Origin of the sequence: Azospirillum sp., assembly GCF_035627195.1 — a bacterium.
GTDB lineage: Bacteria > Pseudomonadota > Alphaproteobacteria > Azospirillales > Azospirillaceae > Azospirillum.
On record NZ_DASPMG010000257.1, the window covers coordinates 1 to 49,444 of the forward strand.

Below are 49,444 nucleotides of genomic sequence, written 5' to 3' on the forward strand. Positions count from 1 at the left end.
CCGCGCTTCACAGCTCACGTAACTGAACAGCCCCTCGCTGCGCTCGTCCGTTCCGCGCATCGCCCTCTCTCCGGCCGCATCCCCCGCCACAGAGAATCACGACCAGGCGTCCAGGCCCACCCCTTTTTCCGCAGCCTGTTAGTTTCCGTGGTCTCCAGGGGGGATGCCCGATAGCCTCTGTTCATGGTTTTTTGCTGAGCATTGTCGCGGTGACGATCCGCTCGCAGGAGGGGGCCATGAGCGGTTTCAATGCTCTAACTCGCTTTGGCCTCCGTAGTGCGTTCATTGCTATTTTGGCTTGTGTTCAGCCCTTTGACGATGTGGAGGCGGAAGAGGTGCGGCAGCGCGGAACCGTCGCGTCCAAACAGGAAGCCATGCCAGACTTGAGCCATCTTGTGCGGCGAGGCGGCCAGGAGGTGCATAGCACCGGCAGGATAATTAAGGGGATTTACTACGAAAACGCACCTAACGCCAACAACAGCGTCGTCGCATTTCATAATGCCTGCAATCAAGCATTAGAGGACAACCCATTTCTTGTTTTTGACTTTGAGTTAAAGAAATACTACTTCGATTCTGATCGGAACGGCTACGCTGATGAAGTGGGTGTGTTGCTCTATCCAGATATTGACCCTGCTGATTTCTACGTACGCCTGCCAGATGCGGCCACTTATTGCTACAATGACGGTCATCCCGTATAAGAGCGCCTAACGAAACCTGGTTTGGGCTGTTGGAAGGGGCATGGCAGCTCCCCTTGTATCCGACGCCTTGTGGGCCATCGTCGAGCCGCTGATCCCGCCGGAACCGCCCAAACCGAAGGGCGGGCGGCCACGGCTGGAAGATCGCGCGGCATTGACCGGCATCCTGTTCGTGCTGCGCAGCGGCATCCCTTGGGAACTGCTGCCGGTGGAGATGGGCTGCGGCTCCGGCATGACGTGCTGGCGCCGCTTGCACGAATGGCATCAGGCCGGCGTCTGGGAACGGCTGCATCGGGTCCTGCTTGATCGGCTCGGCTACGCCAACGCGATCAACTGGGAGCGGGCGGCGGTGGACAGCGCCAGCGTCCCGGCAAAAAGGGGGGCGAGGAGACCGGCCCGAACCCGACGGACCGCGGCAAGCCGGGCTCCAAGCGGCACATCCTCGTCGATGCCAACGGCATCCCACTCGCCCTGAAGATCTCGCCGGCCAACCGCCACGACAGCAAGCTGCTGGAGGCGCTGGTGGATGCCGTGCCCGCGATCCGCCAGTGCGCTGGCCGACCACGACGGCGGCCGGCCAAACTGCACGCCGACAAGGGCTACGATTTTGCCTTCTGCCGGCGAGCGTTACGCCGGCGGGCGATCATCCCGCGCATCGCCCGCCGCGGCATCGAAAGCAGCGAACGCCTGGGCCGCTACAGGTGGGTGGTCGAGCGCACGCTGGCCTGGTTCGCCCGCTTCCGCCGCATCGCCGTCCGCTATGAACGCCGCGCCGACATCTTCGCCGCCTTCCACCACATCGCCGCCAGCCTCATCTGCTGGAAATTCGTCCAGAGATGGTTCTGTTAGGCACTCTTATGGCCCAGTGTGTCAATCGGCTTCGAAAATCCGGCTCTGCTGAACGGCCGGCGGTAGGTGCAATCTCCTGTGAATCAGCGTCGGCTCAGACCCTCTATCGGCGTCCGTTTGACCCTGGCGCGGCTATGCCCAGGCCATACCGAACAATAGCTTGCGGTGAATGCCCCCTGCCAATGAAGGGTCATTGGGCCGCGCCGATTCACACCCAGGGGTTCCGCATGCTCTCGACTATTGGGACGATCTGCTACCAGCCGTGGGGGTCAACCTTGGGCTCTTGCAGGAGGGCAGCGTTCGACTCTGTTGACAGACATACAGGCCCATGACACGAGTCACGTAGCTGCGAGTTTCCGGATAAGGCGGAATCCCGCCGTGCCGGACGACGGCGTTCTCTCCCGCATTGTATCCCGCCAGGGCCAGTTCCACGTCGCCATTGAAGTAGGACATCAGCCAGCGCAGATAGGCCATGCCTGCACGAACGTTCTCAGCGGGATCCAAAGGCTGGGTCAGTCCGAAGCGGCGTCCCGTCTCCGGGATGATCTGCATCAGGCCGATGGCCCCCTTCCCGGAAACGGCGTTCGCCTGGAACCCGGACTCGACCTGGATCACGGCGAGGACGAGGGCGGGGTCGAGCCCTAAGGCCGGGGCCTGAGAGCGAACCAAGTGTTCGATTTCGTAACGCAGACGTCCTTCAGCCGCCATCTGTGCCGGTGCATCGCCGTCCTCCGGGAGCCGGCAATGCGGCTTTTTCTCGGGTACGCCCTCGAAGCGGACGAGCAGGTGCCGTGCCAACGCATTGCCGCCCTCGGCGGCACGACGAAGCCAACCGGCGGCCGTTCCCGCGTCCCGCTCCACACCAGCACCATGGTCGGTCAGGATGCTCAGCCGGAGCGCCGCGCCCGCGTGGCCGGCCCGAACGGATCGGCAGTAATGGAGGTAGGCGAGACCGAAGTCGGCCGGTTTCCCGATGCCCGTTTCGTACCGCAATCCGGCCTGATAGCTCCGCTCCGCGGCGCTTTCCGCCCGGGCCTCGTGCGTTCCGATCAGCGCAGCCGCCACGAGCGTGAGCAGCATGCCGCGCCGCAGGCTGCGGCTGCGCGGCCTCCAATGAAGGAATGTCATGATGAGAAGGGTGATCATTGTTTGAACGGTGGGAGGAGCAGCCCCATTCGAGGTGGAAGGATCGCGCCCGGAACGGAAGACTCTGTTCCGGGCGCGGACGATCACCCGTCATCAAGGGGCGGACGGGGCCGGGGTCTTGGTCAGCACGTTGGTCAGGTTGGCGCCGACCTGATTGATGTTCTTCAGGACGCCGTTCGTCTGGATGAGGTTGGTGGCGGTCTGAGCGGCGCCGGAAGTCTGCATCAGTTGGGTGAACTCGAAGCTGCCCATGACGGCGACGTTGGCGGTGTTCTGGGCCTCCTGGCCGACCTTTGTGATGGCGCCGTCGTAACGGCCGAGTTCGCCACCCGTATAGACCATCCGGTTGCTTGCAGCCTGCCAGGTCGGGTCGAGGGTCTGCGTGAGGTCGCCCACCGCGCTGTCCAGGCTGATGATGTTGGCGACGTTCCGGGCGCTCTGGTCGAAGTCGGGGCCGGCGACCCCATTGGGGTTGAAGCTCTTGCCGAACGTCACGAGGTTCTTCGCGTCCTGGAAGGCACCGGATGTCTGGCTGACCGACAGCGCATCGGATGCCAGGGCAATGTTGACGGTGTTCGTCGCCGTCTGGCCCAGGTTGGCCCAGCTGCCGTCGGTGACCGCTTTGTTGAAGGCCGTCTGGCCGTTGAAGTCGCCCGGCAGATCGGTCGACTGGATGATGTTGCCGAGGTACGCGCCCTCGGCGGCGACGGCGTTGGCCATGTTGCTGGCCGACTGGCGGATCTTCTCGTTGCTGAAGCTGTTCTTCAGCGTGTTGTGAACGGTCTGCACGTTCAAGAACATCTGGTCGACATTGCCAAGGTCCTGGGCCTGTGCCGAACCGACGCTGAGAGCCAGCACGCTCGCTGCAAGCAAAAGCATCTTCATATCCAATCTCCTGTTGTTTGCCCGGCCATCCAGGGCCGAGCGTTTTTACCCGTCCGCGTGCGTGCGGTCGGGAATCCCGTTCGGAACGCGTTGGAATCCGGCTTCAGCGGTCGCAGACCATGCGCCCGCCGAGCATCCGGCAGCCCTGTCGTTCGGGCACACGATCAAGCGATAGAGACGGCGGCGGCGCGGCGTTGCCCTTGGCCTCGGCCGGGACGGCGTTGAGCGCTTCGTCCCTCCGGGCAACCTGAGGCTCGGCGATGCCGATCGGCATCGCCGCTGCCGCACGCTCGGCCTCGGCATGCTCGGCGTCGCGCCGTTCGCGCGCCGCCGTGGTCAGATGCTGGTCACAGGCCGCCCCGGTCCGGTACAGTTCGCTCACGATGTCGTAAGCTGCGGACTCGATGGCCCAGCGGATCGCACCCTGGAGCGGCTCGGTCGGCTGCTCGCCGATGGAAATGTCGAACAGGACGTCGCCGGCGAAGGCCCCTCCCTTGACACCAAGGTCGAAGAACCGGAAAAGGTTTGCCGACGTCTCGTAGCCGACGGCCTGCTTGCGCCAAGCCTTCGAATAGACGATCTGCGAGGTCCGGGTGTCCGTCACCGCCAGATCGAGGCCGATCTGCACCGCATACGACTTGGCGCCGGCACCGATCCCCGCGATGGTTACTTCGGCCGAGTTGTTGACCACCTTGAAGTCCAACTCGGTGATGGCCCCGGTGACGTAATGGGTTGATCCGAGCACCATCCCCTTCGGGATCGGCCGGAACATCACGCTCTGGCTCCCGGCCTGGACCACACGTCCCTCGCCGAGGCGCTGGTTGAGCGCCTGCGCCAGTTCGAACTCCATGATCGCCGTGGTCGAACGGTTGACCTGGGGAACCCGGGCGGCACTGAGGCTGCTGATCAGCATGTGTGTGGCGCCTTGCGTCACGTAGGCGCCGATCTCCTGGTAATTGAATCGCCCGGTCCGATCGGGGATGTCCCCCACGGCCAGCCGCAGGTCCATGGGCGGACGGGGGAGTCGTCCAAGGCACTTGAGCGCCTCGGTCGCGGGAGTCGCGGTCTTCACCGGGATCGGTCCGGAGATCAGTTTGGCCGGTTCTTCGCCGAGCGGCGGCGGGACGGCACACGCCGACAGCATCAGCGTTGCCAGCAGGGCGGTCGTCAGGGGATGCATCTCTCAGCCTCCCTTGCGTCCGCCGGACACGGAATTCTGCACGCCCTGCGATCCCGAACTCGTCTGCACCGGGTTCAGGTTGAGGTAGTGGTTGTTGCCGGACTGGTTGATGATGACGACATTGTTGTAGTTCTGGCCAGCCTGGGCCGCTTGCCTCTGCAACGCCGTCTGGAGATGCTGCTCCTCCATCTGCGCCCGCTGCAGCCGGTTCTGCGGGCCGCTGAGCGTGCGTCCGGTGATGTTGGTGTAGTCGGCAAGCGCCGGGGCCGCGATGCCGGATGCCAGCACCAAGGCGAGGATGAGCGCCGCCCTCGTTGTCCTCCGCCCCACGCGACGGGGCGCAGTCGAGCAACGGCGACGTGGTTGATAGAGGCTCATAGTGCAACTTTCCGTGAAAGACGTTGACGATGCTCATCGGCCGGCCTGCATTGCCCCAAGGGCTGCCGGCCAAAATGCTGCCGAAGTTTCGGCCCGACGATGGAGACATCATGCCGTTCGCCACCGGCCGGCGATATTACACATCGGGCTAATAACCACACTCATTTTGCGGTCTTCCTTGGCGGGCACCATCCCACCCCTGGATTGCTGGCCCTCCGGTAAGCACAGCCTTACGCGCCAACCCACGCGAAATGACTGTCGGCACCCCCTTTGATGGTAAGCGGTGCCGCGAAGGCGTATTCCATCCGAGGAGCGATCCACCGATGCCCGCTTGAGCAAGCCAAGCCCAAGGCGTGTAGTCGGCTGGCGACAGCGTTCCGCGTGGGAGTCCGCATGTCCAATCCGGACACGGCCGTGCCCGCGTGCGCGACGCCGTCAGGGGAGGAGGCATTCCATGCGTGTTCATTTGCTCGCAGCGCCGTTTCTTGCACTCGGCATCGTCGCTCCGATGGCGGCCCATGCCGATGCCTTCCTGAACACCGGCACGGGGGGCGCTTTCCTAAACCTCGGACCCGTCGGGCCTGTGGCCACCCCGACGCCTACCGCCCCGATAACGCCGTTCGCAATGAGTCCGACCCTTTGGTTCGATGGCGGAACGACGACCCTTCTGGCGCCGGGCGGTATGGTGGTGACGCCGGCTCCCGCCAGCCTGTTGGCCGCCCAATTGACCGCCGCGCGTCATGGCGCCGCCGTCGTCCTTACCCTCAACGGAGCCGGCGCGGTGCGCCCCCTGGTGATCCCGGCCAGTGCCTTCGGCAGCCGGCGCTGATCCGCGCCATGGCGGCCTGGAGCCTCATTCCGAAGCACGGCGCCAGGACAGAACCAGATACGGCCGCTCGGGTGCGTAGGTCAGACGGATGACCGCGACGCGCGCGAAGCGTGCGCCATCGACGGTCGCCTCGGCGCGGATCCGGAACAAGCGGCGCTGCGACGGCGCGGCGCGGCCCGCCGCGCCGGCTGTTGCCTCGCTCCCCTCCCGTTCGGCCATCATCGCCTCGGCGGCTTGCGGATCAGTGCCCAGTGCGAGAACCACCGCCATCGGCGCCACCGTCGCATCGACGACGCGCTGGCGCGTCGCCACCGTCAGGAACGGAGCCGCACGGGCGAGCAGCTCGCGGCTCATGCCAGGCAGGCTCACCAGCGCCTCGACCGCTTCGAACGGCCCGCCCAGGTCGGGGGCGGAGCGGCGTTCGGCGATGCCCCGGGCCACGGTGGCCGCTTGGTCGTCCGGTGCTCCCGTCACGGAGAACAGCGATGCCAACAGCTCTTCCGGCGCGGCGTTCAGATCGATCAGGCCGGCTTCGTCCTGGACGCGCACGTCGACACGTCCGGCGCCGAGAGGGAATGCATACGGCCGGTCGTCGCCGCGCCAGCGCTCCTCGGGACGAAGGTTGAGGAGGCCGAACACCGCACGCACGATCCCGGCGTCGGCCAGCGCTTCGGCTTTAGCAGCGGCGGCGCCGTTGCGCGCGAGGCGCAACTCGTCGCGGGCATCCCGGTTCAACGCGGTTGTGACGATCGACAGCAGGAGCAGGCTCCACAGCACCAGGAGAAGGGCGAACCCGGCCTGCCGTCGCGAAGCCGCGGCCGGGTATCGGGCCGTTCCTCTTTCCGTGCGCCGGGACATCACCGGATCCGCGCCCGCGGATCGATGGCCCGCAGGCGGCGGCGCAGTTCATCGGTCGCCTCCTGCGCTTCGGCGCTGCTGCGGATGACGCGCGGCGTCAGCATGACCAGCAGTTCGGTGCGCTGCTGGCGTTCCTCCGTCGTGCTGAAGAGATGGCCCAGGATCGGGATGTCCGACAGGATCGGCACGCCCGACTTGCCGCCGTTGCGGCCGTCACGGATCAGCCCGCCGAGCGCCACGCTCTGGCCGTCCTGAACGGCCACCGTGCTGTGCACCCGGCGCTGCTGGATGGTGGGCGAGTCGATGCCCGACGTGCGGGTCGGCACGACGTCGCTCACTTCCTGGTAGATCTCCATGAAGACCCGCCCGCCAGCGCCGATGCGCGGCCGCACTTCCAGAATGACGCCCGTGTCCTTGAGCGTGATCGAGTTGACTATGGGCGAGTCCGGGTTGAGCACGCTGACCGCCGATTGGGTGGCGATCGGCACTTGGTCACCGACCTGCAGCCGCGCCGACTGGTTGTCGAGCACCAGCAGGTGCGGCGAGGAGATCACGTTGACGTTGGTGACCGCCGACAGCGCGTTCAGCACGACGCGGGCGTTGGCGGTGTCGAACAGATAAGAGAAGCCGGCCAGCGGCGATACCAGCCCGGTCCTGGGGTCGCTCAGCGTCAGCTGATGATTGCCGGATTTGAAGAACCACTCCACGCCATACTTGAGGTCGTCGTTCAGCGTGACCTCGGCGATGGTCGCCTCGACCAGAACCTGGAAGGGGGCGACGTCGAGACGGCGCAGGGCGTCCTGCACCATGTCGTAATCACGGGGTGTGGCCATGATGACGATGGCGTTCTTGTCGCGGTCGGCGATGACGCGGACCTCGGGCGTCGGCGGCGCCGGTTCGGCGGCAAAGCTGCCGGGTGGCGGCAACACCGGGACCGAGCCCGGAGCCTGCCTTCCCGCGGCCCCCAGGTCCGGCAGGGCTCCCGGCGCGATGACCGGGTCACTGATGGGAAGCAGCGCCGGACGCTGGGCTGGGAAGGCGGAGGACGGGAAGCCGCCCGGCCCCGACACGCCGGTAAACGACGAGCCGGACCTGGACCCGCTGGACGGCGCCCCGCCGAAACCCCGGCCGCCATGGCTGTTGAAGCCGCCGCCAATCCCACCGCCGAAGCCGCCACCCGCGCCGGACCGGCCCAATCCGCTTCCCCGCCCGCCCAGTTCGGTGGGCGACAGGCCGGGGGCGACCTGCGCCCCCATGGCACCCCCACCGCCGCTCCGTCCGGGCGAGAACATCTCGCTGAGGGTGCCCGCCAAGCCTTCGGCGTTGCCGTTCTGGACGTAGTAGACGAACACGCGTGGCGTATCGAAGCCGCGCGACCGGTCGAGGCGATCGATCCAGCCCTGCACCGTTTTCAGCAGATCGGGCTTCTGCGCGATCACCAGGAGCGCGTTGAGGCGGTCCACCGGCACGAAACGCAGCATGCCGCTCATGGGTCCATCGTCGCTGCCCAGCAGCGACGCGAGTTCTTTGGACAGGTCGGTGGGTTTGGCCGCTTCCAGCGTGAACATGCCGAAGCTCATGCCACGCAGCCAATCGACGTCGAAAGAGGCGACGAGATCCTCCAGCGTGGCGATTTCCTGGCGCGTGCCCGCCACGATGAGCAGGGGCCGCGACGCGTCCGCCTTGAGGATGCGTTCCGCTGGCAGGAAGGGCTGGAGGATCTTGAGCATCTCCGGCGCACTGACGTGGCGCAGCGGGACGACCTGGACTCCAAAGCCCTGCGCGCGCTCATGCTCGGGGATGTTGAGGCGAAGCTGCGCCGCCTTGGGGGCATCCTGCAGAAGCACGACCGCGTAGCTCCCGGCGTTCTCGACCAGCGCCGCCCCGTTCACCCGCAAGGCGTTTTCGAGCAGCAGCAGCGCGTCGTCACAGGGGATTGGTCGGCTGGTCTGGACGGTGATCTGCCCCTGGACCTTGGGGTCGATCACGACGGGCTTCCTCACCGTCGCGTCGATGATGCCGCGGACGACGTCCTTGACGTCGGCGTTGACGAAATTGACCGAGACCTCATCGGCGTTCACGAGCACACCCGGCGGCCCTCCGGGAACGGGCGTGGCGGTGAACACACCGGTGCCCGGCAGCAGGACCGGCGCCTCGCGACGGGATTTGGCTGAGCCCGGCGCGGCAAGCTCGATAGGGCTCGGCGCTCCCATGGCCGTCAACGGCCGACTGGCCTGCGGTACGGCACCGCCCTCGATAGCGCTGGCGGCGGGAAGTTTGGAAGGCCGCGCGCATCCCATCATCAAAAGGGGAATTGCAAGACCCAGGAAGACGGATCCAGTTATCTTCATCCCACCACCATGCCGAATGTTTTTGTGGTCTTTAATGAATCGAAACTTTACTTGGCACACCCTACGACGCGTTCCCACGCTGGGGCACGGCGGATCGATTGAATCAATACCACCAATTTGCAGGTATTGACCCCGTGCAGCGGAGGGCCTTTCAAGGGCTTTGGCGGTAACCAATGCAGCGACCGTCGCCACCCGCCGAATCGTCCGGGCATGGAGCGGTCACAGGAACGTAGCGGCGAAGCCGATGCTCGTAGCGCAGGATCGCGACGGCCCTCTCGTCCGGCGCACGCCCCGGCCGGAGCGAACGGGGCGGCACGACTCCGGGGTCAAAGGTCTCGATGCCATGGATCGCCTCCATCAAGCGGTCGCGCGACAGACGGCGTCCAGCCCGTCGCACCCCCTCCTCCAGAAGCAGCGCGCCGGCGTAGGCATGGCGTTGCAGGTCGTCACGCAGACCGCCCAGGCCCGCCACCAGCCGGCGGAAGGCGAGCGCACGGGCCGGGTCGCTCGGCGTCGCCGACGCCGCCAGGAACACCACCGGCGCCCACTTCGCGGCACGCGCCTCGGCAAGCATGGCCTCCACCTCCACCGTACGGTCGAAGGCCAGAACGGTCGTGACGCCCGCGGCCTTCAGGCGCGCGACGACCGCCGACCAGCCACCAGCGTCGCCGCGCGCCTCGATCAAGTCGATCCCGTAGGCCCTCGCGGCGGCGCGGCCAGCATCGGCCGCGGCCCATCCCTGCCTGTCGTCCGAGGCGAGGAAGGCCAGCCGGCGGCTGCCGCCCTCCAGACCGGTCGCGGCGAAGGCGATCAGAGCCCGCGCCATTTCGGCGACGCTCGGTTCCAGCGACACCGTCCAGGCCTCGTCGCCGCCCAACGGCTGCGTCAACGGCGCGATGTCGGGTACGCCGTTCGCGCGCAGGGCATGCACCGCCGCACCGTTCGCCTCCACTCCGACGTTCGCCAGGAAGCAGAACGGCGGGTCGTCCCGCAAAGCCCGGCTCACCACGGCCAGAGCGTCTCCCGGCACAGCCGGATCGAAGCCCAATTGCCGCAGGACCAGACGCCGCCCGTGCAGTCCGCCACGCCGATTGATGGATCGCACGACCTCCCGCAGCACGATGCTCACCTCGCGCCCGGCCTGCGCCAGAGGCCCGGACGTGGGCAGCAGCGTGGCGGCGCGGATCTCGCCCCCCGACACGCCCGGCGCCGCCCGCTCCAGGCCCTTCAAATAATCTATCAGGGCGGCACGATCCGCGTCCGTCATGGTGTAGCGCGGCATGGCGGGGTGGAGGGCGCGGCCATCCGGCGCCACCCCATCTCCGACCGCCCGCGCAAAGGCGACGGCATCGTATCCGCGCCCACCCTGCTCGCCCGGTTGCGCCAGGCGGTCCCAGGTGATGTCCGGCGGCGCCACCCCGCCTTCCCATCCGCCCAAGCCGTCCACCCCGTGGCAGCCGATGCACGCAAAGTTCGTTGCCGGCACCGCGATGCCGCCCGCGCCAACCCGCGCAAGGATCGGGTCGTCGCCCCGTCCCTGCTCGTAGATCGCCCGCCCACGGTCAGCGAGCCCCGGCCCGGTCCCCGGCGTGTCGGCCTTGCCGGTGACCGGCAGGGCCGACATGGCGACCGCGGACAGCGCGGCAAGCAATGCCATTCCCCTTCGTACGGCCATGTCAGTTCCCCGACACCACCCCTCGGTTGATCTTCGCCACGATGTCCTCGGGCGCGGCCGAGCCGTCGATGCGCCACCATGTACGGGATACCGTATCGCCGACGAGGAAGTAGCCGGCATGATCGCCCGGCGTGTCGGCCAGGGCCCGCATGCCGCCCAGCAGGCGCTCGACATCATCCGGCTTGCCGGTCAGCCAGAGCCAGCCGGGCCGCGATCCATAGCGCTCCGCCTGCTCCTTCAGCGCCTCAGGCGTGTCGTTCTCAGGGTCGATGGACATGGACACCAAGCGCACGTCCCGCCCGACGCGGTCGCCCAACAAGTCCTGCACCCGCGCCAGGACCGTCGATTGCACGGGGCAGATGGCCGAGCAGCCCGTGAAGATGAAGTTCATGACGATCATTCTTCCCGGCGCCAGCACATCCCGCCGGAACGACCGGGTGCGCCCATCCTGGTCGACCACCGGCAAATCCAGCGGGTTGACGTTCACCACGTCGGGGCGGTCGGAGGGCGGCGGCGCATAGGACCGCGATCCATGCGCGAGCGCTGACGACGCGAGCGCCAGTCCGACGGTGACGGCAAAGGCTGCGAGCTGGGGGCGCTTCATGACGGAACTCCGGCTTGGGATCGGGGAGTCAACGTGGGGTGTAGAAGCTGGCGCGGCTCTGGCTGCCGCCGCGCGGCGGCTCGTTTCGGGGAGCCGGCTTCGTGGTCGCCCGCTCGGGCGCGGCGGCCTTGGGCGAGGGACGCTGCGCGATCTGGGACGGCTTGGCCGACGAGGGCCTTGCCGCCGCGATGCTGGCCGGATCCTCCAGCGCGATGATCTGCTCCCCATTGCCGTGACGCAGAAGCAGCCGGTCGACCTCGATCGATGCGACAGTCCAACCGTTGATGTCCTGGCCTTCCGACAGCACCAGCGCGGAGGTCTCGGCGGGCGACCGCACGATGGCCCGGCGACCGGAATGGGTGATGATGGTGCCGACCAGCGCCACGTCCGGCGCCTCGGCCGGCGGCTCGGGTGCGGCGGCGACCGGCTCCGGCTCGGCCGGCCGGCGCGACGGGAAGAACAGCGGCCGCTCGATGATGACGGCCGACGCCTCGGTGGGCGCCACTCGGAACACCGGCAGCGGAACCGGCGCGGCTTGCGTCACCGTGGGCGCCTGGACCGGCCTAGTCTCCTCGGGCGCAAAGCCGAGCGCTTGGCTTAAATCGCCCGGGTCCACGATGCGAAGCTCGACCGCCAGCAGACCGGCGAGGCCCGCGCACAGGGCGGCGAGTGCGGAAGCGATGGAATGCTTCATGTTGCGGGCCTCGCAAGACCGTAGACGTCCATACGCACCTCCAGCGTCCGATCTTCCGCAATTCTGGCACCGCTGGACCGCTGGGCCTGACGGGCTCGCACCTCGATCCCATCGACGAACAGGAAGGGCTCGTGCCCCTCGATGGCATGCAGGGCTTGGCGCAAGGCCTCGACGGTGGTGGTCAGTTGCAGCCGCACACCGATCCTCCGGAACCCGTCCTCGGATCGGACCGGCTGCAGTTGCGTGCTCTGCACGGTGCCCCCGGCGCGCTCGACGGCACTCTTCACCAGTTTCTGAAGCGCCGCGCCCGCCGCACCGTCGCTGACCGCGGTCAGGTAGGACGAGCGGCCCCGAGCCGCAGCGTCCAGTTCCTGCCGCCGGCGTTCCAGCACCGGACGCTCGGCGGCGACAGCCCGGTATTGCGCGCCAAGGGCACGCGCCGCTTCCAGCCGCTCCGCCTGATCGGCGATGGCGTCCAGGATCGGCGCCACCAGGGCCAGCCACACCACCCCGACCGCGACGACCAGAAAACCGACCGCGAGCAACCGCTGCCGCGGCACGCCCCCGGCCCTTGCACCGTCCGTGGTTTCGATTGTCATGTTCCACCCTGCGCACGAAGCTCCACGCCCAGGTGGAACTGCTCGACGCCATGCACCGGGTCCTGCGTCAGCGGTGAGCGGAACATGGCGCGCTCGAACAGCGGCGACTGCTCCAGCGCGGCGATCAAGGCGTTGGCCGACCCGGAGAAGCCCATGACGTGCACGGTGCCGCCGTCGATCTGCAGGCGCGCAACCCAGGTGTCGTTCGGCAGCAGGCGCGTGAGTTCGGCCAGCACCGTCTCCATGGCCGGGACGGCGCGCTTGCGCGCGATGGCGAACATCGCCTGCCGCTGCTGCTGCTCGGTGGCGCGGCGCAGCTCCGCCGTGGCGTTCGCCTCGGCGCGCAGTTCGGTCGCGTCGGCTTCCGCCGCTTGCACCGCCAGCGCGCCCCGCACCAGGGGGACGACGACCGTCGCCATGCCCAGCACCAGCGCCAACACCGTCAGCAGAGGCGTGGCGCGGCGGCCGGTGCCTAGGCGCGGCACGGACGCATCCTCGCGGATCAGGACCAGATCACCATGCCCGTCGGCGGCGCAGACCAGGGTGGGCGAAACCCCCAGCGCCCCCAGGCGCGCGGCAAACCCATCGACCAGCGCGCGGGGAGCGACCGCGAGTTCCACCTCGATGCTCTGGCCGTCGGTGTCGCGTCGCAGAACCCGCACGCCGAAGCAGGCGTCATCAACGACGAACGGGGTGTGCCGGTCCAGTTGGAAGGCGATGGCCTCGTGCAGGTTCTCCTCCGTCGCAAGCGGCAGCGTAAGCGTCCGGCACAGTGCTTGGTCCCGGCCGAGGCGCAGCGCGACTGGCAGGCGCTCGGCGCCCATCTCCCGCAGCAGAGTCCGCAGCCGCTCCACGTCCGTCACCGCCAGATCGACACGCGCCAGTTGGTGCTGGCCGTCGTGTCCGGTCTGCCCGATCACCAGCCAGTCCGTCTCATCGAAGGACACGATGAGCCGGCTGTCCGCCTCCGGGCGGAGCCGTTCCGGCAGCAAGGCGGCAAGCTCGCCGCCCCACCAGGACAGGAATGCTCCCACGTGTTTGCCGACCGTTGTGATCGCCATGTCGCCATTCCCTCTGTGCGTTCGCCCGAGCCACTACCGCTGCACCGGTCGCGGCATGGCCACGACATCCATCATCGGGCGCGCCACGAACCGCGGCCAGGCGCGGGGGTCGCCCGGTGGGAACCGCACCTCGATACCAACGAGTGCCGGCAGCGTCGGGCGGGCCATCCAATCCTCCCGCCAAGCCGGCGGCGTATCCGGCTGCTCACTGCCGAAGTAGGCGACGCGGAACTCCGCGATGCCCTTCAGCACGACCACCCGACGGGCGGACGGGCCGAGCGCCCAGCCGGTGTCCGCCGGCCCGAAGCGATCCCAGATCGCCATCAGGTCGCGCCGCCCGTGATCCTCCGCCGTCTCGAAGCGCAGGCTGTCGAATGCCCCGAACCCGACCTGCCCGGGCATCGGCGCGACCAGGGCCAGCGCGTCCCGGTTCCCGCCGAACGCGACGGCCGAACCGTTGTCGGGTTGAGGCAGGAGGACGGGTTGCGCCTGCTCGACCACCCGGCGCAGGAGTTGCTGCGCGGCCCGCACCTCCTCCGATGCCGTCACCGCGGCCTCGACCGCATCCCATGCCCGCCCGCCCAGGCGCAGGCTGCCAGCCAACGCCAGCGATATCAGCCCGAGCAGTGTCGTCGCCACCAGCGCTTCGACCAGCGTGAAGCCGGCGCTCCCCTGCCCGGCGTTCATGCTGCCCGCCCCCCGGCGAGGGCCGGAATCAGCCGCAGGGTGGTCACGGAATGGCCGGCATCCCGCCCTTCGCGCCACACCGTCAGCGCGACCTCCAGCAGCACGAGCCCCGGCATTTCCGCCAACGGGCGGACGATCCGCCGCCAGCGGTAGCCGCCGGCCAGCTCGCCCGCCTGTTCGCCCGGTTCAATGGGCTGTTCGACAGCGAACCGGGCCAACTCAGAGCGGGCCAGCAGCGTCTCGATGCTCAGCCGGTTGGCGGCCTGCGTGGCATCCAGCCCGGTGGAGACAAGCCGCATCACCGCCGTCAGGCCGAGCGCCAGGATGAGCAGCGCGACCACGGCCTCGATCAGCGTGAAACCGCGCTCCCGCTGGCGCCGGTCGGGCCGGTCACGGCGCATGGCGCACCTCCACCCGGCCGCTCAGCCAGTCGATCAGGATTGTGTAGGCGTCCCCGGCGCTCTCCAGGCGAACACCACCGCCGGTCGCCCCGCCGTCGGGAAAGAAACGGATGTTGCCCACGGTCTCCCCCAGCCGCTCGGAGGTCGCCGTGAGCAGCGACACCGCAATCCCCTCCGGCAGCCGTGTGGTCTTGGGGTCGTCCGCAACACGGTAGATCCGTTGCGCGACGTCCAACGACCACGTCGACTCGACGTTCCGTGTCACGGCCGCATCGCGCGCCCGTCGGAGGTCGCCGGCAACGACACGCACCGCGGCCTTGAGGTCCAGCGCCTCGTTGCGGCCGATCCGCCCGGGCAGCGCCACCGCGGCGGCGAGCCCGAGGATCGCCAGCGCGACGATGACCTCGATCAGCGTGAAGCCGGCCGCCGCGGGTCGCGTCACCAGTTGGCGATGGTCCGCCCGCCCTCCGTCCGGCTCTCGCCCAGAGAGTAGAGGTCGAACTCCGCGTGCTGGCCCGGATAGCGATACAGGAAGGGAGAGCCCCAGGGGTCGATCAGGCTCTCCTTCCGCTTCACGTAGGGGCCGTTCCAGTTGGCCGCCGACGGCGGCTTCTCCACCAGCACCGCAAGCCCCTCGGCCGTGGTGGGATAGCTGCCGGTCTGCAACCGGTACATATCCAAGATGGTCGAGAGGTTCTGGATCTGCAGCCGGGCCGTGTCGACCTTGGCGCCGCCCAGGTACTTCATCACCTGCGGCGTGGCGATGGCCGCCAGCATGCCGAGGATGACGATCACCACCATCAGCTCGAGAAGAGTGAAACCCGCTTGTCGCGACGATGGGCGCGCGGGCCGGGTAGCGTGCGGACGGCCGATATTCAGACAGGGGGCCGGCAGGCTGCTCATGCGGTTTGCTCCATTCCTGAGGTTCGCGCGCAGTGAGATTCATTGGCCGCTCCTACACCGGAAGGCTGTAGACGCTGAGGATGGCCGACAGGATCGCGCCGACGATGGTTGCGACAATGAGGCCGAGCCCGATGGTCAGCGCCGGCGTCAGCAGATCGACCATGCGGCCGACCGCCACCTGGACCTCGCGGTCGAAGACGTCGGCGACCTTGGCCAGCATGGGCACGAGTTGCCCCGTCTCCTCGCCGACCGCGACCAGTTGCACCGCAAGCGGGGGGAGCGAGCCGATGCGCTCCAGCGGCTCGGCGAGGCCCTGCCCCTTGCGCACGCTTGCCGTCACCTCGTCGAGCGCGCGGCGGAGCACCGCGTTGGCCACCGTGTCGCGCACGATCGACAGGGCTTGCAGCATGGGGACGCCATTCCCCGTCAAGGTCGCCAGCGCGCGGGTGAACCGTGCGGTTTCGGCCTTGGTGACGATGTCGCCGACGATGGGCAGCCGCAGGACCCGCGCGTGCAGCCGCAGGCGTTGCGCCGGCTGGGAAAGGGCGGCGCGCAGCCAGACAATGGCTGCGACGCAGGCGAGCGGCAGGGTCCACCACCACGCGCGGAACAGCTCCCCCACGCGGATCACCGCCACGGCCGCGGCCGGCAGTCTGGCCCCGGCCTCCTCGAACATGCCCTGGAACTGCGGCAGCACGACGGTCAGCATCACCACGATGGTGGTGCACACCATGACCAGCAGGACGATGGGATAGATCAGCGCCGACCGCAGGGTCTCGCGCATCGCCGCGGCCCGCTCCATGTGGTCGGCCATGCGCGCCAGCACGGCTTCGAGCGCACCGCCGGCCTCGCCCGCCCGGACCATGTTCACGTAGAAGCTCGGGAAAGCGCCGGGATGGCTCGCCAACGCGTCGGTCAGCGTGGCACCGCCGCGCAGCCGGTCGAGGACATCGGAAAGGACCGTCCGCATGGCGCGCGACGCGGTGCGCGACGCCATCATCTCCAGCGCCCGGTCTAGCGGAACCCGCGCATCGACCAGGGTGGCGAGCTGGCGCGTCGTCGCGACCAGCTCGGAGCGCGACACGCCGCGGCGGAACGCTGTCAGGTCGATGTCGAAGCGCAGCCCACCCTTCGCCGGATCCGCCCGGATCGGCAGATAGCCCATTTCGCTGAGGCGGCGGAACGCGGTGGCCTTGTCGCCGGCCTCCAGCGTGCCCTCCACCGTCTGGCCCGACGCGCTCACCGCCTTGTACCGGAAGGTCGCCATGGCTCAGCCCTCACGCGTTGCACGCAACACTTCGTCCGGCGTCGTCAGGCCAGCCAGGGCCTTGCGCATGCCATCCTCGTACATCGCGCGCATGCCCTCGGCCATGGCGACCCGGGCGATCTCCGCCACGTCGGCGCGCGTCAGGACAAGGCGGCGGATGGGCTCGCTGACCAGGAGCGCCTCGGCAATGGTCGTGCGGCCATGGAAGCCGACGCCGTGGCACGCGGCGCAGCCCACCGGCCGGTGCAGCAGCATGGGCCCGCCATCGGCGAAACGGTCCAGACCCATGCGCTCCACCAGTTCGGGCAGCGGCTCGTACGGCTCCCGGCAGTGCGGGCAGAGCGTGCGGACGAGGCGCTGCGCGCACACGCCGTTGAGCGTGGCCGTCAGCAGATAGTCTTCCACCCCCATGTCGAGCATTCGGGTGATGGATCCCGCCGCGCTGTTGGTGTGCAGCGTGGACAGCACGAGATGGCCGGTGAGCGACGCCTGCATGGCGATCTGCGCGGTTTCCAGATCGCGGATCTCGCCGATCAGGATGATGTTCGGGTTCTGCCGCAGGATCGAGCGGAGCACCTCGGCGAAGGACAGCCCGATCTGCGGCTTCACCTGGATCTGCACGATGCCGTCGAGCTGGTACTCCACCGGATCCTCGACCGTGTGGATCTTGGTGTCCGGCGTGTTGAGCCGCTTGAGCGAGGCGTAGAGCGTCGTCGTTTTGCCGTGACCGGTCGGTCCGGTGACGAGCACGATGCCGTTCGGCCGGTCCAGCATGCCGAGGTAGCGGTTGAGCAGTTCGCCCCCGAAACCCAACGTCGGCAGGTCCAGCGCGACGACTCCGCGGTCGAGGATACGCAGCACCACGCTTTCCCCGTGCAGGCTCGGCAGGGTGGAGACGCGCAGATCGATCTCCTTGCCGCGCACGGCGATGCGGATGCGCCCGTCCTGCGGCAGGCGGCGCTCGGCGATGTCCAGGCGGGCAAGGATTTTGATGCGCGAGATGACCGCCGCCCGCAGGCGCGCCGGTGGCCCTTCCACCTCATGCATGATGCCGTCGATGCGGTAGCGGACCCGCAGGCGGCCGTCCAGCGGCTCGACGTGGATGTCGGAGGCGCGCGCCTCGACCGCCCGTGCGATCAGCGCGTTGACGAGCCGGATGACCGGAGCCTCAGCCGCAAGGTCCTTGAGCCGCTCGACATCGTCGCCGGCCTCGTCGCCGTCGGCGATCTCCTCGATGATCTGGCCGATGGCGCTGCGCCCGGCGCCGTACAAGCGGTCGATGGCCGCCTCGATGTCGGCGGGAATGCCGATATGGGGGCATACCCGTCGGCCGGTGGCGAGTTGCACCGCGCGCCGCACGTAGTCGTCCAGCGGGTCGGACATGGCGACCAGCAAGCCGGCGTCGCTCTCCGCGATGGGCACCACGCGCGCCTCCTTCAGGAAACGCGCGCTGATGGTCTCCACCACCGGCGCGTCCGGATAATCGGAGGCACCCAGCAGCGGCAGCCCGAGCTGGCGCGCGAGCGCCGTCGCCATGTCCCGTTCCGTGACCAGGGCCAGACGGATCAGCACCGCATGCAGGCGCTGCCCGCTGGTCTCGCATACCCGCCGCGCCCGCTCGATGCCGCCCATGTCGACCAGCCCGTCGGCCAGCAGCGCCTCGCCGAGATCGCGGTCGAACGCGGCTTGGTCGGTATCCTCACGCACCATGGAGCGTCCCCACCGTCCAGACGCTCCAGATCCCCAGGCACAGGAACGGACCGAACGGCAGCGGGCGGTCAGCCGCTGCGAGGTCACCGTTCCGCGCGGCCAGCACCCACAGGAGCCCGAGCGCGGAGGCGATCAGGACGACGCTTCCCAACCCCTCCCACCCGACCCAGGCGCCGGCGGCGGCCAGCAGCTTGGCGTCCCCTTGCCCCAGCCCCTCCCGGCCGCGCAGGCGGCGGTAACCCTCGCCCAGGAGACGGAGAGCGGCGTATCCGGCCGCCGCCCCCGCGGCGCCGGCGGACAGCCGGTCAGGCTCGGCCACGGCCGTGATGAGCAGGCCGGCGCCGAGCAGCGGCAAGGTCAGCGCATCCGGCAGGATGAAGCGGCACCCGTCCACCATGGCCAGCACCACAAGCGTCCAGCCAAGCAGGCAGCCCGCCGCCGCCCGCTCCTCCGGCAGGGCGCAGACCGACCAAACGGCGACCCCGACGGCAAGCGGCAGGGCGAGGGTGAGCGAGGGCGCCTGCGGGACGTCGCCGTCAACGCCATCGATTCCGCACGGCAGGATCGCGGCCAGCCGACCGGCCCCCCATCGCGAGAGCACACCGATCAGCGGAGCCAGCCCCAGCAGGGCAAGGTCCTGAAGGGTCATGGCGGGCATCATGGTTCAGACGCCATAGGCTGACGTCGAAACCGTGACCGTCCCCTCCGGCCCCGTCACGGTGATCGAGACCGGTTTGGCCGAGGCACGGACGCTGAGCGTCCACAGCGACTTGCGCGCGTTCCAGGTCATCTTCCCGAAGCCAACGAGCTGGAGGTTGCCCGCCTTGCCGAACGCGCTGCTTGCCTCGACCGTCAGCACCTTGGTGCGGGCGTTCCACAGCACGGTGACGACCTTGATCGAGGATTCCGGCCCGGCCCCGTTCGCCTTAAGGTTGTAGGCGGCCATGACGTCGAGCTTGCCCGCCCCGGCGACCGGGTCGGTCCCCGTCACCCCCAGGTCGAGCGCCGACCGGGTCAGAAGCCCTTCCAGCTCGGCGACCTTGAGGTCGGGAAAGGCGGAGAGCAGCAGCGCCATGGCCCCTGCCACATGGGGTGCCGAGGCGGACGCCCCGGAGATGTAGGAGTAGGAGGAGGGAACCGTTCCGTCGTAGGTCAGGTCGGCGGCCCGCACATCCACACCCGGCGCCACGAGGGAGGGGTACGGCGTGGCGGCCGTGCAGGCTGTCGGGCCGCGGCTGCTGAAATCGGGGACCGCGTTGTTCGCGTCGATGGCACCGACCGCGAGCGTGCCGGCGTTGTTCGCCGGGCTGACGCTGGTGCCGGCGTAGGGGCCCTCGTTGCCGGCGGAGAAGACCACCGCGATCTCCGCGGCCCGCAGCGCCTGGATGTCGGTCGCGAACTCCTGGTCGCACAGCCCCGTGGTGCCCAGCAGATTCCAGGAGGCGTTCACCACCTGCGGCGCATCCGCCGTGGCCGCGTCGCCGTCCGGGCTCAGCATCCACTGGAAGGCTTGGTGGACTTGGCTCAACTGCGCCTCACCGGCGTCGTTGAAGATCTTCGCGGCGATCCATTTGGCGCCGGGCGCCACGCCGACCGCCGTGCCGCTGGCGCTTCCGCCAACCGCCAGGGAGGCGACGTTCGTGCCGTGGCCGCTCGCGTCGTAGGGCGTGGCGTGCTCGCCGTGCGGATCGAACCAGCTGTTCGTCCCGCCCCGCCAGCGGTCCTTCAGATCGGGGTGCGCCGCATCGACCCCGGTCTCCATGAGGCCGACGACCGTGCCCTGCCCGGTGAAGCCGAGGCTCCAGAGATTCGGGGCGTTGACCCCCGCGATGTTCCACGACGGCACCGCCGTGGAACTCAGGCTGTAGGTGGGCGGCACCGCGCGCAGCGTCTCGTCGAGACGCACCGACCCGACACCCGGCTGGCGCGCCAGCGCGGCGACGAGGCGGGCCGGTACGCGAGCCACGATGCTGTTGGAGATCCAGAGCTGCTTGATGTCGCTCGCCCCCTGGCGCGCCAGCGCATCCGCCAGCGGCGGAAGATCGACGGCAGCCTTGGAGCGCAGAGCGTCGATAACCTGACGGTGGGCCTTCTCCTTCGTGGCGCTCCCGTCAACAGCGGCGTGTGGATCGGGACGCTCGACGTGGTCAATGATGACCGGGACGAGGTCGTTGGGGGACGCGTGCCGCAACCAAGCCTCCAGCCGCGCGTCGAGCGGCGCTCCGCCCTGCGTGGCGCCCGATGCGTTGGCGGCCCATGCCTTGGCGGTACCGAGCGGCGGCACCGCGCCGAGGATCAGGGCGACGGCCGTGGCCGCCGCCAGAGGGCGTTGAAAACGTCGCATGGCTTACCCCTCCACTCTGAGACCGTCGAGCCGCAGCCCGCCGAGCGTGAACGAGACCGAGCCGCCCGCCTTGACCATCCGGCCGGGATTGGCGAACAGGTCGGACAGCACCTGCCCGTTGCGGAGGTGCCGGCCCGTCTGGCGCAGCGATCCGACCTTTCCCGCAGAGGGCACGGTCAGCACCCTGTTGCTGGCGGCGTCGATCAGACGGGGCTGCAGCGCACGGTCGAGGTACCGGGTGGCCCGCTCCGCGTCGGTCACCCGCACGCGCAGGTCGATCATGGTGCCGGCGGCGGAGAGCCGGACGGAGATCAGTTCGACGCCCCAGTCGGCCTCCATCTGGGCCGGCTGCAGGGCCACCGCGTGGCCGGCGTGATCGCCCGCCTCCCCGGCCGAGGCCGGGAGCGAGGGCACGGCCGCCGACAGGCTGGCAAGGATGCCGAGCCCGAGCGTGGCGGCGCGCAAGCGACGCCCGCTCATTGCAGCGCCGTCCTGGCCGAAACGGTCACACTGACCGTGGCCTCGTTGGAGAGCGAGCCGGCGTTGTCGCGCACCGTGTAGGTGAAGGTGGCCGTGCCGACGAAGGCCGAGGCGGCCTGGAACGTGATCCGCCCGTCGGTACCGACGGCGGCCGTGCCCGCGGAACTGGCCGGGGACCGGACGATGGTCACCGAGTTCGGGTCGAGCGTCCCCGACGGCAGGGTCACAACATCGTTGGCGAGCACACTGATCGTCGTGGGGCTTCCGGCGATGACCGACGCCGTGTCGTTCGTCGCGACCGGGAACGTCCCGACATTCACCGAGACCTGCGCAAGGTTGGTGGCCGCGCCATTGGTGTCGTAGGCGCGGTAGGTGAACGTGTCGGTGCCCTGGAACTGCGCGGGCGGCGTGTAGGTCACCAGCCCCGTCGCCGCGTTCACGGTGGCGGTGCCGCCGCGGGTCGGTCGGTTGGCGAGCACCACCGGGTTGGTCGTCCGCACACCGTTCGGCAGCACGTCGTTCGCCAGCACGTCCACGGTGGTGGCGCGGTTGATCGAGGCGCGGCCATAGTCGGCGTTGGCGACCGGAGTGGTGCTGGCCAGCGCGGACACGGTCACCTTGACGGTCGCCGGGGTGCTGGAGACTGTCCCCGTGGCCGTCGCCACATCGACGGCGTAGCGGAAGCTGTCCGTCCCGCTGAAGCCGGAGGCCGGCGTGTAGGTGAAGGACCCGTCGGTGTTGAGTGTCACGGCACCGTTCGCCGGCGGCTGCTGCAATTGGGCGGTCGGCGCCGCGCCGCCGACGTCGTTGCCCAGCACGCCCGGTGCAGGCACGGTCAGCGTTTGCCCGGACATCGTGCTGTAGCTGTCGTCCTTGGCCGAGGGGCTGACCGTGATGGTCACCGTGGTCGGATCGCTCCGCAGAAGGGTGGCGCCGCTGCCCTGGCGTGCTTCGTAGGTGAAGGTGTCGATGCCCACGAAGCCGGTCGTCGGCCTGTAGGTGAAGGCGCCGTTGGAGCTGAGCGTCACACGCGGGTTCAGCGGCGCCAGCGCCGCCGCCGCCAGGGTCGTGGCCGGCGGCACCGGCTTGTCGTTGGCGAGCACGCCCGGCCGCGCCACCGTCAACGCGGTGTTCATGACGGCCAGGTAGCTGTCGGCGATCGCCTGCGGCCCGCCCTGCGTGACGTCGAGGTAGGCCAGCATTCCCTGCGTGGAGCCGGGCACCGTCCCTCCCGCGATCGAGTTGATCGTGCGGTCGAACAGCGCGATGCGCTCGCCGCTGAGCGGACGGAGCAGCGCATCGCGGGTCTTGCCCGCGTCGAGCTGCACCGAATACTGGTCGCGCGGGTATGGATAGGGATTGCCGTCCTCGGCGATGAGCTTGACGCGGTTGTTCTGGACCAGCGGCACATGCGTGCGCAGGCCCGCGTTGAAGAAGCGCAGCAGGGTCGTCTTGCCGACCTCGATGCGCGGGGGCGACCCGGCGGTCGCCGGGATGGGTTGCCCGGCGGCGTCGAACGCCTGCACCGACATCAGATGGTACTTCGGCGCGTAGCGCAGCGTGCTCGACGGCGGGGCGCCGGCCTCCACCTTGTCGTGGAAATCGGGATCGACCTCGTTCAGGAACGCCGTCACCTGCCGGTCGAAGGACACGCCGCTGTAGGCCATGCCGTCCGATTGGCTGCGCATCACCGCGCCGTACAGGCCCATCTGCACCTGCACCGCCGGGTGCGTGGCGCTCTGATACAGGAAGGAGCCGGGCTTCAGATTGTCCCACGTGTAGTCGTGCCGCCCGCCCGGTGGCGTCTCGGCGGCCATGGAGCGGACCCGCGCGCGCGCCGATGGGCGGGCGCCGGTCTGGCCCGGCCCATTGGGATCGCCGATGTCGATCCAGGTCGGCTCGAAGGGGGCGAGCTGACCGGGAATGCTCAGGGACACCGGCTCCGGCAGTTCATTGCGCAGATGGACGAGCAGCTTGGTCTTGCCGGTCGGCAGGACGATGGCCGGGCCGGGCGCGCTGGCCGGCAGCGCGCCGACGTCCGCGGCGCTGAACTGCAGCTCGGTCGCCTCAGCGAAGGCCCACATCGGCACGTTGCGGCCGTCGGGCATGGTCGCCACGGTCTTCTTGGCGACCAGCCACACCTCGTGGGTGACGGCGTCGGCCGCCATGGCCGGGGCGGACACCGAGGCGAGCAGCAGCGCTGCAAGCCCCAGAGCCGGGTGGCGGACGGATAGGCGGTTTGCACTGTTCATGGCCGGCCCTCGCTCACGGGATTTCCACGCCGGCCGGCTCGACGATCATCATCGTCATCATGCCGCCAGGGAAGATGTTGTAGTTGGTCATCTCCTTCTCGTTGTGGCTGTGCCACATGAAGAAGAGGCCGCCGTTCAGGTTCATGCCGCCCTCGCCCGGCGGCAGCGTGCCGAGGTTTCCGATGAAGGGACTGCCGCTGTAGTGCGGGCCGAAGGTCAGCTGCGCGTTGTCCGGCAGGACCACCGGCACGGGCTTGCCGCAGTCGGGGTCCGGAGAGCCCACGCACTCCTCTGGTTTGCGCCCGAAGACGTCCCAGCCCAGGCCCAGACCGGTCCACTCGAAGATGGCGTCGGCCGTTTGGCCGGGGACCGATTGGATGGTGAAGTTCGACTCCGACAGGTCCGGCCCGTGGCCGGCCGCGCTCTCCAGCAGGCCGCCGTCCCGCGCGATGACCCGCGCGTGGTTGCCGTGATGGTGGAATGGGTGAAGATCCAGCCCGGCGTTGACCATGCGCATCAACACCCGCTCCCCCGCATGCATGCGGGGCAGCGCGTTGTAGGGTTGCGTCGGCAGCCATGGCACGGCCGCCGGCTGCAAGGTGTCGGGCGCGTTGCGGCCGTTGATGAACCAGTAATTCGCAAAGCGCTTGGACATATCGACCGGGACGGGCGCGAGCGTCCCGCTCGGCCGCGCGGCGACGGCGTCCTGGACGGCGTTGTGGATCTCCGCGTCCACGTCGGTCAGCAGAAACAGCTGCTCGTGGTCATAGGCGGTGTCCGGGTGGCCGTAGGCGGTGCGGTTGGACGTGCTCCAGCCGCGCGGCCGGACGACCAGAGCGCCGACCAGCCCCATCTCCACCTGAAGGTCCTGGTGCGTTCCGCTGTGGTAGAGGTACGTCCCCGGCCGCCGTGCGACGAAGCTGTAGGTCACCCGCGTGCAGTTGCGGTTGTCCACCTCCAGTGTCAGGGCGCCGGCGCATTGGGTCGGATGCGCCCCGGTGCCTCTGGCGGTGACGCCCTCCAGGCCGGGAAAGACGATGGACACCGCCTCGGGGAAGCCGGTTTGCGCGTTGAGGTTGATGGTGACCGTGTCGCCCTCGTTCACGATCAGCGTCGGCCCCGGATACTGCATCCGGGCGCTTCCCAGCGAGTAGCCCCACATGGGGACGGTGGCGCCGTCGCCGGTGCTGATGACGTCGCGCTTGGCGACAAGGCTGAAGGTGGTGCCCGTGACACCGTCGATGCCGGCGTGGGCCGCCGGTGCGGTGGCGAGCGCGGCTGCGAACGCAAGGGGCAGCAACCCGGTTATGGCGTTGGCTTTCATGGTGGAGCCTCCCGTGCGCCGCTCAGACGGCGCCGGACGCCGGGGCGATGACGAATTCCGTCATCAGACCGCCGAAGTCCTGGTCGCCGTTGCTGAGGTAATTGAGGTTCGTCGTGTAGAGGAAGTACCGGCCCGGCGGGACGTCCTGAGTGTCGATGATCACGTCCACCGACTCGCCGCCGCCGACCGTGACCGAGTTGGTCAGGTGCGCCAGCTTCACCCCCTCCGCCTTGCCGCCGCCGCGGAAGATGCGGGCACCCTTGCCGACGATCTTCATCGGGATCTGGCTGCCCAACGTGTAGAAGCGCTGCACGTCGAGGCTGGAGATGCGCAGCAGCACCTTCTGCCCCTGGGTCGCCTGGACGAGCGCCGACATCGGCTGCGAGACGTGCTCCGCCCCATCCAGCGGCCCGGTGGTGGACAGGGGCGCCGGATTGGCCGTTTCCGGATAGCCCCGGCCGTTCAGCAGCGGGTAGGCGTCCTCCATGAACGCGAAGGGCGGCGGCTGAACGTCCACACTGGCCTTGTGGAAGCTCGGATCGAAGCCGGCGATCTGCAGCGGGACCTCGACGTCGTAAACGGTCTCGCCATCGCCGTCGTTGTAGACGTAGGTGTTGCCCGTCTTATGCTGGAAGCCGTTGGGGAAGCTCTGGTCCGCCAGCTTGTTCTGCTTCGGCCGGACGTAGGTGATGCCGAGCATGCCCATCTGCATGTGCTCGGCCGCCTCCTGGTGGCAGTGGTACATGTAGGTGCCGGGCTCCAGGAAACGGTAGAAGTAGGTGAGGCTCTGGGCGACGTTGATACCGAAGCTCGCCTCCGGCTCGCCGTCGAAGACGTTCGAGGCATTGGGGAAGCCGTGGTAGTGCACGGTGTGCGGATCGAACAGGTCCGGGCGCCCGGCGAAGCCGATGTTGCTGAGCGTCAGGTAGAGGTCGTCACCCTCGTCCACCACGATGGCCGGCGCCGGAAAGCTGGCGGCCAGGCGGCCCTTCGCCTGAACCGTCTGTGCCGAGTTCTCGAAGTCGGTGGGGTCGGTCGGCGTTACGTCGGAGAAGCCGAAGATGTAGGTCGGCTCCGCCGCCGGGTTGCTCCGGTCCTGATCAGCCATGGTGATGAAGCCGTCACCCGCCGTCAGATGCTTGCACACGACGTTGTGCCCATCGCTGATGTCGATGCCCTGCGCCTTCAGCGGTTCGCATTGCGCACGAAAGGCGGCGTGGGCCGGGCCGGTGAAGCCGGCGAGCCCGGCGAGCGCCGTAGCGGCCAGCAGCCCCAAGGTGAATGAGCGCGTCATGGTCTGTCTCCCCAATGCATGGAAGGGGCGCCGGAGCCGCACGGACGGCGGCTCCGGCGGGAGGGGGCTAGTTGGCCGAGGCCGTCGTGGCGGACGTGGTCCCGGACCGCTGGTCGGCACCGGCATCGATCGCCCCGATGCGGGCTTGGCCGTCGATGTCCTCCATCAGCCAGTCCGCGTAGGGGGCCGACAGCACCGCCCCGTCGCCCCGAGCTAGGGCAGCCGAGCCCATACCCAGGTGGTAGTTGCTGTAGGAACCCGTGGAGGCGCCGATGTTCAGCGTCAGCGGGCCGAAGCGGACGTCGATGTAGTTGCCGCCCTCGTCGAAGGCCGGCTGCACCGCGATGGCCGTCGTCAACTCGACTTGCTGAACCGCATTCCGGGCACCGTTGAAGTACGCCGTGACGAAGTTCGGATCGCCGCCGCCGGTCAGCAGGCTGGACATCGGGGTCAGGCTGCCGGCGGCACCGATCACGCCCAGGTCGTTGAAGTCCGGGGTGCTCGGGTCGGGAACCAGACGGTAGGTCGGGACCACCGGGGCCGTCGTATCCACGTGGAAAATGAAGGACCGGTTCTGCCAGATGATCGCGTTGCGCAGATCCGGGCTGGAGAACGGCGCCTCCGCCGGGCCGAGGGCGGCGATCAGCGCCGGGCTGTGACCACGCGACACGATGCCGGCCGGCTGGCGGTTGGAGTCGGTCGCGTTGCCGGGGGTGAAGGCCAGACCGGCCGTAGCGGTGCTGTCGTTGTGCGCTATGGTGTCGTTGACGATGCTGACCACCGCCGCGTCCTGGAGCGAGATGCCACCGCCCGCAAGGCCCGCCACGTTGTTGACGATCATGTTGTCCACGACGTCCACGCGGTGCCACTCTTCCTTGGGCTTGCCGACGACCTCCTGGCCGTTGACGAACGCCACCCGAATGCCGCCGCCGTCGCCCGCACCCGCCTGATTGCCCAGGATCAGGTTGTCGGCGATGGTGACGTTGCCCGTCCCTTCGGTGAGGCCGTTGGCGGCGAGCGGCGCCGTGCCGGAGACGAAGACGCCGCCGCCGGACACCGACACCCCTTGGGCGAAGGACTGGTTGAACAGAATGGTGTTCCGGGCGATGACACCGCCGTTGCTGCGGCCGAAATGGCCGATGCCGCCGCCGTCGCCCTGGTTGAAGTTGCCGCAGATCCAGTTCTCGGTAACGGCGTAGGACTCCGCGCCGGTGCAGATCGAGACACCGCCGCCGGCCCCGCCGAGGCCACCGTTCTGGCTGATGGCGTTGTGGTGGATGCGGATGCCGTCGTTCTGCGCGTCGGTGTAGGCGTCGGTGCCGCCGGTATCGTTCACCAAGTCGGGATGGCCGATGCGGATGCCGCCGCCGTAGAAGCCCTGGTTGCTGACGATGCGGGTGTTGGCGATTTCCAGACGGTGGGCGTAGCCGTTCACCGCGATGGCCCCGCCGTGGTCGGCACCGGTGATGGTGATGCCGTCGATCGACGCGTTCGACACGCCACCCGCGCCGAACGGATCCCTGGTCTGGCTGGCGAGCACCAGCACGCCGGCCCCTTCTTCGGTGTTCAGCGAACCGGGCTCGACGGTGTCGAAATTGACCGGCTGACCAGGGAGCAGGTCCACTGCGCCGCTGGTGATGAGCTGCCGGACCTTGTTGCGCCACGCCTGGAGCTTCTCGGCCGGGGCCTTGACCGGGTTGATGGTGACCGCTCCCGGCCCCCAGCCCTGCAGATGGACCGGCTTCCACATGATGACCGGCTCGTCGTAGCGGCCGGGTGCCAGCACGATGTAGTCGCCGGCTTCCGCATGGTCGATGGCGGTCTGGATGGGCGTCGCCCCGGGCACCGTGGAGGGTTGGACCGGCACCACGCGGGTATCGGCATCCACGATGGAGACGGTGACCGTGTTGATGGTGGACCGTCCGTTGTCGCCGCGCGCAACCACCAACTCGCCGGTCTGCACACCTTCCGGCACCTGGACGGAGATGAGCTGAGGCGACCAGCTCGTCACGACAACCGGTGTGTCGCCGATTTTCACCGTTCCGGGCGTGGTGCCGAAGCCGTAGTCGCGGGTGATCAGGCGCGGCGCGCTGCCCTCATTGCCGGCGTAGGCCGGGTTGAGCACCTGGGTGGCGCCTTCCGACACGATGGTGAGCGTCCGCACGGCACCGGGCGTCCGGCGCAGCACCGGCCCCAGGCCGCTGCTGCCGCTGACCGAATAGACCTTCGGCGTGCCGTCCGGGAATTCGCAGTCCAGCGCGAACTGATCGGGCCCGGTGAAGGCCGAGACCGGCAGGACCGGCGTGTCCAGGTAGGTCGTGGTGCCGGGCATGTACTGGAAGGTGTAGCAGAACTGGCTGTACTGCTTGTCGAAGCGCGGGTCGATGAGCGTCCGCTGCCCGGTTGGATCGCTCGGGTCCTTGATCGGACCGGGATCGTTCATGCACAGCGTCAGCATGTTCGGCGACAGGCCGGTCGGGCCGGCGACGTTGTTGGTGAAGGTGGAGGGCAGCAGCCCGTTGAAGGTGCCCCACTCGTCCGAATAGACGCGGTAGAGTTCCTGCCCGGTCCAGTCGCGGACCGAAATCGGCACCCAGGCCGGCGCCTGCTTCTCGCCAAAGGCCGGGGAGTTCGGGTCGAACTCGTTGGCGAGATCGTTCAGGATCATGCCCACGAAGTGGCCGGCGATCGGCACATCGGTGAAGAACTGGAAATCGGCCGTCGCGTTCTGTCCGGCGTTCAGCCGCAGGCGTTTGCGGTCGCACAGCGGACGCGTCTGACCGGCGAAGGGTGCCGGCTCGCCGGGGAACAGAGTCAGTTCCGCCGGAACGACGTGCGGGTCGCCGACGCATTCCGGCGGCAGGGCGTCGGGGTCGGGCTGCGGCACGTGGGACGTGCCAAAGACGGCCGACTTGTCCTCTTCCTTGATGATCTTGTAGGGCGACGGAGCCGCACCCGTCTTCGGCGCGGCCACCTCGACGATGAAGTTGCCGGCGGTCAGCGCCCGGCCATAACGATCCTTGGAAATGACATAGCGCCCGTCGTAGGTGCCGTTGCGGACCTGGTTGTAGTTCCGCAGGCCATCGAAGCAGTCCTTGCCCACACCGTTGATGATGAACTTCTCACCCTGGCAGTTGGTCGGTTGGCTGTCATCCCAGCCGTCCGTCCAGGTGATGGCCACCGCGTCGCCCCATTGGAAGGCCGTGGCCTGGGGGTTGCGGTCCACGTCGGCGGCGGTCTTCGCGCCACCGCGGTGCCAATTGGAATTCCAGGCCGGAATGTCGGCGAGCTTGAGCGTCTGGCCGGGCGCCGGCTCCTTGTAGAGGATCACCGGAACGCGCGGGATGCCGGGCTCGTACGGGTCGGTAGCCGCAAAGCGCGGATCGTCTTCGCCTCGCATCACCGCGTAGGATACAAAGCCGGTGACAGCGCCGACCTCGTTGGCGCCGAAGGCCGTCTTGCCAAACTCGACCACGTTGGTGGTGCCGAGGAAGGCCTGGAACGCCTGGGTGGTTGGCGCCCCCCTGTCGGGCGTGGTCTTCGTCTCGGTGCGCGACAGGCTGTTGCCGGTAATCGGGTTCACGACCGGCCGGCCGCGGGTGTCGGTTTGCGGTTGCGGCGTCAGCTGGTCGCGCGACGGCCATGTCCAGCCCTGGTCGGCCTCCACCGGCCCACCGGCATCGACCACGGCGGTGAGACCGGTAGCCTTCAGCTTTGCCGTATCGACATCGACAGTCAGCCAGTTGAAGAAGGGAAAGACCTCGTTGAATGGGGACTCGCCCATCTTGTCGGTCGGTGCCGATTGGTAGATTGTCCCGTCGCGGAAGCGCAGGTTGACCGGAATGTTCTCGATGCCGGGCTCGCCCGCGTCGGGGAAGCCGTTGCGGTTCTGATCGTAGAACACCCGCGTCTCCATGCGGGCGAACCACGAGAACACCGGAACCTCGCCGAAGTCGCAACTGCGCGTCGGCGTGCTGCAGGCCAGTCCTTCATCGACCGTGAAGCCGTTCGTGGCGAAGATGTAGTCGAGGTTCTCGTCCCAGATGGCAAGCTGGTAACTGCCCGGCGGCACGTTGGGAATTTCGAAGCTGCCGTCGGCGTTGCACTTTTTAACGAACACGCCCTTGCCGACGCCCGCCGCGGTGTCGTTCAGGCCGACATAGCAGGACGTCCACTCGGTGGGGCCACCGTTGTAGAAGGCGTAGTTGGGCGGTCGCGACATGTGCAGGTTGACGACCTTGCCGCGCACGGCGGTGCCCACGCCGGACGGCAAGCTGTTGAATTCCTTGACAAAGCCGAACTCCACATGGGGGCCGGGCGGCCCGAATTCGGCGAAATAGGTCGGCTCGTTGGCCTTGACCCAGGCGTCGATGACCTTGGAACCCTCGATGGTCGTCGTCTGGATCCAGCCCTCGCCGGACTTCGGGATGGCCTTCACGCCGTACTTGCCGGGCGCCAGATTCTTGATTGTCACCCGCCCGTTAGCGTCGGTGAGGATTTCTCCGGTGCCCATGGTTTCGACGATCGGCGCCCCATCGTCGTCGAGCGCCGGCCGCCCGTCCGTCTGCTTGCGGTAGCTCGTGCCCAGCGGATTGCCGAAGACGTCCGTGGAGACCTGGCCGCCGACTTGGCCATAGCGCCCGCCGGCATCCTCGATGATGATCGAGATTCCCGGAAGTCCCTGCTCCTGCGGCTGATCGTGCTGGTTGTTGATCAACTGGTCGTCCAGAAAGACCTGGACGCTGATCTGTGCCGTGGGCAGCGGTGCCGACGTGACCCGCACCACCACCTCTTTCTGGTTGGGTGTGATGATGGCGCCGCCAAGTGTGTACTCCTTGCCACCTTGCGCACCGGGCCGGTCCGGCAGGATGGAGATGAAGTAGTGTTTGCCGGCCTCGAGCGGCGTGGTGCTGGCGTCGCTGAGAAGCGCCAGGTTGCCGGAGGCTCCGGCCGCCACGGGCGGCATGTAGCTCGCGTGGAAGCTGACTGCCAGAGCGTTGTTATCCCTTTGCCCGGGGACAGGGTGTGACATCCGGTCCTCTTCGATGAGGAAGCGGAATCCGGTGGATATGGGCGCTCCCGTCTCGTCGACGACCGTGACGGTGATCGGATGTTTGGTGGTTTGAGCCAATGCGCCTGCACCGGTCAGGATCAAGCCCGCCCCGAGCAAAGCCGCCCCTGTGCCGCCGAGCCTTTTCAAGGCTAGGCAGCGCCTGCTGCGAACCTGTTTCATTATGCCCTCGTCGTTATCTGTACGCCGTGCACACCGCCTCAATGGGCTGGGACACGCCGACCAGAGTGGCCAACCGTATCCAGCCATCCATCGGGATAGATAAAGTCTCGGAATTTCTGAGATTCCTGATAAACAATCAATAATGAATGAACATATTGCTTATATTGATGTTTGTTACCATGAATATTGTTGAATGTGAAAACAATCTCGTGCGCGCGGAGAGCGCAAGCGCATCTATTTTATTGCCTCACGCACACCCAACCCACTCCACTTACCAATTCACAATACCAGCAATTTTCAAATGGTCTTTATTCTCTGAGGAGGTAGCTGCAAGCCTCTTTGCGGCTAAGCAGGCATGCCACCGCCATTTATAGAGTTAGCTTATGCAAAAAGGGGCCGATCGCTTCGATCGGATGGCTCGAGGCGCATCCGTGTATGTCAAAATATCTAGAAAATGCTTGTCATCTAATTGGCGCCCTGTTCCCACGAAATCGAACAAGGAATACCTTTGTTCAGAGTCAACTATCAGGGCACATCCGCAACAAGGTTCGGATTTTCATCTTTCGTTTTTGGCGATTTTGACCGTCACCCACTCTCCTCCAACGCACTTTTCAATCCAGCATGCATCAAAGTTTCCTGCGTGGCTTTCAATAATAAAGTCAGCTTCCTGAATGCTGTTTACGGCATCATCACACTGGACACCCCCCTCTCGCTCAAGAAAAATTACATATTTGCCACAGGGCCTACCGCCTTCACTCACAGCAAAAGCGTCAGAATTATTTTTCATGCAATCCACTATAAGAATACAATCACATGACAACTTGGAGCGGCTGCCCTTCAAATATTTCTCCATGGAATCGCACCTTCATTCCAGCAACACTCGTTGCATTTTCTCAAACGCCTCTCCAGCGTGAGAAACACCTCAGCAGCAGCCTCCCTGGCCGGATTTTATCCATTCCGAACCGCACAACCGCCTACTTTTCCCGTTTTCTGGAACTCTAATTAAGACAACCGATACCTAGCAATCCAGGCTTTTGGAATATTTAGCCAACTCTGCCGTACTAGGCCGTGTCGGCAAAGGTCAGAGCCATGAAGGATCGCCTCGGGCACCGTCAAGTTGGAGCTGGCCGGGGCACCGAGGGCAAGGGTATAGGGCCGCCATGACGACTCGCCCTGCCCCGTTGCATGTCAACCGGCGTCGGAATGGGGGCTCTTCCTGAACCGCGCCGGGTTTCCCGGAGGCCCCATTTCTTGAGAGGATGGGGTCATCATGACGAAACAGGCATCACCCAAATACGCCCCTGAAGTCCGCGAGCGCGCGGTGCGGATGGTGTTCGATCACGAAGGGGATCACGCCTCGCAATGGGCGGCGATCTGCTCGATTGCGGCGAAGATCGGCTGCAATCCCGAGACGCTGCGCGGCTGGGTCCGGCAGGCCGAGCGTGACCAGGGCAAGCGCTCCGGCCCGACGACGGACGAGCGTGAGCGGATCAAGGCGCTGGAGCGCGAGAACCGCGAGTTGCGCCAAGCGAACGAGATCCTGCGCAAGGCGTCGGCGTATTTCGCCCAGGCGGAGCTCGACCGCCCGTTCCGGAAATGATCGCCTTCATCGACGCCCACCGCGCCGTCCACGGGGTCGAGCCGATCTGCAAGGTGCTGCCGATCGCCCCGTCCACCTACCGTGCCCATGCCGCCCGGCGGGCCGATCCGTCCAAGGCGCCGGCCCGCTCGCGAAGTGACGCGGAGCTGAGTGTGGCTATCCGACGGGTCTGGGAGGCGAACTTCCAGGTCTATGGGGTGCGGAAAGTCTGGCGGCAGTTGCGGCGGGAGGGCCTCGACGTGGCGCGCTGCACGGTGGCCCGGCTGATGCGGCGGATGGGCCTGAAGGGAGCGACGCGCGGCAAGGCGGTGCGCACCACGATCAGCGACCGGGCGGCGCCGTGCCCCGCTGACCGGGTGAAGCGCCAGTTCCAGGCGCCCCGCCCGAATGCCTTGTGGGTCGCGGACTTTACGTATGTTGCGACGTGGCAGGGCTTCGTCTACGTGGCCTTCGTCATCGATACGTTCGCCCGCCGGATCGTCGGCTGGCGGGTGTCACGCACCGCCCATGCCGGCTTCGTGCTGGACGCCCTGGAGCAGGCGCTGCATGAGCGCCGGCCGGCCAAGGGCAGCGGCCTCATCCACCACTCCGACCGCGGGTCGCAATACGTTGCTATCCGGTACACCGAGCGCCTCACCGAGGCTGGCGTCGAACCCTCCGTGGGCAGCGTCGGCGATTCGTACGACAACGCCTTGGCCGAGACGATCAACGGCCTCTACAAGACCGAGGTGATCCGGCGCCGCGGGCCATGGCGCACCCTGGAGGCCGTCGAGTTCGCCACCCTGGAGTGGGTGGACTGGTTCAACAATCGGCGCCTGCTCGAGCCCATCGGCAACATTCCTCCTGCCGAGGCCGAGGCGCGTTATTATGCTCAAACCGAGGCCGTCGCCATGGCGGCGTGACTCAACCAAACCGGCCTCCGACAAACCCGGCGCGGTTCACCGGGGAGCGCACCGAGTTCGTCGTCGACTACGCGTGCCACTCGCCGGACCGGCAGCGGTGGTTCAACCTGCGGGTCACCCGGCTCAGCGGCGGCGCCAGACGCGTCGTGGTGAGCCACGAAGACGTCACCCAGCTCAAGCTGGCCGAACGGACCGCACAGGCGGCGAAGGAGGAGGCCGAACGCGCCGCGCATGCCAAGTCCGAGTTCCTGGCGTCCATGAGCCACGAGATCCGCACGCCCATGAATGGCGTCATCGGCTTCGCCGACATGCTGCTCGGCACCGGGCTCGACGAGGAGCAACGCCGCTACGCCGCCAACGTCCGCGCCGCCGGGCGCTCGCTGCTCACCGTCATCAACGACATCCTGGACTTCTCGAAGCTGGAGGCGGGCGGGCTGGTGTTGCGGAGCGTGCCCTTCGACTTGGCGGTGCTGGCCCGCGGCTGCGAGGACCTCGTCCGCCCCGCCGCCGAGCAGAAGGGGCTGCAGCTGCGCACGGTGTTGGCCTCCGGCACGGCGGGCTACGTGCAGGGCGATCCGGACCGCATCCGCCAGCTTCTCCTCAACCTGCTCGCCAATGCCATCAAGTTTACCGACCGGGGCGGCGTCGTCCTGACGGTCGCGCGGATCGGCGGCGATGGGGCCCGGCTCCGGTTCGCGGTCGCCGACACCGGCATCGGCATCCCCGCGGAAAAGGGAGGCGAGCTGTTCCGGCGCTTCAGCCAGGTGCAGCGGGGGCGCGGCGGCACCGGACTGGGCCTGGCGATCTGCCGCCACTTGGTCGAGTTGATGGGTGGCGAGATCGGCTTCGACAGCCAGCCCGGCATCGGTAGCACCTTCTGGTTCGCCGTCCCGCTGGCGCCGTGCGCGGTCTCCGCCATGGCCCCGGACTGTCGGGCGCCCGCCGCCGCCCCGCTGCCGCGCCCGGCCCGCGTCCTTGTCGCCGAGGACGTGGCGATGAACCGCGAGCTCGTCGTTGGCATGCTGGGCAAGGCCGGTCACCGCGTGGACGCGGTCGAGACCGGCGAGGCCGCCGTCGCCGCCCTGCGCGGCGGCGCGTACGACCTCGTGCTGATGGACGTGCACATGCCCGGCATGGGCGGGCTTGAGGCGACGCGCGCCATCCGTGCCCTGCCCGAGCCGCTGTGCCGCGTCGCCGTGCTGGCGATGACGGCGGGGGCGCTGCCCGAGGAGGTCGAGGCGTGCCGTCGTGCCGGGATGAACGAGCACCTGTCCAAGCCGGTCGACCGCGAGATCCTGCTTGCCGCCATCGCGCGGTGGACGCGCGCCGACGCGGCCCGATCCGAACCGGCTCGGGAAGCCCGGAAGGCTGCGGGGGCTGTGGGGGACTGAGCCGCCCGGATGGGTCAGGACGGCTCAGCCTTGCCGGACGGCGCGCCGGACGAGGAACCTGGCGAGGGCGGCGTCCGAGTTCTCGATGTGGCCGCACAGCCAGCGCCGCACGTGGTCGAGCGTGCGCTCGTCCAGCCCGGCCTGCCCGGTCCGCACCGCGTCCAGCATGAACGAGAGCACGGACAGGAGCTCGCCGTGCTCGCGCCCGTGCTCGGCCGCCGCCGGATAGCCGCGCTCCGCCATGAGCGCCTCCTCGCGCCCGAAGTGCTCCCGGGCGAGCCGGACGAACCGCAGCAGCAGGCTGGCGGCGTCGCGGCCGCAGGTCCCCGCCGCCAGCGTGTCGTGGAGCCCGTTGAGCGTGTCCACGAGTTCGCGGTGGTCCTCGTCCAACTCCGGGACGCCGAGGGGCAGCTGGCCGGGCCAGTCGACGTAGCTCATGGAACGGCCTCCGCCAGACCGAGGCGCTCCTCGACCGCGCGCAGGAGCCGCCGGGCCGCCGCGTAGTCAAGGCGTCCGACCGCCGCGGCGAGCTCGGCGGCGTCGGCCGCGGCCTCGGCGGGGACTCCCTCGGCAAGCCTGCGCGCCGCGGCGTCGGCGACGAGGTCGTTGCGGCGCAGGGCGCGGTCGAGCTCGGCCGTGATGGCCGCCAGGGTGTCCCGGCCGAGCGGCTCGCGGTGCGCGGCCTGGGCGCGCTCCGGTCCGTCCGGCGGCAGGCCGCGCGCGGTCCGCAGAACCTCGCTGAAGGCGTCCTCGAACGGACCGAGGTCCGGGGCCGCGCCGCCGCGGACCGCCCTGTTCAGCGTGTCGGCCTCGCGGAAGAGCCGCGTGGCGCCCATGTTCCCGGCCAGCCCCTTGAGGGTGTGCGCGATGCGCTCTGCCGCGTCGAGGTCGCCGCTGGCGAGCGCGGCGCGGAGGGCATCGGGGTCCCGGCCGTGCTGCGCGGGGAACTGCCGGAGAAGCCTCAGGAGGAGCGCGCCCACGCCGCCGGTCCGGGCCAGGAACCCCGCCACGTCGATCCCGGGGAGCTCGGCCGGAAGGCTGGTCCCGCCGTCCGGCGGGCTGCTGGCCGGGGGCGGGCGGGTGTCTTCCGCAGACGGTCGGGGCGGTGGCGCCGTGTCGGCGGGCCGACCGCAGTGCCTGCGGACGGCAGCGACGAGTTGCTCGACGTCGAGGGGCTTGGGCACGTGGTCGTCCATTCCGGCGTCGAGGCACCGCTGCCGGTCGCCCGGCAGCGCGTTGGCCGTCATGGCGACCACCGGCAGCGTCCGCCCGTCGGCCCGCTCGCGCAGCCGCCGCGTCGCCTCCAGCCCGTCGACGCCGGGCATCTGCATGTCCATCAGCACGAGGTCGAACGGCCGGTCGGCCGCGTCGAGCCGGGCCAGCGCCTCGTCGCCGTCCTGGGCCGTGACGACCTCGGCGCCCCGGCGCTCGAGGATCTCGCAGGCGACCTCCTGGTTGAGCGCGTTGTCCTCGGCCAGCAGGATGCGCAGCCCGGCCAACGCGCCCGGCCGCTCGCCGGGCTCCGCCGGTTCGGCGCGGCGCGACCTCGCGGCGGAGACCGCCTGGAGCAGGACGCTCGGCAGCACCGGGAGCGCCAGCACGCCGTCACACTCCGCCTCGACGGCCGGGTCCGCCTGTTCCGGGGCGGCGGCGAGGAGGACCGGGGCCGGATCGCCGGACGCGGCGCCCCGCAGGCGCCAGAGCGCGTCGAGGCCGTCCTCGGCCGCCTCCACGATCACCACGTCGTGGGGTGCGCCGGACGCCGCCGCGGCGCGCAGAGCGGCGGCCGCCTCGAAGACGGTCGCGGCGCCGTCCGCGCACCAGCCCAGCGACGCGGCGACCCGCGCCAGCACGGCCCGCGACATCGGATCGGCGGAGACGTGCAGGAGGCGCAGGCGCCGCAGGTCGGCCGGTGGCTCCGTCCCGGTCCGCTCCACGCCGCGGCCGAAGACGGCGGTGAAGGAGAAGCGGCTGCCCGCGCCGACCTCGCTCTCGACGTCGATGCGGCCGCCCATCAGCGCCACCAGACGGGCGCAGATCGCCAGCCCCAGCCCGGTGCCGCCGTAGCGTCGCGCCGTGGAGCCGTCGCCCTGGGTGAAGGCGGCGAACAGGGTCGCCTTCTGCTCGTCGGAGATGCCGATACCGGTGTCGCGCACCGAAAAGCGCAGATCGACCCGCTCGGCCTCGACGGCGACTGGCTCCACCCGGACGGCGACCTCGCCCTCGTGGGTGAACTTCACGGCGTTTCCCACGAGGTTGACGAGAACCTGTTGGAGGCGCAGGTCGTCGCCGATCAGGTCGAGCGGCACGTCGTCGTCGATGGCGATGCTCACCGGGATCGCCCGGCTGTGGGCGTCCACCGAGACCAGCGTACGCAGCGTGCTCATCAGGTCGTCGAGGCGGAACGGCTGCGGCGCCAGCGCGAGCATGCCCGCCTCGACCTTGGAGAAGTCGAGGATGTCGTTCAGCAGCTCCAGCAGAGCCCGGGCGGCGACCCGGATCTTCTCCACGTATCCCCGCTGCTTGGGAGTGAGCTCCGTCTCCGCGGCGAGGCCCGACAGCCCGATGATAGCGTTCATCGGCGTGCGGATCTCATGGCTCATGTTGGCGAGGAACTGGCTCTTGGCGCGGCTCGCCGCCTCGGCGGCGGTCTTCGCCTCGGACAGCACCCGCTCCACCGCCAGCCGCTCGCCGATGTCGCGGAAGACCACCACGCCGCCGGTGATGCCGCCCGCGGCGTCGCGCACTGCCGCGGTCGTGAACTCGACCGGGAACGCGCTGTCGTTCTTGCGCCAGAAGACGTCGCTGTCGATCCGGCGGGACTGCCCGTCGGCCAGCGTGCGCAGCACCGGGCAGTCCTCGGGCGGGTACGGGCGCCCGTCGGCGTACCGGTAGTGGCACAGCGCGTGGAGGTTGCCGCCGACCACCTCGTCCTCGGCGTAGCCGAGGAGCTGGGCTGCGGTGGGATTGACAAAGGTGACGTGCCCGCGGGTGTCGAGGCCGCAGATCCCCTCGGCCACCGAATCCAGAACTGACTGCAGCCTGACGTTGGTAGCCTCCTGCGCGGTGAGGGAGCGGTGCAGCGCCGCGGCGCCGCGACGGTCGTGGCGGACCGCCGCCAACGCCGCCCACGAGAGCGCCCCGAGCAGGAGGAGCCCTCCGGCGAGCGCGCCCGCGGACCACCAGGCCCGCTGCCGCCACTCCAGCAGGATCGCCTCCCGCGGGCGCCCGACGACGACCGTGAGCGGCGTCCGCCCCACGCGCCTGTAGTAGGAGATGCGGTCGACGCCGTCGATCACCGAGGCGGCGTCGTAGCGTCCCTCCGGCGCGGTCCTGAGGTGTTTGAGCAGCTCGAGGGTCGGATAGCGGCTGCCGACGGCGCTCATGTCCGGGGTGCGGACGATGACGGCGCCGTCGTCGCGGATCAGCGTGACCACGCCGCCCGGCCCGAGCTCCAGCGTGTCGATGAAGGAGGCGAAGTAGTCGAGGTCGATCGACGCCGCGACGACGCCCAGGAAGCCGCCGTCGGCGCCCTCGACCCGGCGGCTGAGCGTAAAGACCGTCCGGCCGATCACCCGCCCGACCTGGGCCTCGCCGACGTGCAGCCCGCCGGAGGACTTCCGCAGGGCCCGGAAGTACTCGCGGTCGGCGAGGCTCACCGGGGGGCCGCCGAACGCGGCGGACTGGAGGACCATCATGCCGTCGCGGTCGACGACGACGAGCACGCCGACGGACGGGAGCTCGCCCGCCGTCCGGCGCAGCCACTCCCAGTCGGTCCGGCTGAGCGCCATCTCTGCCATCCCGCGCTCGGCGACCCGCTCAGCCATGCGGTCGAGGATGGAGGAGGCCGCCGCGACGACGTGCTGGGCGTGCTTGTCCAGAAGCGCGGCGACGTTGCGCTCCTCCTGCAGAGAGCGGTCAATCGTCCGGTCGCGGTCGGCGACGAAGTAGGATCCGACGAACGCGGAACCGACGGCGAACAGGACCCAGGTCGCCGCGATCAGCCCCAGGACCGGACGGCGGACGGACGGATGCGGCCGTTTGAGGGCTTCCCCAGCAGCCATGTCACGCACCGCCCGCCGCGGCCGGGACGGCGCTGGCATCCTCGAGCGGCTTGGCCTCGACCCGGTTCCGCCCGGATCGCTTGGCGCGATAGAGCATCTCGTCGGCTTGCCGGAGTAGGTCCGCGGCTTCCAGGCCGTCGGCGGGGACGGCGGTCGCCACCCCGACGCTGACGGTCACCCACGGGCCGACCGTCGAGCCGGCGTGCGGCAACCGCAGATCCAGCACGGCCGTGCGCATCCGCTCGGCGAGCGCGGTCGCCCCCTCCAGATTGGTCGAGGGCAGCAGGCAGACGAACTCCTCGCCGCCGTAGCGCGCCGCAAGGTCACCGGGTCTTCGGGCGAGGCCGTCGAGGGCGCCCGCCACGCGCCTCAGGCAGGCGTCGCCCTCCAGATGGCCGTAGCGGTCGTTGTACCGCTTGAAGAGGTCGACGTCGGCGAGGATGGCCGAGAGCGGCTCTCGGGATCGCCAGGCCCGGCGCCATTCGACGTTCAGCACCTCGTCGAACCGGCGGCGGTTGGCGATGCCGGTCAGCCCGTCCATGAGCGCGCTCGCCCGCAGCCGGTCCTCGTGCCGCTTGAGCCGCAGATGGACGCGAACGCGGGCGCGTACAACGGGCAGGCTGACCGGCTTGATGATGTAGTCGACGCCTCCGGCATCGAGCCCGCGCGTCTCGTCGTCGACCTCGCCGCGGGCGGTGACAAAGACGACGGGGATGTCATGGGTTGACGGATCGGCCTTGAGCCGGCGGCAGACCTCGAAGCCGTCCATGCTGGGCATCAGCACGTCGAGCAGGATCAGGTCGGGCGCGACGAGCCGAGCGATCTCGAGCGCCTCCTCGCCGGAGGTGGCGAAGCAGAGTTCGCACTCGTCGCGCAGAAGCCCGGCGAGGAGCTGGATGTTGCCCGGTTCGTCGTCGACGATCAGCACGCTCTGCTTGTCGGTTAGTGTCATGTTCCGCTCTTTCCACCTAACCGCAGCTGCGGCACGATATGGCTCTCTGTGAGCAGCCGCCACCCAGCGTCTCCCGAGCAGAGCATGAGGTCGCGCACTTGTTCATGATTTATGTCAAATGCAATGCATCGGGCATGTGACATTCGAGCCGCTAGGCGCAGATTCCACAGGCTTCCTACGCAAGCCCTTATCCCCGCTCGCCTTAGCCGGTACCGTCTGGCACCTGGAAGGAAACATCAAAGGCAGGTCGTCGTGCTCGGCCTCCGCGGCGGCCCAGTTCTTCATGCGGGCGGCCTGACCCCTTGTCCCCGGCGGCATCCTTCGGCGATCGCACTCATCCTGACGCTTGGCGCGTGCGCACCGGTCGTGGCCTACCCCGGCGCCGCGGCCTACGGCGTGCCCCAGCCACATATCCCGGAAGGCCATCGGCCACCCCCAGGGGCCTGCCGGGTCTGGTATCCGGATCGGCCGCCAGGACATCAGCCGCCGCCCGGCCCATGTAACAAATTGCGGCACCGGGTGCCGCCCGGTGCCGTCCTGGTCTATGGCTAAGTCCACGAACGAACTCTCGGAGCGAACGATGTCCCGCACGTCCCTATTGGCCGGTCTCCTGGCCGTGACCCTGACCTCGGCGGGGGCGGCGCAGGCCGACCCCTGGAAGGACGAGAGCGGCCATGGGCGCGGCCACCATCATGGCGCCGGGGAGTACAAGGAGGAGTTCTGGGACGGCCGCTGCAAGGTGAAGCGCAAGTGGGAGAAGGACGGCGAGTACAAGGAAGAGCGCAAATGCAAAGGGCCACGTGAGCATGTCCATGTGGTGCCTGCGCCGACATACGTCGTCCCCGCGCCGGTCTACGCGCCGAGGCCCGGCGTCTACCTGGGCGACATGCCCTCCGCCATCGGCCCGATGCCCGGCATTCCGGGTGTCGCCTGCAATCGCGACCTGATCGGCGGCCTTCTCGGCGGCGCGGCCGGGGGATTGATCGGCAACCAGATCGGCCGTGGCGGCGGCAACACCGCCGCGACCATCGGCGGCGCCGTCGTCGGCGCCATCGTTGGCGGCACCATCGGGCGCCGCATGGACCAGGCGGACCACGCTTGCGTCGGGCAGGCGCTGGAGTACGGCCGCACCAACCAGGCAGTGGCCTGGAGCGACCCGGACGGCGACCACTACCAGGTCACGCCGACCCGCACCTTCGAGCGCCAAGGTGTCCACTGCCGCGAGTACGTGACGCGGACGACCATCGACGGCCGCAAGCAGCGGCTGACCGGCACCGCCTGCCGCGACCCGGACGGCGCTTGGCGCATCGTGAAGTGAGCGTGCGGTGAACGTTGCGTTGCCAGACCGGCTCCGGGCGGCGCTCGACCGCCTGCGCCGGGTGCGGGCGCGTCGCCTGCTCGCCGGTGCCGCCGTCGGCGTGCTGATGGTCTCCGTCGTCGGGCTGGCGGTCGTCGTCTATCAGGTCTATTCGCTCCCGCTGCCCACCGCGTACGAGAACCCGAGCCGCGGCGCCACGGTGCTGAAGACCGCCACCGGCGAGGTCTTCGCCAGCCGCGGGACGGCGCGCGGCGGGCATGTCGCCCGCAAGGACCTACCCAAGCACCTGGTCGATGCCGTGCTGGCCACCGAGGATCGGCGCTTCTACGAGCACGGCGGTCTGGACCTGCGCGGCATCCTGCGCGCGGGCGTCGCCAATCTGGCCGCCGGGGGTGTGCGCCAGGGCGGCAGCACCATCACCCAGCAGTTGGTCAAGAACGCCTTCCTGACGTCGGAGCGCGCCTTCGGCCGCAAGATCCAGGAGGCGATCCTCGCCCTCTGGATCGAGCTACCTCGACACGGTCTATCTCGGAGCGGGCGCCTACGGCGTGGACGCGGCGGCCCGGCGCTATTTCGGCAAGGCCCCCGCCGACCTGACGCTAACGGAGTCCGCGATGCTGGTCGGGCTGATCCATGCGCCGTCGCGTCTGGCGCCGACCCGCTCGCTGGAAGCGGCGCGCGCCCGTGCCGAGACGGTGCTCGGCGCCCTGGTGGAGACCGGCGCCATCACGGAGGCGCAGGCCGCCAAGGCGCGGGCCGAGCCCGCCCGCCTCGCCGTGCCGCCGCGCGACACGCCGGGCAACGGGCATTTCACCGACTGGGCTGACGCCGAGACGTAACGGCTGCTCGGCGGCGTCATCGGCGACTTCACCGTCGAGACCACCCTCGTCCCCACCCTCCTGGCCGAAGCCGAGCGCGTCGTCGAGCAGTGGCTTGGCTCCCCCGAGGCTAAAGGCGTCGCCGAGGCCGCCCTGGTCGCCATGACGCCGGACGGCGCCGTGCTGGCCATGGTCGGCGGCCGGGACTACGCCCGCAGCCAGTTCAACCGCGCCGCCCAGGCACGGCGCCAGCCCGGGTCCCTGTTCAAGCTCTTCGTCTACCTGGCCGCGCTCCAGTCCGGCATGTCCCCGGACAGCCCGGTCACCGACGCGCCCATCAAGATCGGCGACTGGGAGCCGGGCAACTTCGGTGACCGTTACCGCGGCCGGACGACGCTGCGCGCTGCCTTCACGGAGTCCCTGAACTCGGTGGCGGTGCGGCTGGCGGAAGAGGTCGGCCGCGACAAGGTGATCGCGCTCGCCCGCTCCATGGGGATCGAATCCCCGCTGGCACCCGACCCGAGCCTCGCGCTCGTCACCTCCGAGGTCACGCTGCTGGAGATCACCGCCGCCTTCGCCGCCGTGGACGCCGGGGTGGTGCGTGTTCAGCCCTCCGGGGTGCTCCGCATCGTCGACCCCGGCGCCGCCTTCCACGCCCGCGAGGCCGTCCGCCCGGCGCCCCCGGCATGGCCGCGGGACGAGATACTGGACCTGCTGGGCGCCGTGGTACGCTCGGGCACCGGCAAGGCCGCTGCACTCGACGTGCCGACCTTCGGCAAGACGGGCACGACGCAGGAGAGCCGCGATGCCTGGTTCGTCGGCTTCACCCGGGATCTCGTCGTCGGCATGTGGGTCGGCAACGACGACAACGCGCCCATGGAGGGGATGACCGGTGGCCGCCTGCCCGCCCGGATCTGGGCGGACTTCGTCAAGGCGGCCCGGCAGGGGCCACGGCTGGCCCAGGCCGCCGTTCCGACGCCGCCGACACCTGAACCAACGCCCGCACCCGCCCCGCAACCGGCACCGTTGCCGCAGATCGTGCGCCCGCCCGCACCGACGGTCGAGCGGCCCGAGCCTCTGGTCGGCCCGCCCATGGTGGTCGACACCGGCGCCCTGCGGATCGGCGGGCGGATCGTGCGGCTCGAGGGGGTACAAGGCGAGGGGGGCCGCTTCGCGCGCGAGATGGCGCTGTACATCGGTGCCCGCGAGGTCACCTGCGAGCCGACCGGCCCGGAGCGCTACCGCTGCGAGGTGGACGGACGGGACCTGTCAGAGGCGGTGCTGTTCAACGGTGGAGGACGGGCTGTGAATCGGCGCGGTCCAATGACTCCGCGTCGCCTTCGTCCAGATCGCCTTCCTCTCGATCCTCTCCAGGCGCCTGAAGCGGCTCGCGCCTCAGGAGGTCAGCGCCTGACTGCTACGAACAGACACTCAATCGGAATCCGCAGCGATGTGCGCCAGGAAGCGGTCCAGGATGAGCGATTGACTGGCCTTGCGCCAGACCGCATGCAGCGGCACCGACAACCGCAGTCCGGGCAGGTCGCGGAACACCACCCCCTCCGGCGGGCGCATCAGCAGGCCCGAGTGCACCAGCGCCACCCCCAGACCGGCGGAAACCAACGCCAGCGCGGTGAACACGTCGACAGTCTCGTACCGGATGTCGGGAACGAAGCCGAGATCAGCACAGCTTTCCAGGAAGCGCGCACGGAAATCCGGGTTGACGTTGCGGTCCAATGCAATCCACGGCACCTCGCCCATGCCGGCGGAGGACAAGGATGGCCGCACGGCGAGCGGATGATCCTGGGGAAGCGCCACCACGAAGGGATCGTCACCGAGCAAGCGGATGCACAGGTCGTCGGCGGCCGGCGCCGTGTGCGTGAAGGCAATGTCCAGGGTGCCCCGCCGCAACGCCTCCAGTTGCGCGGCGGAGCGCATCGGATACAGGCGGATGGCGGCGCTGGCAGCGATGCGGCGGAAACGGCGAAGCGCGTCGACCAGCAGCCCGCCTTGCAGCGCCGCCTGCACGTAGCCAATCGTCAGCGTCGCCTCTTCCCCGTGCGCCATCCGGCGTGCACTCTCCTTCACAGCGTCGGAATGCGCCAGCAACCCGCGCGCCTCCGCCAGGAAGCGCCGCCCCTCCTCGGTGAGACGCAGACGCTGCTTGGCCCGTTCGAACAGCGGCAATCCCAGTTCGGCTTCCAGACGCTGGATTTGGCGGCTGAGCGGCGATTGCGAGATGTGCAGGCGCTGGGCCGCGCGGCCGACATGCTCCTCCTCCGCGGTTACGACGAAGGCGCGCAGAAGCTGAAGATCCATGGCGCAACCCCGGAATAGTTGAGACTGAAACGGACTAAACTCTGTCAGAACGCGTCCTAGACAGCAACAGTCTGCCCGCGCACCATCGCGGCCTCCGCAGTTCCCTCGGGAGGCAGACGTCATGATTCTCGTTCATTGCTGTACGCCTGTGAGTGTTCCCGCAGGCGTCGCGTGGGCCGTGCTCGGCGATTTCGAAGCCCTGGCGACCTGGCACCCGGCCGTCGTCGCCAGCCCCATCGAGGACGGTGGTCCCGACGACCGCATCGGTTGCGTGCGCGCCGTCCGCCTGGATGGTGACGCGGTGATCCGCGAGCGGCTGCTGGCCCGCTGCGACGACGCCCGCTGTTACCAGTACGCACTGCTCGACGGCCCTCTGCCGGTCCGGGACTACACGGCGACGCTGCGTGTCGTCGGCACCGGATCGGACAGCGCCCGGATCGACTGGACCGCCCGCTTCACCGTGCCGGACGATGCCAGGCCCGACGAAGTGGCGACCCTGATGGGCGAGGTGTTCGCGGCGGGGCTGAACGCCATCCCGGCCCATCTTTGTCGCCCGGACCCGGGCTGATCGACGCAACGGACACGGGACGGCGGACAAAGAACAGGATGTGGGAACGCCGGTCATCACGTCGTGCAACGGCGTCATGACCGTTTTCGGGCTTTTCCACAATGTCGGGTCGCTGCCGGCCTTTCTGCTTCCGGTCCCGGAGTGGCCCAGCTTCGCCGCCGAGCGGGTGCGACACAATCACGGAACCACCATTGGGAGATCGAGCATGATCGTAACGGTCGTCACCTTTCCATTGCCCGCCGGCATGACCGAAGCCGACGCGCGGGACCTTTACGCCGCCGGAGCGGACCGATACCGGACGGTCAAGGGACTGGTGAGCAAACATTATCTTTTCCAGCCCGGCACCGGGGGCGGGGTCTATCTCTGGGAAACGCGCGCGGACGCCGACGCCCTCTTCACCGCCGACTGGCGCCGCGCCCTCGCCGACAAGTACGGGGCCGAACCGCAGGTGCAGTATTTCGTCAGCCCACTGTCCGTCATCAACGCCCGCGCTGACACCGCGTGATCCCTTCGCACGTGCGGTCGGGGAGGATGCGGCGGCCGCTCGCCGCATGCCCCTGGCGCGCCCTGGTGCGCTATGCCGGCTCGGACAGCTTCAACCGCCCACCCGAGAAGGTGAGGTCGGTCATGCGTGCCACTGTCTCATGGCCCGAAACAGCGGTCCGCCACGCGGCGAGGATCTCGCCGTCGTTCTTCGCCGCCTTGAAGCGCTCCGCGTGTGCGGCTTCGACCGCGAAATCCGCCGCCATCCGCTGGCTGTGGAGATTGCCGCGCAGTTTGCCGGTCAACTCCGGGTCGGCGTCGAGCATGGCATGGATCCGTTCCTTGTCCGGGTGCTCTCCCTTCACTTCGAGCACGCCGCTCCCGTTGATGTGGAAGGCGATGCCGTTGGCGTTGGATATGCCCGCCGCCGCCATCGCATCGGACAGCTCCTTGCCGATGGCGGCGGTGTCCTCTTCGACCTTCTGCTGGAAAGCCGGGCCGCTGATCATACGGCGGGCCGGATCGTAGGCACTGCCGTAGATGGTCCGCATCAGGGCATCGCCTTGGCCCAATGCCTGTGCCTGGAAGCCCGTTCCGGCGTTGAGCGGCATTTTGACCTGCATCCTGGGCGATGGTTGCGTGCTTGTCGGCGCCGTCGCTTCCGAGCGGCCCGGCTCCGCCGGGCGGTTCTGCGACGGTCCGGTCCTCGGAACCGGCATGAGGTGCGAGGTGCTTGTTGCGATCTGCATCTGCCAACCTATCGTGAAGTGTCGCCGCCCAACCCATCGCTCCGCCGCCTGAAGGTTCATCGGCAACCGGGGTGAGGATCGGAGCGCAGGCGTCAGGCCAGTTCCGCCTTGGCGAAGGCCTGGCTCGGAGAGGTGATCTGCGTGCCGTTCCAGCGCATCTGGTCCAGGCTCTGGCACAGGCGCTCGTGGATGCCCTTGAAGTGCTCCCACACCCTGGTGCGCGCCTCGACGCTCGAGTCCTTTCGCCACGCCTCGGTGTAGAGCTCGGTGAAGCGCTGCTGGGCGACCTTGTCATTGCAGTGCATGACCGCGCGGAAATCGTCGGCGAAGGCCCGGTCCTGATCGAACAGCCGCTCGATCTGCCCGCGGTTGGGGTGCTCTTCGGCGACGCGGATCCGCCCCTCATTGTCCTGCTTGAGGGTGAAAGGAACGCTGGTGTCGACGCCCGCGCGGGTCAGCCGGTCTTGAAGCTCGCCGGCGAAGCTGCGGCTCACCACCTCAACCGCAGCGGCGTAGGCCTCGCGTGTGTGGGTGACGTTCGCAGCGGGTCGGTCGCTGACCACCGCCCCCAGGAGTGAAGGCGGCACCAGCGGCCGTGTCGGGGCGGCGGTGACCGGGGCGGACGGTGGGCGCACGTCGGCCGGCGCGGTGCCGCCCGGCTGTTCCGCCACGAAGAGGTGGAAGGTCGCCTGCGACGTGATGTTGCGGGACACCCCGAACAGGGGCATGACGTCGTTGCGCGACGTGATGACCGGCGTCTCCATACTCGCTCCCGATTGTGTTGTTCGCTTCGTGCGGGCGGCCACAACGGAACGAAATGTCCGCCCGACGCAATTTAAGCAAAGATTGGACCATGTCGCGGCGCTTGATCTTGTGCGGCCACATTCCCCGGCCCATCGCCCGGTGGAGCGTCAGCTCGGCAGTTCTTGCCTGTTGGGCGGTGAATTTTGCCGGGGAGAGATCGTGGCCGTGTCCCTTCCATCACGCTGCCGTACCCGGTTGGCCTCATGTTGGTCACGTTCATACGTGGGGTTTGGTTAATTTGTAAGTAACTTGCGCAAGGGGCATTGCTGCCCTGCATAAGCCACATTGGACGAATGGTTATGCCCGTATGTTAGCTTACTTTTGAAACTGTATGGACGCAGTTTAATATAGTGTCGTGAGCGCTGGGGCGCCGGGCGTGAGGCCAATACTCCGATCCGTCCGGCAGCTATAAGGCGCGTGGTTGGAATTAAGAACCGGCCAACCGGCACGAAAGAGGAAATATTCCGTTAGAGGAGGTTGATGTCATGTTCAGTATGTTTATTGATAAAGCGAGAAGTCTTACGGGTAAGCTCATCGCATGCATAGCCGTCATCCTGGCGATGGTCGCAACGATCGGTGTTGTCGTGCTCGTGTCTCGCACTGACATGGTGATCGGCGATCTCGCTTTGAAACACGGGCAGGCGATCGGTGAACATCATGCCACCCGGATCAGCAGCGAGCTCAACCGGAAAATGTCAATCGTCGAGACGGTGGCACGCGCCTTTGCCACCTCGCGGCAGCGGGGAGTCGTGGACCGCGCGAGCTACAGTGGCCTCCTGCGGGCCGTCATGGAAAACGATCCGAGCATCTCCAGCATGTGGGTGGGCTTCGAACCGGACGCCGTCGACGTGGACGTGAAGCACATTGGCGAACTGGGCTCCAACGAAAAGGGGCGTTTCCTCGCGCAATGGTACCGAGAGGCCCAGCAACTCACCGTCCGGACCTTCGACGATCCAGACACGGACAAATCGGGCGCCTACTTCTATCAGGGTCCGAAGCAGCTTCGCCGGCAGGTCATCACGGAGCCATTCTGGTATCCGGTGGGTGGGCAGAAGGTGCTCATGACGTCGCTGGCCGCGCCCGTCGTTGCCGACGGCCGCTTTCTCGGTGTGGTCGGCCTGAACGTACCCCTGGCCGAGCTTTCCGAAGCCATCAACAATGAGCATCCGTACGAGACCGGCTCCCTGTCGCTCATTTCGCACCAGGGCAACTGGGCAGGCTTTCGCGTCCGCGAAGCCTTGGGCAAGCCTATCAGTGAATTCAATCCCGGGCTGGCACGGATACTCCCGCGCATCAAGACCGGAGAGGCGGCGGTGTTCCGCGATTTCGCGAAGTCCCTCAACTCAGAGGTGCAGACGTACCAGATCCCGATCCACGTCGGCTCAACGGGTATGCCTTGGGCCCTGCTGGTCGCGCTGCCGCTCGACAAGGTGTATGCGCCGAGCGCGGCCATCCGCGACGGTATGATCGTCGGCAGCGTCGTCGCGGTCCTGCTGCTCGCCGCGAGCCTGGGGATCACCGCCTACGTGACCGTGCGCCGTCCGCTGGCCCGAACCGTTGGGGTTATCGACCAACTGTCTGCAGGCAAGTACCGGATCGAGATCCCCGACGTGAAGCGGCCGGACGAGATCGGCCAAGTGAGTCGGGCGTTGCTCCTCTTCAAGGACAACCTGGAGAGGATCGCCAACCTGGAGACGGAACGACGCGAGCACGAGGAGCGTGCCGAACAGGTGCGCAAGCAGGAGCTCATGGAGATCGCCAACGCGTTCGAGGCGGCCCT

The 49,444-nt window shown here is 68.4% G+C and carries 40 protein-coding genes, 2 pseudogenes and 1 other annotated feature; of the genes and pseudogenes, 11 read left to right on the plus strand and 31 right to left on the minus strand.

Features of this window, described 5'->3' with window-relative positions:
• Window positions 1-236: 236 nt before the first annotated feature.
• A complete protein-coding gene (locus VED21_RS22885; RefSeq protein WP_324886380.1) occupies window positions 237-698 on the plus strand; it encodes a hypothetical protein in 462 nt (153 codons plus the stop codon).
• A 40-nt stretch (window positions 699-738) separates the two neighbouring features.
• A protein-coding gene (locus tag VED21_RS22890; protein ID WP_324886381.1) for an IS5 family transposase occupies window positions 739-1,544 on the plus strand; the annotation gives its coding sequence in 2 pieces (ribosomal slippage) (window positions 739-1,066 and window positions 1,066-1,544; 807 coding nt in all).
• 237 nt (window positions 1,545-1,781) lie between these two features.
• On the opposite strand, the gene VED21_RS22895 is transcribed toward VED21_RS22890, so the two are convergent.
• The 4 genes from VED21_RS22895 to VED21_RS22910 form a co-directional block, all read right to left on the minus strand.
• The gene (locus VED21_RS22895) at window positions 1,782-2,690 is read right to left on the minus strand and encodes a transglycosylase SLT domain-containing protein (RefSeq protein ID WP_324886382.1); all 909 of its coding nucleotides are present in this window, start codon (window positions 2,688-2,690) and stop codon (window positions 1,782-1,784) included.
• Window positions 2,691-2,783: 93 nt separating this feature from the next.
• Window positions 2,784-3,575 (minus strand): hypothetical protein, encoded by a 792-nt coding sequence (locus tag VED21_RS22900; protein WP_324886383.1) that lies wholly within the window; start codon window positions 3,573-3,575, stop codon window positions 2,784-2,786.
• A 103-nt stretch (window positions 3,576-3,678) separates the two neighbouring features.
• A complete protein-coding gene (locus VED21_RS22905; RefSeq protein ID WP_324886385.1) occupies window positions 3,679-4,755 on the minus strand; it encodes a CsgG/HfaB family protein in 1,077 nt (358 codons plus the stop codon).
• A gap of 3 nt (window positions 4,756-4,758) precedes the next feature.
• Window positions 4,759-5,046, minus strand: a complete 288-nt coding sequence (locus tag VED21_RS22910) for a hypothetical protein (RefSeq protein ID WP_324886387.1) — start codon at window positions 5,044-5,046, stop codon at window positions 4,759-4,761.
• 541 nt (window positions 5,047-5,587) lie between these two features.
• On the opposite strand from VED21_RS22910, the gene VED21_RS22915 reads away from it, so the two are divergent.
• Window positions 5,588-5,962, plus strand: a complete 375-nt coding sequence (locus VED21_RS22915) for a hypothetical protein (protein ID WP_324886389.1) — start codon at window positions 5,588-5,590, stop codon at window positions 5,960-5,962.
• A 24-nt stretch (window positions 5,963-5,986) separates the two neighbouring features.
• Here the strand turns inward: VED21_RS22915 and VED21_RS22920 are convergent, their stop codons facing one another.
• The 21 genes from VED21_RS22920 to VED21_RS23020 all read right to left on the minus strand — a co-directional run bounded on the left by VED21_RS22920 (window position 5,987) and on the right by VED21_RS23020 (window position 32,552).
• A complete protein-coding gene (locus VED21_RS22920) occupies window positions 5,987-6,820 on the minus strand; it encodes a hypothetical protein (RefSeq protein ID WP_324886391.1) in 834 nt (277 codons plus the stop codon).
• Window positions 6,820-9,171 carry a type II secretion system secretin GspD gene (gspD, locus tag VED21_RS22925; protein WP_324886393.1) on the minus strand — a complete coding sequence of 784 codons (2,352 nt, stop codon included), beginning with the start codon at window positions 9,169-9,171 and terminating at the stop codon, window positions 6,820-6,822. The genes VED21_RS22920 and gspD overlap by 1 nt, the downstream gene beginning before the upstream one ends.
• Before the next feature lie 151 nt (window positions 9,172-9,322).
• The gene (locus VED21_RS22930) at window positions 9,323-10,828 is read right to left on the minus strand and encodes an ABC transporter substrate-binding protein (protein ID WP_324886395.1); all 1,506 of its coding nucleotides are present in this window, start codon (window positions 10,826-10,828) and stop codon (window positions 9,323-9,325) included.
• 19 nt (window positions 10,829-10,847) lie between these two features.
• Complete coding sequence (locus tag VED21_RS22935) at window positions 10,848-11,450, minus strand: SCO family protein (protein WP_324886397.1); 603 nt, start codon at window positions 11,448-11,450, stop codon at window positions 10,848-10,850.
• A 28-nt stretch (window positions 11,451-11,478) separates the two neighbouring features.
• The gene (locus VED21_RS22940; protein WP_324886399.1) at window positions 11,479-12,144 is read right to left on the minus strand and encodes a hypothetical protein; all 666 of its coding nucleotides are present in this window, start codon (window positions 12,142-12,144) and stop codon (window positions 11,479-11,481) included.
• On the minus strand, window positions 12,141-12,743 hold the full coding sequence (gene gspM / locus VED21_RS22945; RefSeq protein ID WP_324886401.1) for a type II secretion system protein GspM: 603 nt from the start codon (window positions 12,741-12,743) through the stop codon (window positions 12,141-12,143). Before gspM ends, VED21_RS22940 begins: the two co-directional genes overlap by 4 nt.
• Complete coding sequence (locus VED21_RS22950) at window positions 12,740-13,804, minus strand: PilN domain-containing protein (RefSeq protein ID WP_324886403.1); 1,065 nt, start codon at window positions 13,802-13,804, stop codon at window positions 12,740-12,742. The genes gspM and VED21_RS22950 overlap by 4 nt, the downstream gene beginning before the upstream one ends.
• Before the next feature lie 33 nt (window positions 13,805-13,837).
• A complete protein-coding gene (locus VED21_RS22955) occupies window positions 13,838-14,491 on the minus strand; it encodes a prepilin-type N-terminal cleavage/methylation domain-containing protein (RefSeq protein WP_324886406.1) in 654 nt (217 codons plus the stop codon).
• Window positions 14,488-14,892, minus strand: coding sequence for a type IV pilus modification PilV family protein (locus VED21_RS22960; RefSeq protein WP_324886408.1), 405 nt, complete (start codon window positions 14,890-14,892; stop codon window positions 14,488-14,490). Before VED21_RS22960 ends, VED21_RS22955 begins: the two co-directional genes overlap by 4 nt.
• Window positions 14,882-15,334 carry a GspH/FimT family pseudopilin gene (locus tag VED21_RS22965; protein WP_324886410.1) on the minus strand — a complete coding sequence of 151 codons (453 nt, stop codon included), beginning with the start codon at window positions 15,332-15,334 and terminating at the stop codon, window positions 14,882-14,884. Before VED21_RS22965 ends, VED21_RS22960 begins: the two co-directional genes overlap by 11 nt.
• Window positions 15,331-15,795 carry a type II secretion system major pseudopilin GspG gene (gene gspG / locus VED21_RS22970; RefSeq protein WP_324886412.1) on the minus strand — a complete coding sequence of 155 codons (465 nt, stop codon included), beginning with the start codon at window positions 15,793-15,795 and terminating at the stop codon, window positions 15,331-15,333. Before gspG ends, VED21_RS22965 begins: the two co-directional genes overlap by 4 nt.
• A gap of 52 nt (window positions 15,796-15,847) precedes the next feature.
• The gene (locus VED21_RS22975) at window positions 15,848-17,062 is read right to left on the minus strand and encodes a type II secretion system F family protein (RefSeq protein WP_324886414.1); all 1,215 of its coding nucleotides are present in this window, start codon (window positions 17,060-17,062) and stop codon (window positions 15,848-15,850) included.
• Between the two features lie 3 nt (window positions 17,063-17,065).
• On the minus strand, window positions 17,066-18,772 hold the full coding sequence (locus VED21_RS22980; RefSeq protein ID WP_324886416.1) for a GspE/PulE family protein: 1,707 nt from the start codon (window positions 18,770-18,772) through the stop codon (window positions 17,066-17,068).
• Entirely contained in the window at window positions 18,762-19,421 is a 660-nt protein-coding gene (locus VED21_RS22985; RefSeq protein WP_324886418.1) for an A24 family peptidase, read from the minus strand. Before VED21_RS22985 ends, VED21_RS22980 begins: the two co-directional genes overlap by 11 nt.
• Window positions 19,422-19,436: 15 nt before the next feature.
• Window positions 19,437-21,116, minus strand: coding sequence for a S8 family serine peptidase (locus tag VED21_RS22990; protein ID WP_324886420.1), 1,680 nt, complete (start codon window positions 21,114-21,116; stop codon window positions 19,437-19,439).
• 3 nt (window positions 21,117-21,119) lie between these two features.
• On the minus strand, window positions 21,120-21,596 hold the full coding sequence (locus VED21_RS22995) for a hypothetical protein (RefSeq protein WP_324886422.1): 477 nt from the start codon (window positions 21,594-21,596) through the stop codon (window positions 21,120-21,122).
• Window positions 21,593-23,848 carry an Ig-like domain-containing protein gene (locus VED21_RS23000; RefSeq protein ID WP_324886424.1) on the minus strand — a complete coding sequence of 752 codons (2,256 nt, stop codon included), beginning with the start codon at window positions 23,846-23,848 and terminating at the stop codon, window positions 21,593-21,595. Before VED21_RS23000 ends, VED21_RS22995 begins: the two co-directional genes overlap by 4 nt.
• Window positions 23,849-23,861: 13 nt before the next feature.
• Window positions 23,862-25,172 (minus strand): multicopper oxidase domain-containing protein, encoded by a 1,311-nt coding sequence (locus VED21_RS23005; protein ID WP_324886426.1) that lies wholly within the window; start codon window positions 25,170-25,172, stop codon window positions 23,862-23,864.
• A gap of 22 nt (window positions 25,173-25,194) precedes the next feature.
• A complete protein-coding gene (locus VED21_RS23010) occupies window positions 25,195-26,466 on the minus strand; it encodes a multicopper oxidase domain-containing protein (RefSeq protein WP_324886428.1) in 1,272 nt (423 codons plus the stop codon).
• A gap of 67 nt (window positions 26,467-26,533) precedes the next feature.
• On the minus strand, window positions 26,534-31,432 hold the full coding sequence (locus tag VED21_RS23015; RefSeq protein ID WP_324886430.1) for an SdrD B-like domain-containing protein: 4,899 nt from the start codon (window positions 31,430-31,432) through the stop codon (window positions 26,534-26,536).
• Between the two features lie 823 nt (window positions 31,433-32,255).
• Window positions 32,256-32,552 (minus strand): hypothetical protein, encoded by a 297-nt coding sequence (locus VED21_RS23020; protein WP_324886432.1) that lies wholly within the window; start codon window positions 32,550-32,552, stop codon window positions 32,256-32,258.
• Between the two features lie 417 nt (window positions 32,553-32,969).
• Here VED21_RS23020 and VED21_RS23025 point away from each other — a divergent pair.
• Together VED21_RS23025 and VED21_RS23030 are read left to right on the plus strand one after the other, a co-directional pair.
• Window positions 32,970-34,201 (plus strand): IS3 family transposase gene (locus VED21_RS23025; RefSeq protein ID WP_324886434.1). Its coding sequence is split into 2 segments (ribosomal slippage): window positions 32,970-33,264 and window positions 33,264-34,201, totalling 1,233 coding nucleotides; the frame shifts between segments, so codons are not numbered across the junction.
• Window positions 33,254-33,370 (plus strand) — a sequence feature (AL1L pseudoknot). Its footprint overlaps the gene before it by 117 nt.
• Window positions 34,198-35,592, plus strand: coding sequence for an ATP-binding protein (locus tag VED21_RS23030; RefSeq protein WP_324886436.1), 1,395 nt, complete (start codon window positions 34,198-34,200; stop codon window positions 35,590-35,592). The genes VED21_RS23025 and VED21_RS23030 overlap by 4 nt, the downstream gene beginning before the upstream one ends.
• 24 nt (window positions 35,593-35,616) lie before the next feature.
• Here VED21_RS23030 and VED21_RS23035 read toward each other — a convergent pair whose 3' ends face one another.
• The 3 genes from VED21_RS23035 to VED21_RS23045 are packed head-to-tail and all read right to left on the minus strand — an operon-like array spanning window position 35,617 to window position 40,608.
• Entirely contained in the window at window positions 35,617-36,030 is a 414-nt protein-coding gene (locus VED21_RS23035; protein ID WP_324886438.1) for a bacteriohemerythrin, read from the minus strand.
• Entirely contained in the window at window positions 36,027-39,656 is a 3,630-nt protein-coding gene (locus VED21_RS23040; RefSeq protein ID WP_324886439.1) for an ATP-binding protein, read from the minus strand. The genes VED21_RS23035 and VED21_RS23040 overlap by 4 nt, the downstream gene beginning before the upstream one ends.
• A gap of 1 nt (window position 39,657) precedes the next feature.
• Window positions 39,658-40,608, minus strand: coding sequence for a diguanylate cyclase (locus tag VED21_RS23045; protein ID WP_324886441.1), 951 nt, complete (start codon window positions 40,606-40,608; stop codon window positions 39,658-39,660).
• A 580-nt stretch (window positions 40,609-41,188) separates the two neighbouring features.
• Here VED21_RS23045 and VED21_RS23050 point away from each other — a divergent pair.
• The 3 genes and pseudogenes from VED21_RS23050 to VED21_RS39010 all read left to right on the plus strand — a co-directional run.
• Entirely contained in the window at window positions 41,189-41,926 is a 738-nt protein-coding gene (locus VED21_RS23050; protein ID WP_324886443.1) for a glycine zipper domain-containing protein, read from the plus strand.
• Window positions 41,927-42,032: 106 nt separating this feature from the next.
• Window positions 42,033-42,765: pseudogene (locus VED21_RS23055) on the plus strand (transglycosylase domain-containing protein).
• A gap of 141 nt (window positions 42,766-42,906) precedes the next feature.
• A pseudogene (locus VED21_RS39010) lies at window positions 42,907-43,647 on the plus strand (transglycosylase domain-containing protein); the annotation flags it as partial.
• A 528-nt stretch (window positions 43,648-44,175) separates the two neighbouring features.
• Here VED21_RS39010 and VED21_RS39015 read toward each other — a convergent pair.
• Complete coding sequence (locus tag VED21_RS39015) at window positions 44,176-45,183, minus strand: LysR family transcriptional regulator (RefSeq protein ID WP_414638280.1); 1,008 nt, start codon at window positions 45,181-45,183, stop codon at window positions 44,176-44,178.
• A 25-nt stretch (window positions 45,184-45,208) separates the two neighbouring features.
• On the opposite strand from VED21_RS39015, the gene VED21_RS23065 reads away from it, so the two are divergent.
• On the plus strand, window positions 45,209-45,628 hold the full coding sequence (locus tag VED21_RS23065) for an SRPBCC family protein (RefSeq protein ID WP_324886447.1): 420 nt from the start codon (window positions 45,209-45,211) through the stop codon (window positions 45,626-45,628).
• Between the two features lie 205 nt (window positions 45,629-45,833).
• Window positions 45,834-46,133: a hypothetical protein gene (locus VED21_RS23070; protein ID WP_324886449.1), complete on the plus strand. Its 300-nt coding sequence runs from the start codon at window positions 45,834-45,836 to the stop codon at window positions 46,131-46,133.
• Window positions 46,134-46,203: 70 nt separating this feature from the next.
• Here VED21_RS23070 and VED21_RS23075 read toward each other — a convergent pair whose 3' ends face one another.
• Together VED21_RS23075 and VED21_RS23080 are read right to left on the minus strand one after the other, a co-directional pair.
• Complete coding sequence (locus VED21_RS23075) at window positions 46,204-46,722, minus strand: hypothetical protein (protein ID WP_324886451.1); 519 nt, start codon at window positions 46,720-46,722, stop codon at window positions 46,204-46,206.
• A 230-nt stretch (window positions 46,723-46,952) separates the two neighbouring features.
• Window positions 46,953-47,624, minus strand: coding sequence for a hypothetical protein (locus VED21_RS23080; RefSeq protein WP_324886453.1), 672 nt, complete (start codon window positions 47,622-47,624; stop codon window positions 46,953-46,955).
• Between the two features lie 525 nt (window positions 47,625-48,149).
• Here VED21_RS23080 and VED21_RS23085 point away from each other — a divergent pair.
• Window positions 48,150-49,444 (plus strand): PDC sensor domain-containing protein (locus VED21_RS23085; RefSeq protein ID WP_324886455.1); only part of this gene is annotated, 1,295 nt, incomplete at its 3' end.

Excerpts from the sequence above, each read along its gene's own strand:
- VED21_RS22955 (WP_324886406.1), bottom strand. The coding sequence starts at position 14,491 with ATGAACGCCGGGCAGGGGAGCGCCGGCTTCACGCTGGTCGAAGCGCTG.
- VED21_RS22950 (WP_324886403.1), bottom strand. The coding sequence starts at position 13,804 with ATGGCGATCACAACGGTCGGCAAACACGTGGGAGCATTCCTGTCCTGG.
- VED21_RS23050 (WP_324886443.1), top strand. The coding sequence starts at position 41,189 with ATGTCCCGCACGTCCCTATTGGCCGGTCTCCTGGCCGTGACCCTGACC.
- VED21_RS23000 (WP_324886424.1), bottom strand. The coding sequence starts at position 23,848 with ATGAACAGTGCAAACCGCCTATCCGTCCGCCACCCGGCTCTGGGGCTT.
- VED21_RS22960 (WP_324886408.1), bottom strand. The coding sequence starts at position 14,892 with ATGCGCCGTGACCGGCCCGACCGGCGCCAGCGGGAGCGCGGTTTCACG.
- VED21_RS22975 (WP_324886414.1), bottom strand. The coding sequence starts at position 17,062 with ATGGCGACCTTCCGGTACAAGGCGGTGAGCGCGTCGGGCCAGACGGTG.
- VED21_RS23020 (WP_324886432.1), bottom strand. The coding sequence starts at position 32,552 with ATGGAGAAATATTTGAAGGGCAGCCGCTCCAAGTTGTCATGTGATTGT.
- VED21_RS22920 (WP_324886391.1), bottom strand. The coding sequence starts at position 6,820 with ATGTCCCGGCGCACGGAAAGAGGAACGGCCCGATACCCGGCCGCGGCT.
- VED21_RS23015 (WP_324886430.1), bottom strand. The coding sequence starts at position 31,432 with ATGCCGCCCGTGGCGGCCGGAGCCTCCGGCAACCTGGCGCTTCTCAGC.
- VED21_RS23035 (WP_324886438.1), bottom strand. The coding sequence starts at position 36,030 with ATGAGCTACGTCGACTGGCCCGGCCAGCTGCCCCTCGGCGTCCCGGAG.
- VED21_RS22905 (WP_324886385.1), bottom strand. The coding sequence starts at position 4,755 with ATGCATCCCCTGACGACCGCCCTGCTGGCAACGCTGATGCTGTCGGCG.
- VED21_RS22930 (WP_324886395.1), bottom strand. The coding sequence starts at position 10,828 with ATGGCATTGCTTGCCGCGCTGTCCGCGGTCGCCATGTCGGCCCTGCCG.
- VED21_RS22980 (WP_324886416.1), bottom strand. The coding sequence starts at position 18,772 with ATGGTGCGTGAGGATACCGACCAAGCCGCGTTCGACCGCGATCTCGGC.
- gspD (WP_324886393.1), bottom strand. The coding sequence starts at position 9,171 with ATGAAGATAACTGGATCCGTCTTCCTGGGTCTTGCAATTCCCCTTTTG.
- VED21_RS23045 (WP_324886441.1), bottom strand. The coding sequence starts at position 40,608 with ATGACACTAACCGACAAGCAGAGCGTGCTGATCGTCGACGACGAACCG.
- VED21_RS23010 (WP_324886428.1), bottom strand. The coding sequence starts at position 26,466 with ATGACGCGCTCATTCACCTTGGGGCTGCTGGCCGCTACGGCGCTCGCC.
- VED21_RS22985 (WP_324886418.1), bottom strand. The coding sequence starts at position 19,421 with ATGACCCTTCAGGACCTTGCCCTGCTGGGGCTGGCTCCGCTGATCGGT.
- VED21_RS22940 (WP_324886399.1), bottom strand. The coding sequence starts at position 12,144 with ATGAAGCATTCCATCGCTTCCGCACTCGCCGCCCTGTGCGCGGGCCTC.
- VED21_RS22900 (WP_324886383.1), bottom strand. The coding sequence starts at position 3,575 with ATGAAGATGCTTTTGCTTGCAGCGAGCGTGCTGGCTCTCAGCGTCGGT.
- gspM (WP_324886401.1), bottom strand. The coding sequence starts at position 12,743 with ATGACAATCGAAACCACGGACGGTGCAAGGGCCGGGGGCGTGCCGCGG.
- VED21_RS23040 (WP_324886439.1), bottom strand. The coding sequence starts at position 39,656 with ATGGCTGCTGGGGAAGCCCTCAAACGGCCGCATCCGTCCGTCCGCCGT.
- VED21_RS23070 (WP_324886449.1), top strand. The coding sequence starts at position 45,834 with ATGATCGTAACGGTCGTCACCTTTCCATTGCCCGCCGGCATGACCGAA.
- gspG (WP_324886412.1), bottom strand. The coding sequence starts at position 15,795 with ATGAGCAGCCTGCCGGCCCCCTGTCTGAATATCGGCCGTCCGCACGCT.
- VED21_RS23080 (WP_324886453.1), bottom strand. The coding sequence starts at position 47,624 with ATGGAGACGCCGGTCATCACGTCGCGCAACGACGTCATGCCCCTGTTC.
- VED21_RS39015 (WP_414638280.1), bottom strand. The coding sequence starts at position 45,183 with ATGACGTCTGCCTCCCGAGGGAACTGCGGAGGCCGCGATGGTGCGCGG.
- VED21_RS23075 (WP_324886451.1), bottom strand. The coding sequence starts at position 46,722 with ATGCCGCTCAACGCCGGAACGGGCTTCCAGGCACAGGCATTGGGCCAA.
- VED21_RS22935 (WP_324886397.1), bottom strand. The coding sequence starts at position 11,450 with ATGAAGCGCCCCCAGCTCGCAGCCTTTGCCGTCACCGTCGGACTGGCG.
- VED21_RS22885 (WP_324886380.1), top strand. The coding sequence starts at position 237 with ATGAGCGGTTTCAATGCTCTAACTCGCTTTGGCCTCCGTAGTGCGTTC.
- VED21_RS23005 (WP_324886426.1), bottom strand. The coding sequence starts at position 25,172 with ATGAAAGCCAACGCCATAACCGGGTTGCTGCCCCTTGCGTTCGCAGCC.
- VED21_RS22990 (WP_324886420.1), bottom strand. The coding sequence starts at position 21,116 with ATGCGACGTTTTCAACGCCCTCTGGCGGCGGCCACGGCCGTCGCCCTG.
- VED21_RS22915 (WP_324886389.1), top strand. The coding sequence starts at position 5,588 with ATGCGTGTTCATTTGCTCGCAGCGCCGTTTCTTGCACTCGGCATCGTC.
- VED21_RS22895 (WP_324886382.1), bottom strand. The coding sequence starts at position 2,690 with ATGATCACCCTTCTCATCATGACATTCCTTCATTGGAGGCCGCGCAGC.
- VED21_RS22995 (WP_324886422.1), bottom strand. The coding sequence starts at position 21,596 with ATGAGCGGGCGTCGCTTGCGCGCCGCCACGCTCGGGCTCGGCATCCTT.